This is a genomic window from Neobacillus niacini, assembly GCF_030817695.1.
In the GTDB taxonomy this organism is placed as follows: Bacteria; Bacillota; Bacilli; order Bacillales; family Cytobacillaceae; genus Neobacillus; species Neobacillus niacini_F.
In genome coordinates, this window is sequence record NZ_JAUSZQ010000002.1 from 2,157,551 (window position 1) to 2,215,221 (window position 57,671).

Annotated in this window: 57 protein-coding genes and 1 riboswitch (2 of these 58 running past the window's edge); of the genes, 48 read left to right on the plus strand and 9 right to left on the minus strand. The window is 38.7% G+C overall.

Features of this window, described 5'->3' with window-relative positions; translation table 11 throughout:
- The 4 genes from QFZ28_RS11150 to QFZ28_RS11165 all read right to left on the minus strand — a co-directional run.
- Positions 1–309 carry the start of a hypothetical protein gene (locus QFZ28_RS11150; RefSeq protein ID WP_307194692.1) on the minus strand. 936 nt of this gene lie to the left of the window's left edge, so 309 of the gene's 1,245 nt are visible here — the first part of the coding sequence; it begins with the start codon at positions 307–309; its stop codon lies beyond the left edge, outside the window.
- A 14-nt stretch (positions 310–323) separates the two neighbouring features.
- Entirely contained in the window at positions 324–530 is a 207-nt protein-coding gene (locus QFZ28_RS11155) for a DUF2249 domain-containing protein (RefSeq protein WP_307194693.1), read from the minus strand.
- A 25-nt stretch (positions 531–555) separates the two neighbouring features.
- A complete protein-coding gene (locus QFZ28_RS11160; RefSeq protein ID WP_307194694.1) occupies positions 556–789 on the minus strand; it encodes a DUF2249 domain-containing protein in 234 nt (77 codons plus the stop codon).
- A 247-nt stretch (positions 790–1,036) separates the two neighbouring features.
- Positions 1,037–1,219, minus strand: coding sequence for a hypothetical protein (locus QFZ28_RS11165; RefSeq protein WP_307194695.1), 183 nt, complete (start codon positions 1,217–1,219; stop codon positions 1,037–1,039).
- Between the two features lie 128 nt (positions 1,220–1,347).
- Here QFZ28_RS11165 and QFZ28_RS11170 point away from each other — a divergent pair, with 128 nt between their 5' ends.
- Entirely contained in the window at positions 1,348–2,856 is a 1,509-nt protein-coding gene (locus tag QFZ28_RS11170) for a carboxypeptidase M32 (RefSeq protein WP_307194696.1), read from the plus strand.
- Between the two features lie 61 nt (positions 2,857–2,917).
- A complete protein-coding gene (locus tag QFZ28_RS11175; protein ID WP_307194697.1) occupies positions 2,918–3,829 on the plus strand; it encodes a DMT family transporter in 912 nt (303 codons plus the stop codon).
- 30 nt (positions 3,830–3,859) lie between these two features.
- Here QFZ28_RS11175 and QFZ28_RS11180 read toward each other — a convergent pair whose 3' ends face one another.
- The 3 genes from QFZ28_RS11180 to QFZ28_RS11190 are packed head-to-tail and all read right to left on the minus strand — an operon-like array spanning position 3,860 to position 6,171.
- Entirely contained in the window at positions 3,860–5,524 is a 1,665-nt protein-coding gene (locus tag QFZ28_RS11180; protein ID WP_307194698.1) for a b(o/a)3-type cytochrome-c oxidase subunit 1, read from the minus strand.
- Positions 5,524–6,000 carry a cytochrome c oxidase subunit II gene (locus QFZ28_RS11185; RefSeq protein WP_307194699.1) on the minus strand — a complete coding sequence of 159 codons (477 nt, stop codon included), beginning with the start codon at positions 5,998–6,000 and terminating at the stop codon, positions 5,524–5,526. Before QFZ28_RS11185 ends, QFZ28_RS11180 begins: the two co-directional genes overlap by 1 nt.
- Before the next feature lie 21 nt (positions 6,001–6,021).
- The gene (locus QFZ28_RS11190) at positions 6,022–6,171 is read right to left on the minus strand and encodes a cytochrome c oxidase subunit 2A (protein ID WP_307194700.1); all 150 of its coding nucleotides are present in this window, start codon (positions 6,169–6,171) and stop codon (positions 6,022–6,024) included.
- Between the two features lie 514 nt (positions 6,172–6,685).
- Between QFZ28_RS11190 and QFZ28_RS11195 the strand changes: the two genes are divergently transcribed.
- Genes QFZ28_RS11195 through QFZ28_RS11205 form a run of 3 tightly spaced genes read left to right on the plus strand, consistent with a single transcriptional unit; the run spans position 6,686 to position 8,577 of the window.
- Positions 6,686–6,877, plus strand: a complete 192-nt coding sequence (locus tag QFZ28_RS11195; RefSeq protein ID WP_307194701.1) for a hypothetical protein — start codon at positions 6,686–6,688, stop codon at positions 6,875–6,877.
- Positions 6,878–6,912: 35 nt separating this feature from the next.
- Positions 6,913–8,001 carry a type III polyketide synthase gene (locus QFZ28_RS11200; RefSeq protein ID WP_307194702.1) on the plus strand — a complete coding sequence of 363 codons (1,089 nt, stop codon included), beginning with the start codon at positions 6,913–6,915 and terminating at the stop codon, positions 7,999–8,001.
- A 3-nt stretch (positions 8,002–8,004) separates the two neighbouring features.
- Entirely contained in the window at positions 8,005–8,577 is a 573-nt protein-coding gene (locus QFZ28_RS11205; RefSeq protein WP_307194703.1) for an isoprenylcysteine carboxyl methyltransferase family protein, read from the plus strand.
- Positions 8,578–9,013: 436 nt separating this feature from the next.
- Here the strand turns inward: QFZ28_RS11205 and QFZ28_RS11210 are convergent, their stop codons facing one another.
- Entirely contained in the window at positions 9,014–10,072 is a 1,059-nt protein-coding gene (locus QFZ28_RS11210; RefSeq protein WP_307194704.1) for a phosphotransferase family protein, read from the minus strand.
- A 269-nt stretch (positions 10,073–10,341) separates the two neighbouring features.
- On the opposite strand from QFZ28_RS11210, the gene QFZ28_RS11215 reads away from it, so the two are divergent.
- The 32 genes from QFZ28_RS11215 to QFZ28_RS11370 all read left to right on the plus strand — a co-directional run bounded on the left by QFZ28_RS11215 (position 10,342) and on the right by QFZ28_RS11370 (position 40,878).
- A complete protein-coding gene (locus QFZ28_RS11215; protein WP_307194705.1) occupies positions 10,342–12,102 on the plus strand; it encodes a sigma 54-interacting transcriptional regulator in 1,761 nt (586 codons plus the stop codon).
- Positions 12,103–12,437: 335 nt separating this feature from the next.
- Entirely contained in the window at positions 12,438–13,589 is a 1,152-nt protein-coding gene (locus tag QFZ28_RS11220; protein ID WP_307194706.1) for a thiolase family protein, read from the plus strand.
- A gap of 51 nt (positions 13,590–13,640) precedes the next feature.
- Complete coding sequence (locus QFZ28_RS11225) at positions 13,641–14,411, plus strand: 3-hydroxyacyl-CoA dehydrogenase (RefSeq protein WP_307194707.1); 771 nt, start codon at positions 13,641–13,643, stop codon at positions 14,409–14,411.
- 46 nt (positions 14,412–14,457) lie between these two features.
- Positions 14,458–15,249 (plus strand): enoyl-CoA hydratase/isomerase family protein, encoded by a 792-nt coding sequence (locus QFZ28_RS11230; RefSeq protein WP_373428125.1) that lies wholly within the window; start codon positions 14,458–14,460, stop codon positions 15,247–15,249.
- A gap of 78 nt (positions 15,250–15,327) precedes the next feature.
- Complete coding sequence (locus QFZ28_RS11235; protein WP_307194709.1) at positions 15,328–16,533, plus strand: acyl-CoA dehydrogenase family protein; 1,206 nt, start codon at positions 15,328–15,330, stop codon at positions 16,531–16,533.
- Between the two features lie 54 nt (positions 16,534–16,587).
- On the plus strand, positions 16,588–17,088 hold the full coding sequence (locus QFZ28_RS11240; protein WP_307194710.1) for a flavin reductase family protein: 501 nt from the start codon (positions 16,588–16,590) through the stop codon (positions 17,086–17,088).
- Between the two features lie 66 nt (positions 17,089–17,154).
- Positions 17,155–17,697, plus strand: coding sequence for an NADPH-dependent FMN reductase (locus tag QFZ28_RS11245; RefSeq protein ID WP_307194711.1), 543 nt, complete (start codon positions 17,155–17,157; stop codon positions 17,695–17,697).
- Positions 17,698–17,714: 17 nt separating this feature from the next.
- On the plus strand, positions 17,715–18,701 hold the full coding sequence (locus tag QFZ28_RS11250) for a 3,4-dihydroxy-2-butanone-4-phosphate synthase (RefSeq protein ID WP_307194712.1): 987 nt from the start codon (positions 17,715–17,717) through the stop codon (positions 18,699–18,701).
- Positions 18,702–19,131: 430 nt separating this feature from the next.
- Positions 19,132–20,199: an LLM class flavin-dependent oxidoreductase gene (locus QFZ28_RS11255; protein ID WP_307194713.1), complete on the plus strand. Its 1,068-nt coding sequence runs from the start codon at positions 19,132–19,134 to the stop codon at positions 20,197–20,199.
- A gap of 39 nt (positions 20,200–20,238) precedes the next feature.
- A complete protein-coding gene (locus tag QFZ28_RS11260) occupies positions 20,239–21,036 on the plus strand; it encodes an alpha/beta fold hydrolase (RefSeq protein WP_307194714.1) in 798 nt (265 codons plus the stop codon).
- 154 nt (positions 21,037–21,190) lie between these two features.
- Entirely contained in the window at positions 21,191–22,405 is a 1,215-nt protein-coding gene (locus tag QFZ28_RS11265) for an acyl-CoA dehydrogenase family protein (RefSeq protein ID WP_307194715.1), read from the plus strand.
- Positions 22,406–22,453: 48 nt separating this feature from the next.
- Positions 22,454–23,215 carry an SDR family NAD(P)-dependent oxidoreductase gene (locus tag QFZ28_RS11270; RefSeq protein WP_307194716.1) on the plus strand — a complete coding sequence of 254 codons (762 nt, stop codon included), beginning with the start codon at positions 22,454–22,456 and terminating at the stop codon, positions 23,213–23,215.
- A 76-nt stretch (positions 23,216–23,291) separates the two neighbouring features.
- On the plus strand, positions 23,292–24,440 hold the full coding sequence (locus QFZ28_RS11275) for a CaiB/BaiF CoA transferase family protein (protein ID WP_307194717.1): 1,149 nt from the start codon (positions 23,292–23,294) through the stop codon (positions 24,438–24,440).
- A 605-nt stretch (positions 24,441–25,045) separates the two neighbouring features.
- A complete protein-coding gene (locus tag QFZ28_RS11280) occupies positions 25,046–26,107 on the plus strand; it encodes an LLM class flavin-dependent oxidoreductase (protein WP_307194718.1) in 1,062 nt (353 codons plus the stop codon).
- 117 nt (positions 26,108–26,224) lie between these two features.
- Positions 26,225–26,629, plus strand: coding sequence for a nuclear transport factor 2 family protein (locus QFZ28_RS11285; protein WP_307194719.1), 405 nt, complete (start codon positions 26,225–26,227; stop codon positions 26,627–26,629).
- A 137-nt stretch (positions 26,630–26,766) separates the two neighbouring features.
- Complete coding sequence (locus tag QFZ28_RS11290; protein WP_307194720.1) at positions 26,767–27,936, plus strand: thiolase family protein; 1,170 nt, start codon at positions 26,767–26,769, stop codon at positions 27,934–27,936.
- Between the two features lie 53 nt (positions 27,937–27,989).
- A complete protein-coding gene (locus QFZ28_RS11295) occupies positions 27,990–28,406 on the plus strand; it encodes a Zn-ribbon domain-containing OB-fold protein (protein WP_307194721.1) in 417 nt (138 codons plus the stop codon).
- 99 nt (positions 28,407–28,505) lie between these two features.
- Positions 28,506–29,411, plus strand: a complete 906-nt coding sequence (locus tag QFZ28_RS11300) for an AMP-binding protein (protein ID WP_307194722.1) — start codon at positions 28,506–28,508, stop codon at positions 29,409–29,411.
- Between the two features lie 19 nt (positions 29,412–29,430).
- Complete coding sequence (locus tag QFZ28_RS11305) at positions 29,431–30,093, plus strand: AMP-binding enzyme (RefSeq protein ID WP_307197002.1); 663 nt, start codon at positions 29,431–29,433, stop codon at positions 30,091–30,093.
- An 8-nt stretch (positions 30,094–30,101) separates the two neighbouring features.
- Positions 30,102–31,712, plus strand: a complete 1,611-nt coding sequence (locus tag QFZ28_RS11310) for an AMP-binding protein (protein ID WP_307194723.1) — start codon at positions 30,102–30,104, stop codon at positions 31,710–31,712.
- 114 nt (positions 31,713–31,826) lie between these two features.
- Positions 31,827–32,204, plus strand: coding sequence for a Rieske (2Fe-2S) protein (locus tag QFZ28_RS11315; protein ID WP_307194724.1), 378 nt, complete (start codon positions 31,827–31,829; stop codon positions 32,202–32,204).
- A 133-nt stretch (positions 32,205–32,337) separates the two neighbouring features.
- Positions 32,338–33,468 (plus strand): amidohydrolase family protein, encoded by a 1,131-nt coding sequence (locus QFZ28_RS11320; protein ID WP_307194725.1) that lies wholly within the window; start codon positions 32,338–32,340, stop codon positions 33,466–33,468.
- A 123-nt stretch (positions 33,469–33,591) separates the two neighbouring features.
- Positions 33,592–33,762 carry a hypothetical protein gene (locus tag QFZ28_RS11325; protein WP_307194726.1) on the plus strand — a complete coding sequence of 57 codons (171 nt, stop codon included), beginning with the start codon at positions 33,592–33,594 and terminating at the stop codon, positions 33,760–33,762.
- A gap of 96 nt (positions 33,763–33,858) precedes the next feature.
- Positions 33,859–34,920, plus strand: coding sequence for a TRAP transporter substrate-binding protein (locus QFZ28_RS11330; RefSeq protein WP_307194727.1), 1,062 nt, complete (start codon positions 33,859–33,861; stop codon positions 34,918–34,920).
- Between the two features lie 86 nt (positions 34,921–35,006).
- The gene (locus QFZ28_RS11335; protein WP_307194728.1) at positions 35,007–35,564 is read left to right on the plus strand and encodes a TRAP transporter small permease; all 558 of its coding nucleotides are present in this window, start codon (positions 35,007–35,009) and stop codon (positions 35,562–35,564) included.
- 92 nt (positions 35,565–35,656) lie between these two features.
- A complete protein-coding gene (locus QFZ28_RS11340) occupies positions 35,657–36,925 on the plus strand; it encodes a TRAP transporter large permease (RefSeq protein WP_307194729.1) in 1,269 nt (422 codons plus the stop codon).
- 184 nt (positions 36,926–37,109) lie between these two features.
- On the plus strand, positions 37,110–37,523 hold the full coding sequence (locus QFZ28_RS11345; RefSeq protein ID WP_307194730.1) for a nuclear transport factor 2 family protein: 414 nt from the start codon (positions 37,110–37,112) through the stop codon (positions 37,521–37,523).
- Positions 37,524–37,635: 112 nt separating this feature from the next.
- On the plus strand, positions 37,636–38,049 hold the full coding sequence (locus QFZ28_RS11350; protein ID WP_307194731.1) for a nuclear transport factor 2 family protein: 414 nt from the start codon (positions 37,636–37,638) through the stop codon (positions 38,047–38,049).
- Between the two features lie 119 nt (positions 38,050–38,168).
- On the plus strand, positions 38,169–39,728 hold the full coding sequence (locus QFZ28_RS11355; RefSeq protein WP_307194732.1) for an AMP-binding protein: 1,560 nt from the start codon (positions 38,169–38,171) through the stop codon (positions 39,726–39,728).
- Positions 39,725–40,180, plus strand: coding sequence for an FAS1-like dehydratase domain-containing protein (locus QFZ28_RS11360; protein ID WP_307194733.1), 456 nt, complete (start codon positions 39,725–39,727; stop codon positions 40,178–40,180). Before QFZ28_RS11355 ends, QFZ28_RS11360 begins: the two co-directional genes overlap by 4 nt.
- 34 nt (positions 40,181–40,214) lie before the next feature.
- Positions 40,215–40,622 carry a hypothetical protein gene (locus QFZ28_RS11365; protein WP_307194734.1) on the plus strand — a complete coding sequence of 136 codons (408 nt, stop codon included), beginning with the start codon at positions 40,215–40,217 and terminating at the stop codon, positions 40,620–40,622.
- 55 nt (positions 40,623–40,677) lie between these two features.
- A complete protein-coding gene (locus QFZ28_RS11370; RefSeq protein ID WP_307194735.1) occupies positions 40,678–40,878 on the plus strand; it encodes an SDR family NAD(P)-dependent oxidoreductase in 201 nt (66 codons plus the stop codon).
- Between the two features lie 244 nt (positions 40,879–41,122).
- Here QFZ28_RS11370 and QFZ28_RS11375 read toward each other — a convergent pair whose 3' ends face one another.
- Positions 41,123–42,073 (minus strand): alpha/beta hydrolase, encoded by a 951-nt coding sequence (locus tag QFZ28_RS11375; protein ID WP_307194736.1) that lies wholly within the window; start codon positions 42,071–42,073, stop codon positions 41,123–41,125.
- Positions 42,074–42,571: 498 nt separating this feature from the next.
- Here QFZ28_RS11375 and QFZ28_RS11380 point away from each other — a divergent pair, with 498 nt between their 5' ends.
- The 11 genes from QFZ28_RS11380 to QFZ28_RS11430 form a co-directional block, all read left to right on the plus strand.
- Entirely contained in the window at positions 42,572–44,005 is a 1,434-nt protein-coding gene (locus QFZ28_RS11380) for an aldehyde dehydrogenase family protein (RefSeq protein ID WP_307197003.1), read from the plus strand.
- 121 nt (positions 44,006–44,126) lie between these two features.
- Positions 44,127–45,161, plus strand: coding sequence for a zinc-binding dehydrogenase (locus QFZ28_RS11385; protein WP_307194737.1), 1,035 nt, complete (start codon positions 44,127–44,129; stop codon positions 45,159–45,161).
- 331 nt (positions 45,162–45,492) lie between these two features.
- Entirely contained in the window at positions 45,493–46,563 is a 1,071-nt protein-coding gene (locus QFZ28_RS11390) for a phosphotransferase family protein (protein WP_307194738.1), read from the plus strand.
- Positions 46,564–46,787: 224 nt separating this feature from the next.
- Positions 46,788–47,393, plus strand: coding sequence for a TetR/AcrR family transcriptional regulator (locus QFZ28_RS11395; protein ID WP_307194739.1), 606 nt, complete (start codon positions 46,788–46,790; stop codon positions 47,391–47,393).
- Positions 47,394–47,460: 67 nt separating this feature from the next.
- Positions 47,461–47,643: a hypothetical protein gene (locus QFZ28_RS11400; protein ID WP_307194740.1), complete on the plus strand. Its 183-nt coding sequence runs from the start codon at positions 47,461–47,463 to the stop codon at positions 47,641–47,643.
- Positions 47,644–47,961: 318 nt separating this feature from the next.
- Positions 47,962–49,143 carry an iron-containing alcohol dehydrogenase gene (locus QFZ28_RS11405; protein WP_307194741.1) on the plus strand — a complete coding sequence of 394 codons (1,182 nt, stop codon included), beginning with the start codon at positions 47,962–47,964 and terminating at the stop codon, positions 49,141–49,143.
- A 130-nt stretch (positions 49,144–49,273) separates the two neighbouring features.
- On the plus strand, positions 49,274–50,902 hold the full coding sequence (locus QFZ28_RS11410; protein ID WP_307194742.1) for an acyl-CoA synthetase: 1,629 nt from the start codon (positions 49,274–49,276) through the stop codon (positions 50,900–50,902).
- Between the two features lie 299 nt (positions 50,903–51,201).
- A complete protein-coding gene (locus QFZ28_RS11415; RefSeq protein WP_307194743.1) occupies positions 51,202–54,870 on the plus strand; it encodes a dynamin family protein in 3,669 nt (1,222 codons plus the stop codon).
- A gap of 17 nt (positions 54,871–54,887) precedes the next feature.
- Positions 54,888–55,715 carry a sulfurtransferase gene (locus QFZ28_RS11420; RefSeq protein WP_307194744.1) on the plus strand — a complete coding sequence of 276 codons (828 nt, stop codon included), beginning with the start codon at positions 54,888–54,890 and terminating at the stop codon, positions 55,713–55,715.
- Positions 55,716–55,772: 57 nt separating this feature from the next.
- Positions 55,773–56,666 carry a 5'-3' exonuclease gene (locus QFZ28_RS11425; RefSeq protein WP_307194745.1) on the plus strand — a complete coding sequence of 298 codons (894 nt, stop codon included), beginning with the start codon at positions 55,773–55,775 and terminating at the stop codon, positions 56,664–56,666.
- A gap of 120 nt (positions 56,667–56,786) precedes the next feature.
- Positions 56,787–56,898, plus strand: a riboswitch (TPP riboswitch).
- A 123-nt stretch (positions 56,899–57,021) separates the two neighbouring features.
- Positions 57,022–57,671, plus strand: the 5' portion of a protein-coding gene (locus QFZ28_RS11430; RefSeq protein ID WP_373428059.1) for an ABC transporter substrate-binding protein. 358 nt of this gene lie beyond the right edge of the window; 650 of the gene's 1,008 nt are visible here — the first part of the coding sequence; the start codon lies at positions 57,022–57,024; its stop codon lies off the right edge, out of view.

The following is a 57,671-nucleotide window of genomic DNA, read 5'->3' on the forward strand; positions in this document are numbered from 1 at the left end:
GGAAAATGCTGCAATCCCAATTGCTGTAACAAAAAACTGGATAAAACCAAATTTCTCATTCCAAATTGGTGTTAAGAAAGCAACTGGTACAAGCTGATACATGGCACCCATTGCCACCATTAAAGCCCATCCCAAGACCAATAAGTGGGCGGCTGACCAGATGGCCGGTATGCGAAAACTGCCGTTCACGACCATTTGTCCATTCACTAAAACTAGAATCTGAGATAACACAAGCGCAAGTAAACTGAAAATAATAAATGAGAATGGAAGCTTAATATTTGTTTCACTTCCCATTGTTTGAGGAAGCATAATGGTTCACCTTCTTATCGGAAAATTTCAATTTTGAAACTTCCGTCGTTTTGTTGTTCTGTTCGCTGTTTGTAGCCAAGTTCCTCTAGTTGCTCATAAAGGAACATGGGTCTTCTATCATTAATAATTGTTAATATCTCACCTTCGCCTAAAGTTTCTAATGCAGCTAGTGTCCTCATCATAGGCTGAGGCGGTTCTAAACCTCTATTATCTAATATCATTTTTTATCACCCTTCATACTTTTATTTAGGCATTCTTTGTAAAGGTAACCTTCCAGTGCTTTGCCTCAATTTCCTCTGCCTCATGGGTAAAGCCTTTTGCTTTTAATACAGCAAACAACGGCACAGGCTTGAAAGGGGCATGGAGGATAAAAATATCATTATCTTTTACTTCTTTGATTGCTTCCATAATTTTTTGGAAAGGTTCAATCTTATTCTTTAAATCTTCTCTAACATCTAGCTCAATAATCTTCTGTTCCATTTTTAACAGCTCCCTGAATAAGTTTTTAATAGAATAATTCCTGCTCTAGTATCCTTATCAGATAATTCTTTGAATAGCAGGACATCTGACAATCTTTTATTTATGTCCTCTTGCCTCATTAACATCACCTTCGTATTAGTAATTCTTGCTTACCTTTATTTTAGCAATGTTTGAAAGACAAATATGTGACCTCCATCATAGATGGCGAAATTATTGAAAATTATTCTCAAATAAAAAATCCGCAAGACTAAGTTTGCGGATTTTCTTCTTGGTTAGATGCGTAGCAATCAAAGCAATAGATTTTTCGTTCGCTGGATTGGACGCCGTTAAAAAAGCCTTCTAAACAATAAATCTCTTTCTCGCATGAGGTGCAATAGCCTATCAATTCTTTCATCTCATCTTTCCCCTCCGTTACTAATAGCGAAATCATCCTATAATCAGTTCCATTTTTTTCATAATATTCCTTTACAACAGAATTTATCTTCTGTTGTTTTTTTATCCATAGGTTTTCAGAAAAATGTGATAAAATACAAATGGTTAGTAAAAAGGGGGATTATTATGAGAATGACTCCAGAGCAAATAGAAAAGAAGTTTTTAGAATATGTTAAGAAAATGAGTGCCTACAATGAAGCACTTGGGTTGATTTATTGGGACCTAAGGACAGGGGCTCCAAAGCAAGGAATGGATCAGCGGTCTGAAGTAATCGGCATGCTTTCTTCAGAAGTTTTTAAGATGTCCACTTCTGAGGATATGGCAGCATACATAGCAACGCTTTCGAAAAATCAACTACCCCAAAAGACAGCGAAAATCCTTGAGGAATGTAAAAAAGAATACGAACGCAACAAAAAAATACCTGCAGATGAATACAAGGAATATGTTATTCTTCAATCCAAAGCAGAAACTGTCTGGGAACAAGCAAAGAAACAATCCGATTTTGAGTTGTTCAGACCATACTTAGAGAAATTGGTTGAAACAACTAAACGTTTTATTAATTATTGGGGTCTTAAAGGGAATCCATATGATGTTTTATTGGATTTATATGAGCCAGGTATCACCGTAGAAGTCCTTGACCAGGTTTTTGGAGACTTAAGAGAGAAAATTGTTCCGTTAGTAAAGCAGATTGCTAATTCGCCTAATAAACCTAAAACAGAGTTTCTGTTTAAAACCTTTAAAAAGGATCAACAGAAGGAACTAAGCTTGGAAATCCTTGCAAAAATGGGCTATAACTTCGATGCCGGGAGACTTGATGAAACGGTGCATCCTTTTGCTATCGGCTTAAATCCAGGGGATGTCCGGGTTACAACCAAATATGATGAGCAGGATTTCCGCACAGCTGTTTTCGGTACCATTCACGAAGGCGGTCACGCGTTATACGAACAAAATATTTCAAAAGACTTGATTGGTACGCCATTATGCACTGGAACATCAATGGGTATCCATGAATCGCAATCTCTTTTCTACGAGAATATTGTCGGCCGTAGTTTTTCTTTTTGGAAAAATAACTATGAACTGTTAAAGACATACGCAACAGGTCAGTTTGATACTGTCTCAATTGAAGAATTTTACCGTGCTATCAATGAATCCAAGCCTTCATTGATTAGAATCGAAGCAGATGAATTAACATATCCTCTCCATATTATTATTCGCTATGAAATTGAAAAGGGTCTCTTTAATGGTGAAATAGAGGTAAGGGACCTTCCGAAGGTTTGGAATCAATTATATGAAAAATATCTAGGCATTACTCCAGAGAATGACGCAAAAGGTGTGCTTCAGGATGTTCACTGGGCAGGGGGGAGCTTTGGGTACTTCCCGTCATATGCGTTGGGATATATGTATGCTGCTCAGTTTAAGAACAAAATGCTTGAGGACCTCCCTAATTTTGACCAACTGTTGGAGGAAGGTAATTTGCTGCCAATCAAAGATTGGCTGACACAGAATATTCACCAATATGGTAAGGAGAAAAAGCCATTAGAAGTTCTTCATGATGTAACAGGCGAAGGTCTGAATGCTCAATATTTAATTGACTATTTGTACGAAAAATATGGTAAGTTGTATCAATTAAATTAATGATAAAGAGGGAAGGGAGAAATTAATGCCCTTCTTCTTCATTTTATAAGGTGTGTGAATGATGGGGAAATTAGGTCCTATTATATTAATTGCAATCAGTGCAATTATGTGGGGAACCATTGCTATTTTCGTTAGGAAACTGGCAAGCTTAGGTTTTACTCCAATGGAGATTGTTACAATTAGAGTAGTTACAGCTGTATTCTTGCTTGGGATAATAGGTTTGCTAAAATATCCAGGACAAATGAGGATTCGTTTGCGAGATAGCAAATATTTTATCGGTACTGGGATATTTAGCATTGTATTGTTTAATTGGTGCTATTTCTCTTCCATAAATCAACTTAGTCTATCATTTGCGGTTATATTACTTTATACAGCTCCCGCCTTTGTCGTTATTCTTTCTTATTTGTTTTTAAAAGAAAGTATGGATGCTATGAAGATTATTTCTGTTATGGGGACGTTGATAGGCTGTATTTTAATTGCGGGAATAAATATTAAGGAAACACCATCAATGAATCTAATAGGGATTTTAACAGGTCTGGGAGCAGGATTCGGTTATGCCTTATATACTATATTTGGCAAATTTGCATTAGCAAAGTATCGCCCATTTACTGTTACTTTTTACACGTTCCTCGTTGCTTCCATTGCTTTACTTCTCTTTACCGATCTTTTTGAAAAAGGAAGTATGCTAATAAGAGAAGAAGTCATTCTTTACGGAATCGGATTAGGCCTATTTCCAACCGTTTTGGCCTATTTATTTTATACGAAGGGACTAGAGAAGATGGATAGCAGCAAAGCCTCTATAATTGCAACGGTGGAGCCGGTTGCTGCAACGTTACTGAGTGTTTTCCTATACAAAGAAGATTTTGGAATTCTGGAATTTATTGGAACGACTATAATTCTATTTTCAGTTATACTAATAAATTTACCGAAAACATTCTTTAAAATAAACAATAAAAAAAGGCTTCAGTTTTAATGAAGCCTTTTTGATGTTTAAAAAGTTATATTACCAAGAACTCCATGTTTTGAATCCTGGTGAGCCTGGAGGTGCATTTTGAATCATATCGATTAACGGAATAGTGTAAGCGAAAAGGATTAGGGCTGCAGTGATACCAAGCCATAATTTCCAGTTTTCGAATATCATTGGAGCTTTTTCTTCTAAATTCTCTGCTTCACCAACTGGGAATTCTTCTTCCCCTTTAGGTGCAAAGAATGCAAGATTAACAAAGATAATGATGATTAAGATGATTCCAAGGAAAAGGATCGACCCGCCAACTGCTTGTGCGATTTGGTAAGGAATCCACTCAGCAGCTTGAGCTGAATCTCCGTAAGTTGAGAAAGCTGAACGCCTTGGACCGCCAAGAAGTCCTTGGAAGTGCATAGCACCTGACATAAACGCCATTCCAATAAACCAAACCCAAGCTTGAATAATGCCTAATTTGTTCATTGACTTTGTTAATTTACGGCCTGTTAAATGTGGTACCAACCAATAGGAGATTCCAAAGAACGTTAATACAACGGAAGTGGCTGCCGTTAAATGGAAATGTCCTGTTACCCAAATCGTGTTATGAACCACTTGGTTCATTTGGTTGGAGGCGTTGATAATACCGCCTGCTCCAGCAGGGATAAAACTTGCCATCCCTATAAATGGAACGGTAAAACGAGCGTCATTCCAAGGTAAAACCTTGAACCAGCCAAAAAGTCCTGTTGCGCCTTTAGAACGGCCAAATCTCTCAAAGGTTGCGAATAAAGAAAATGCAGTCATCAATGATGGGATAATAACCATAAATGTTAGAACTACCTGTAAAAATTTCCACGCTGGATCAATACCAGGCTCGGTTAGTTGATGGTGGAAACCGACTGGAATTGAGAATAGTAAAAACAGAATAAAGGATAGACGTGCTAAAGAATCTGAGAAAATCTTACCGCCAATAATTTTTGGAACGATAGCATACCAGCACATATAGGCTGGTAGTAACCAGAAATAAACGAGCGGATGTCCAAAATACCAGAACAAAGTGCGGCTAATCAATACGTCAACTGTATCAACTAAACCAAGTGACCATGGCAGTAACTGGAATATTACGGTTGTCGCTACACCTAAGGTTGCTACGATCCAAAGCACTGTATTAATGACTGCCATAAAGCTTAACAGCGGGCTAGGTTTACCGGGATTTTCCTTGCGCCATTTTGCATATGTCATAATTTGAGCCGCTCCGTCAAGCCAGCTGCCAACCACAACAAATGTCATACCTAAGTAAAAAATCCAATGTGCTTTTAATGGTGCATAGAAAGTATAAAGAACGGAAGCCTCTTTCAATAAAACCATTGTTGCAGCCATGATGGTTCCAACAGTCATTACCCAAAAGCCAATCCAGGCAATCCGGCGTGCTGCTGGAGAATGAGTACCTGCTGTTCGGCTGACAGCAGCATATTGGAATCCCATAATAAAGAACGTTGTTAAAACAAGACCCATTAAAACACCATGTACGGTTAGAATTTGATAGTAATCGATACCCCATGGGAGCTCAAATTTACCAGAGCGGACAAGGGTTTGCAGTAAGCCCATCAGACCGCCTAAAGCGAGTGCAATAAAGGCAACATAAAAGTGTGCCATCACAAGCTTTCCATCACGTGGATCAACTTTTAATTTTGTTGTTTGGCTGCTCATTATTTAACCACCTTTATCTTAGAACTCATTAAGTGGTGACCAGTACCACAGTACTCGTTACACACCACTAAATATTCGCCTTCTTTATCAAACGTTGTGACAATCTCGTTTACATGACCTGGTTCAAGCATCATATTGATATTCGTACCAACCACTTGAAAACCATGAATAACGTCTTTTGTTGTAGCCATAACCTTTACTTTCGCACCTAATGGAACTTCCACCTCAGCGGGATTATAGAAGAAGGCAGAGGCCACATACACTAATTCATAGTCCCATTCTTTTCCTTCAACCTTGTTTAATCCAGGCTTGTTGAATGGAGCTGTTGTATCAACCTTTTGTGGGTCTATAATCGTTAAACTGCTAGGCGGCTTGTGACCTAGGTGAAAAGCGCTCACACCTATAATTGATAAGAAAACCACTAGTGCGCCGGTTCCGAAGATAAGCCAAATTTTTTCAAACTTATGCATATGCATGGTTTTTCCCCCTTTCCCTCTCTAAAAACGGTCTAAAAATAAGAAGTAGACACTGACCCAAGTGACAACTAAAAAGATTCCCAATAAGAAAACGGACGCTAATGTTCCTTTAAGAGAAGAGCTGTCCTCAATTTCTGTTTTTTTGTTTGTTTTCAGTTCCGCTTTCGCCATCCCCCAAAACTCCCTTCAGAAAAATTAAATTTAATAATAAGTTCTCTTTCATAATACAAAACAATTGTGATGAAAAAATAACAAATTTAACAGTTCACAAAATGTTCATTCCCTAGATATACACTATGTTAATAGTAATAAACTGATATAACAGTGATTTATATCACAATAGTAGTGATGTAGTTGTGACTAAAGTGTGAACTATCCCTTCATACTTGTGATAAAAGTAATTGAATATGGCTGAAATGATGTAAAAAGCTTGTTTTTCAGCAGCTGTCACAATTTTGAAACTTTTTAATAGAATGATATAGATGTATCTAAATTTTGAGAAGCGAGCGTGTTATTTATGGAAAAATATTATTGTGAACCATGCCGTCTCCTCTATGACCAAATGGAATATTGTAAAGTCTGTGGCTTCTTAGCTGATAAAAAGATCAAAATTGAGGTTCAGTCTCAATCAGAAAAACAGTAAAAGATGTTAAGCGCGCATAAACGCCTGAAGGGGAGTATGTGCATGGACAAACTTTATTTGTGGATGGCAAATGCGATCACTAAGGCTTTTAAGAAAAATGGAAAAGTTTTCGTAATGATTTGCCTGCGGTATCTAAGTTATAATCAAAGAGCACAACAACAACAACCTTCAAAACGTTGGCTTCCCTCTGGCAGGGAAGCTTTTTTTCGTACATACATCTCCTTATTTTGGTAAAGATACCATTACCTACATTGAAGGAGAATAACCCAATGCCAACGATTCTTTCAGTAGCAGAAGCAGTTCCGGAGTTTGTAATTAAACAAGAGCAAGCCATTGACTTTGCCAGAGAACTTTTTTCAGAAAGGTTTAAGGATATAGAAAGGCTGCTTAAAGCCTTCCAAAACGGACAAATTGAAAAAAGACACATCGTGAAAGACATTGCGTGGTATAGAGAAGATCATTCATTTGCAGAAAAAAACAATACCTATATCGAATGTGCTGTGACTCTAGGAATACAGGCAATTAAGCGCTGCCTTAAAAATGAGACATTTTTAACTAAGGAAATACATTGTGAAGAAATCGATGCGATATTTTATATTTCAACAACAGGTATGGCAACTCCCAGCGTTGAGGCAAGAATCATGAACCTATTGCCATTTCGGGAAAACACAAAAAGAATTCCCATTTGGGGGCTTGGCTGCGCTGGGGGTGCCGCCGGATTATCCCGGGCATCTGAATTTTGCAAAGCCTACCCAGATTCCAAGGTTTTAGTACTTAGTGTTGAACTCTGCAGTTTAACCTTTCAAAGGAATGACTTTTCTAAGAGTAACTTAATTGGAACCTCACTTTTTGCTGATGGGGTTGCATGTGCTTTGATTTGTGGTAATGAGGTAAACCTAGAGGATTTTTGCGCTAAAAAGACTGCTCCAGCCATACTTAATACTCAATCTACGCTAATGCCCGATTCTTTAGATGTTATGGGCTGGGATATAAGGGATCAAGGCCTATTTGTAGTCTTTTCCAGAGATATCCCGAGTATTATAGAGGAGTGGCTAAAACCAAATGTTAGTAAATTTTTAAATGATAATGGAATCCAGCTGCCAGAGATTGACCATTTTATTGCACATCCTGGCGGGAAGAAGGTCATTGAAGCTTATATTAAATCTTTAGGAATACCTGTTACGATGACCGACATTTCACGCGATATATTAAGGCAATTTGGAAACATGTCGTCGGCAACGATCCTATATGTCCTTAGAAGATATATGGAAATTGGCGCGGAAGCAGGGGCTTATGGACTTTGCACGGCTCTGGGTCCGGGATTTAGTTCGGAATTGCTTTTACTGAAATGGGGGTAAGTGATGTTTCCTTTTTTGATATTTATTTCGGTTTTAATTATTCAACGTTTACTTGAGTTAGTGATTGCTCGAAGAAATGAGAAGTGGATGAAGGAACAGGGTGGAGTAGAATTTGGTATGAAGCATTATCAATTTATCGTGTTAATGCATTCTATGTTTTTTGTTGTCTTACTTTTTGAGAAAATTACCTTTTCGCGTGAGTTTTCAGCTTTCTGGCCATTGTTGGCAGCAGTGTTTGTTTGTGCGCAACTGATTAGAGTTTGGGCAATCTCGTCGCTTGGACGTTTTTGGAATACCAAAATTATTGTTTTACCTAATGTGGAAGTCGTTAGAAGAGGTCCGTACCGTTTTATCAAACACCCAAATTATTTGGTCGTTTCCATTGAACTTTTGGTCGTACCATTGATGTTCGGTGCATACATAACTGCTTGCTTGTTTACGATATTAAATATACTTATGTTGTCTATCAGAATTCCAGCAGAGGAAAAAGCACTGCGGGAACTCACGGAATACGAAGGAAGCTTTGCGAGCTGTAATCGATTTTTGCCAAAATTGTTAAATAAATATGACAATTAACTTATCTATGTTGAAAATGATTATCAGTTGTGATATTCTAATTTTAAAGTAGAATGAAAATCATTCTCATCACAGTCGAGCGGATAGGAAGGTGTTAATATGGCTTTTGCATTTGTAGGTGGAACGGTAATCATATACGCATTTGTCATGAAGCACGTCTTAAAAAACGTAACACGTTAAAGGATAAATACATTAAGCTAAGCCAAGGAGGGGTCCCTTGGCTTATTTTTTTGGTCTGGAGTAAACATCCGTTCAAAGAGATTGTATTTTCTTAAAGTGTGGTGTAACTTTTTTGTTGTGTGTTTAATAAGGTAGATTCCTCTTCAAAATACTTTAAAATTTCAATAGAAATAAAAAGTTCAAATAAGTACATTATTTCCCCTCCTATCAATAAATTTTTAATTAAATTTGACTTAATCCTTGCTTATAACCTTTCTTATTTTGTATGATTCAAATAAATAACATCATGAGATAATGTCATTAAATTGTGAATGCCCTTATTTAAAGAACTAAATCGATTATCTCCAAGATGTCCTTCCTTCCATCTGTAATAAATCTGCTGTAAAATGACCGCAATTTTAAAATAGGCGAAAGCTAAGTAAAAAGGAAAATTAGAAAGGTCTCTGTTACTCCGCTTAGCATATCGCTCGATAAACTCTTCCCTAGAAATAAATCCGCCTAAAGTTGTTACTGAATTAATGGCGGTAAATGGGTCATTTTCATCCTTCCAATAAGCAATTGCAGAGGCTAAATCAGTAAGAGGATCTCCAATCGTAGACAATTCCCAGTCAAAAACCCCTACGACTTTTCCAGGATTGGTTTTCGAAAGCATCATATTATTTAGTTTGTAATCATTGTGGACGATGGTTGGGCTTGGTGAATTTGGTATGTTTGCCATAATCCACTTTTCAATAGCAGGATAAACTTTAATTTCATCGGTTTTACAATTGTGATACCTTTTGATCCATCCATGTACTTGTCTTTCTAAATAGCCATCTGGTTTCCCCATATCTTGCAATCCATTTTTTTTATAATCAATTTCGTGAAGTTGAACCAATGTATCAACGGTCGATTCAGAAATGGTTTTTTTAATATTTGGTATAGCACTAAATTCAGCTGGGATTGTATCGTCAAGAACAACCCCATTTTTTTTCTCCATTACATAAAATGGCTTATCCATAATTTCAGGATTGTGCTCACAAAAGTATGGTTTTGGAGCAAGCGGGAAAACTGGATTGATTTTCTCTAACAAACGATACTCTCTTTCAACATCATGAGCTTTAGGCGGGATTTTACCAAAAGGGGGCCGTCTCATGACCGCTTCCCATTTTCCTACTTTAATAAGAAATGTTAAGTTTGAATATCCTTCTGAAAATTGTTTGACTTCCATTTGCGCTGTATCAAGCTGGATTTGACTCCTAAGATACGTTTCAAACTCCGTCCAGTTAATTTCATTTTCAGATTGAGCCGAAACATTTATTTTTTGTGTTAACATTTTTAAACCTCCTAAAAAACTTTCACTTTATATAAATTCATGCAAAAACCATGCCAATCATTAAGTCTTGGAATATAAACGGTAAATACGAGATTCAGATAGTACCATCAAATCCGTCCGTTGATTACTTTTCAGACAAAGGCCTATTAAATGTGTAGCGATATCAAACAGTTTAGGGAGTAGAGGAGTAATTTACCTTGACTACTACTCTTTTTCAACAGATACTTTAGGAAAAGACAATGTATAGATGACGAAAGGGGATGAATGATTTGATAAACGTTAAGGACTTTATGACCCCAATTCAAGAATATTTACAACCAAATCAAACACTGCATGACGCCATCTTCCTTATGAATAAATATAGGTTGAATACGTTACCGGTAGTCGATGCGTCAGAAAAACTGATTGGCGTTTTTACTCGGAGTGTTTTGTATCAACAGCTTTTATCAAATGAAAAAATGCAAACATCCATTGGGAAATTTATTAGAAAAGATATCGGTACTATTTCTGAAGACACTTCTGTGGAAGAACTGGAAGAACAGATTGCTGTTAGTGAAGTGGGCACTGGTTTTGTTGTAGATAAAACTGGAAAGCCGATTGGAGTGATTGATAAAGCGGATGCTATCAAAAGTTTTCTTCAAAAGACACAATTGCTTACGGAGCAGTTAAAATGGAAAAGCCTGCTTCAAACAGTGATTGACAACTCTTATGATGGCTTAGTTATGGTAAATGAAAAGGGAAACATCACTTTTGTAAGCCCTTCCTTAATAGAACTTTTTGATCTTAACCCACATGAAATCGAAGACGTTCCCATTGACTCCATTTTTCCTCATTTTGAATTAACAACAGTATTTAAAACAGGGATTGCAGAAATAAGTGATTTTATGGAAATTAAAGGAATCAACTACATTGTCCATCGAATTCCTGTATACCAAGAAGATCAAATCATCGGTGCCATCGGAAAAATTGTTTATCGTCAGCTTCAAGAGGTTCGTGAGAGATTTAGAAGTTATGAAAAATTGGAAAAACAAAATGATGTTGCAACTAAGAAGGCTGAAACATCACGATTTACCTTTGATGAAATTCTCTCCCACAATTCTCAAATGGAAAAATTGTTTCGAAGCGGGATGAAAGCCGCTAAAGGAAAGACCACCATTATGATTCGCGGTGAAAGTGGTACAGGAAAAGAACTATTTGCCCACGCAATTCACAGTGCTAGCAATCGGAAAAATGGCCCGTTCATTACTGTAAACTGTGCGGCTATCCCAGAGCATTTATTAGAGTCAGAATTTTTCGGATATGACGAAGGTGCTTTTACAGGTGCAAAACAAAAAGGGAAAGCTGGGAAATTTGAAATGGCGGATGGGGGAACCCTTTTCTTGGATGAAGTAGGAGATATGTCTCTTCAGCTTCAGGCAAAGTTACTCCGTGTGTTACAAGAAAGAGAGTTTTACCGTGTTGGTGGGACAAACAGAATATCCGTCGATGTTCGGATTATTACAGCGACCCATCAAAAATTAGAAGAAATGGTTGAGGGTGGAAAATTCAGAGAAGATTTATTTTATCGGTTAAATGTCATTTCGATTGAGATTCCTCCTCTTCGAAAAAGAAAAGAAGATATTTTGCAGTTAAGTCATGCCTTTATTAGTGAATTAAATAAACAAAATGGCACCAGTATTATTGGTTGGGATCCAGTAGTAGAACAAGCTTTAATGGAATATGATTGGCCAGGTAATGTTCGTGAACTCCGCAATGTATTTGAACGGGCAATGGTTTTTGCAGAAAATGGAATGATCACCTTAGAAGATTTACCTGATTATTTACTAAAGAAAATCGGGATGAGTATATTTCTAGAAGAAGAGAATGAAAACTGTGATAAAACATTGCTAGAAAAGGCCGAAGAGATGGCGATAAAAGTAGCTTTAAAGAAATCGGATGGAAACAAAAGTAAAGCATGTAAACTACTAGGCATTAGTCGTTCAGTGCTTTATGATAAGCTAAAAAAATACGATGATATAAAAATACCCTAATATTGATTTACGATAAATTCTCTAAAAAAGCACATGTATGTGCTTTTTTTGTTGGTCACCAATACATACTAATCTAGCACCTGTTTGATTTTCAAACACAAATATCAATCTTCTTCCTACACTTGCTCGTCGTTTGTTTCGGAGGTTTACTTTTTCCCTTCACCTTAATTACTAGTCTTGGTGAGTGTTTTATCAAAGGATAGGTTATCTTTTTGAAAAAATTGGGATTAAATTAATAGTTGGCACAGATTTTGCATTATTATTAGTGACCGGCTAAGACAATTTAATTTTGTAAATAGGAATCTTGTCATTTATTTTGTAGAAGGAGGAAAAGTATGCGTGAAGTAGTGATAGTGGAAGCGGTTCGAACCCCTGTTGGAAAAAGAAAAGGTGTGTTAAGTAATATACGTCCTGATGACTTAGCAGCTGAAGTGTTAAGAGAATTGGTGAACCGAGCGGGAGTATCTCCCGATTTAATAGAGGACGTTATTTTAGGTTGTGTCACCCAAGTTGGAGAGCAGGGAGTAAACATCGCCCGTACAGCTGCACTTACCGCTGGGTTCCCAATACATGTACCTGGGACGACCATCGATCGCCAATGTGGCTCCAGTCAACAGGCTGTTCATTTTGCGGCCCAAGCGATTTTAAGTGGTGATATGGATATCGTGATTGCAGGTGGAGTTGAAAGCATGACACGCGTTCCGATGATGTCGAATTTTACAGGAACATCGTGGAGTGAAAAGCTTACCTCTCAACACGAAATCATTCATCAAGGATTGTCAGCAGAGCGAATTGCCGAAAAATGGGGAATTACTCGCGGACAGGCAGATGAATTTGCATTAGAAAGTCACAAAAAAGCATTAAAAGCTCAAGAAGAAGGTCGGTTTGATCGAGAAATCATGCCAATTGAAGTGACATTAGAAGACGGGACTAAGCAAGTGATTACACATGATGAAGGTCCGCGTAAAGACACGACAATTGAAAAGCTTGGAAGCTTAAAACCAGCTTTTATTGAAAACGGAGTCATTAGTGCGGGAAATGCCAGTCAGATGAGTGACGGAGCTTCTGCATTACTACTTATGTCAAAAGAAAAGGCGTTAGAATTGGGTCTTCAGCCCCGTTTTAAAGTTTTAGCCCGCACTGTAGTTGGCTCCGATCCAACCTTAATGTTAACGGGTCCGATTGAAGCAACGAGACTAGTACTTAAGAAGGCAAAATTGGAAGTTTCCGATATTGATATTTTTGAAGTAAATGAAGCGTTTGCTCCTGTCCCTATGGCTTGGCTAGAAGAGATTAAAGCGGATCCATCTAAGTTGAATCCAAATGGTGGGGCAATTGCTCTCGGCCATCCATTAGGTGCAAGTGGAGCCAGAGTAATGATTACCCTAATCCATGAGATGGAGAGAACCGGCAGTAAGTTTGGCCTTCAATCGATTTGCGAAGGAAACGGGATGGCTAATGCAACCATTCTTGAAAGAATTGAGTAACTGAAAAAATTGATGAATAGAAAGAATAAATTTTTGAAGGAGGAATTTTTAATGAATATGAAAGATGTAATTGCAGTTGTAACCGGAGGGAGTTCTGGTTTAGGAGAGGCAACGGTAACACGAATTGTTGAAAACGGTGGAAAAGCGGTCATTATTGATTTATCAGAGGAAAGAGGAGCAGTTATTATTGAAAAATTAGGATCAGATAATGTCCTATTTACAAAAGCAGATGTTTCAAATGAAGAAGAAGTTTCGCAAGCGTTATCACAGACAGTTGAAAAGTTTGGTCAAATCAATACAGTGGTGAATTGTGCTGGTATCGGACCGGCTAAAAAATTATTGGGTCGTGATGGTGTTCATGATCTTGCTGGATATAACAAAATTATCCAGGTAAATTTGGTTGGAACGTTCAATGTTACTCGATTAGCAGCTGAGAAAATGGTAAACAATGAACCGAATAGTGAAGGTGAGCGCGGGGTAATTATCAATACGGCTTCTGTTGCTGCTTTTGAAGGACAAATCGGTCAGGTTGCTTATAGTGCTTCAAAAGGTGGAGTCGTAGCTATGACGCTGCCAATCGCAAGGGAGTTAGCTCGATATGGAATCAGGGTGATGACAATCGCACCAGGTCTTATCCAAACACCGTTATTTGATACGCTTCCAGAAAAAGCAAGAGATTCCCTAGGAGCCATGGTACCATTCCCATCCCGTCTTGGATACCCAGCTGAATATGCGCAGCTTGCCCAAAGCATCATCGAAAACCCAATGCTAAATGGAGAGGTAATCCGTTTGGACGGTGCAATTCGGATGCAACCTAAGTAAGATACTAGTAGGATGAAAGATTAATAAATTGATTAAGAAAAGGGGGATCAGAATGAGTCAACTCGTTCAATTTACAAAACAAGATGGTGTTGCTACGGTAACAATTGATAATCCACCAATGAATGTATTAAGCACTCGTGTAGCTCAGGCGATAAAAGATATTTTCCTTCAGATAAAAGAGGATCCAGAGGTTATTGCTGTCATTGTAACAGGGAATGGAGATCGGGCATTTATGGCCGGAGCTGATATCAAGGAATTTCCAGGTTGGATTGAATTAGGGAAAGAAGAGGTAAGAAAGATTGCGAAGGCGAATCATGAAGTCTTCAATTTGATTGAAGATCTTCGACAGCCCACCATTGCTTTGTTAAACGGCTTTACATTAGGCGGAGGTTGCGAATTAGCATTGGCTTGCGATATTCGAATTGCAGAAGAACATGCAAAGCTTGGTTTACCAGAGGTGAATTTAGGTTTATTCCCTGGAGCCGGAGGTACTCAAAGGCTGCCTAAACTGGTTGGACCGGCAAAAGCGAAGGAAATCATGTTTTTAGGAGAAGCAATCACAGCAAATGAATCCTTGAGTATCGGACTAGTGAACCAAGTCGTACCTAAGGGAGAAGGCATGAGAGCGGCAAAATCTATGGCCCAAAAAATTGCTGGCCAGTCGTTGCAAGCTTTAAGCCGAATCAAGAAGGCAGTGAATGAGGGAGCGGATCAACCTTTAGATTCAGCCCTTGAACTTGAATTAAATCTTTTTACAGATATTTTTAGTACAGAGGATGTTCGCGAGGGAGTTCAAGCGTTTATTGAAAAACGTGCTGCGAAATTTACCCATAAATAGAAAAGCGTTTTTAACTTGCGATGAAGAAAAGGTTTCGATTACTTAATATGTTTTTATCCTAATACTGGAGGAGTTTACATGTTATTTGAAAAGAGTCAAAAAGTGCAGGAATTGGAAGAAAAAGTAAAGGTGTTTATGGATGAAATTGTTTTACCAAATGAAAGTGTTTATGAAGAGCAACTGAACGCAGGAAAAAGTCGCTGGGAAATCCCACCAATTATTGAAGAAATGAAAGCGCAGGCAAAAGAAGCTGGACTTTGGAATCTATTTATACAAAGTAAGGAACGTGGGGCAGGTTTAACAAACCTTGAATATGCGCCATTAAAAGAAATCATGGGCCGTTCACTGATTGGACCAGAAGTTTTCAACTGCTCAGCTCCAGATACAGGTAACATGGAACTTTTAGAACATTATGGTTCCCCCGAACAAAAGGAACAATGGTTGATTCCACTTTTAAATGGAGAAATTCGTTCTGCCTATGTCATGACAGAACCTGATGTTGCTTCTTCTGATGCAACAAATATTTCGACGAGTATTGAGCGTGATGGAGATGAGTATGTAATAAACGGAAAGAAATGGTGGATTTCTAGCGTCAAGGACCCACGTTGTAAAGTCATGATTTTAATGGGAAAAACCGATCCGAATGCGGAAAGACATAAACAGCAATCGATGATTATTGTCCCAATGGGAACACCTGGCGTCGAAATTAAAGATCACCTTTCTGTCTATGGTTATGATGATGCTCCACACGGACACGCATTTGTTGACTTTAATAATGTTCGTGTTCCAGCTTCAAACTTGATTCTTGGCGAAGGCCGAGGCTTTGAAATTGCCCAGGGTCGCCTTGGACCAGGCCGGATTCACCATTGTATGCGCTTTATTGGGATGGCAGAGCGTGCTTTGGAATTATTGATCGACCGTGCGCGAAACAGGGTTACCTTTGGAAAGCCAGTCATTGAACAAGGTGTCATCCGAAGGTGGATTGCAGATTCTCGCATTGAAATTGATCAAGCAAGATTGTTAACCTTAAATGCCGCTCATATGATGGATACTGTTGGAAACAAAGTAGCTCGAAAAGAAATCGCGATGATTAAAGTGCTTGTACCGAATATGGCTATCAATGTCATTGACCGGGCTATCCAAGTTCATGGAGCAGGCGGCGTAAGTGATGTCTTTCCATTGGCACAACTTTGGGCACATGTTCGTTCGCTTAAATTTGCTGACGGGCCAGATGAAGTTCATGCAGAAACCGTTGCAAAATTAGAAATCAGAAGGTTTGATTAAGATAAAATCTTTAATTTCGTATTTATAAAAAAACAACAGGAAAGGTGATATATTATGACGGAAACTATTAATAAAGTAGATACATTTAAGCAAATCATGGGCGAGTATCCGACTGGGGTAACGATTGTAACAACGATGGATGCACAAGGAACACCAGTTGGACTAACAGTCAATTCTTTTGCCTCTGTCTCGCTTGATCCCCTTATTGTACTATGGAGTATTGATAAAAAGGTATCCTCTTTAGCCGCATTTATGAAGGCAGAGAAGTTTGTAGTACACACATTATCAGCTGATCAAACGGATGCGTGTTGGGCATTTGCCGGAAAAGAAGCGGATCGTTTTTCAAAGGTGAATTGGAAGGTATCTGAGAATGGTTTACCAGTTATTACAGATTCATTAGGAATCCTAGAGTGTAAAACGATACAACAAATCGATGCAGGGGACCATGTCATCCTACTTGGTGAGGTAATTGAATTAAAGAAAGCAGATAAGAGTCCATTGCTTTACTACAATAGAAATATAGCTCCGGTTCCAGCCAATTGGCCTGAAAAATAGAGATTAGGTTGGTCACCTAAGACAAGAATAGATGCCAAATAAGCTCAAATAGGGGAGAAGTCATATATGAAAATATTAGGGATATCGGGAACGATAACTGGGTCTAAGACATCAATTGTTATCAATAGAGTAATAGAAGAAATAAAAAAACTAAACCCCGAAATAGAAACCGAAATATTAGACCTTAAGCAGTTTAATGTTCAATTTTGTGATGGCCGTCCATCCTTAGATTATACAGGTGATACCAAGAAAGTAATTGATTTAATATCCTCTGCTGATTCCTATGTGATTGGGACCCCGATATTCCAAGGGTCCTTCAGCGGAGCATTAAAAAATTTAATCGATTTGGTGCCTCCTGCTGAATTTCATCATAAAGTTATGGGATTCGTAGCTACAGGAGGGAATCACCAGCATTACCTTGTGATTGAAAATCAATTAAAGCCGATCGCAGGCTATTTAAATGCCTATGTGACCCCAAGTTTCGTATTTGCTCATAATGAACATTTTAGTGCTCATAACGAAATTGAAGATCCGGAATTATTGAAAAAGATTGGAGAGCTTTCTCAGCAGATTGTCTACATGCAGGATAGATTAATAAACTCTAAATAAGAAAGTAGTGGTTCGGAATGAGTGTATTATCATCGCTTAAACTTCCGTTAAGCCAGTTTAAAGATGGTGGATTAATAATCATGTATGATGATATAAAAACCCACATCGGGATCATAATTGGTTTAGGTGAGTCCGTAAATGCGGAAAAAGTTAATTTGATGACAAAAATTGGCAGAGGGTTGGTTTATGCTTGTATTACCGAGGAAAGAGCTAAACAATTAGAATTTCCAAAAATGGACTGTAACATGGATGATACTAAACCGTTCGCTGTTTCAATTGATTATAAAGACACAACAACTGGAATTTCCAGCTTTGAACGATCGGATACAATTAAAGCATTGACTGTTGCTGAGGTTCAAGCAAATGATTTCAAAAGACCAGGTCATCTTTTTCCATTAATAAGTAAAGAAAGAGGTTTAATGGAGCGTGTTGATCTAACGGAAGCGGTTATTGATCTGACAAAGATGGTATCCAATATTCATATTGGATATATGTCAGAAATTTTAAATATAAATGGCGATGTAGCCAGTAAGGAAGAGGTTGAAGAGGTTTCAAGGGTAAATGGTTTACCTATTTTACAAATGAGTGAATTACTTAAGATGACAAAAGACCAAGAAATTTGTTCATTTAATGGAATGGTTATAAATGGGAGAAAACTTGGCAGAAGTATCGGTTTCCCTACAGCAAATCTTAATCCCCAAGAACAAATTGTAGGTTTGCTTAAAGGGGTTTATGGAGTGAAGGTTTGTTTTGACGGTCAAGAATTTATTGGCGTTATGAATGTTGGATCGAGACCAACATTTAATGAAAATGAAGAATCCATACATTATGAGGTCCATATCCTGGATTTCGATCAAGATCTATATTGGAAAAATATCGAGGTCAAGGTATGTTTTTTCCTAAGAGATGAAATCTCCTTTTCTAGTATTTCTGACTTGATCTCTCAAATAGAAAAAGATATTAAATTGGTCAAAAACAGATTTAATTTAATTGTATTAGAATAAATGCTTGTCTTCAAAAATAGTATAAAATGACCGAGGCCTTCATTCAATGAAGGCGTTTTCTTTTTGTCTAGAAAATTTAGATTCAATTTGGTGTGAATAACTTTGATATAGCTAGCTGAATCCAGCTCCAGCGCCTAGCCCCTCGAGTTAAATAATCTTTAGCTATAAGAGTCATAAAGCGACATTTTTGCCGAAGAACATTTGCTTATCGGGGCTGATCAAGGCGCTTGAGCTTTTTGTTCTGCTGAAAAAAATAATTGGTTTAAGATTGTGTAATATTTAGAAAATTTAAAAAAGTGTTGAAAGCAGTTAAAAAGCTTGTTATAATAAATTCAAACAAACGGTTGATTTTTTAAAATTGAAGTCATCCTAATAAACTAGTTGATCGTTTGATATCGAAAGAACATTAAAAAGGAGTGTTGATGGTCGGATGAAAACAGGTCTATTTTATGTAAACGAATGTCATGATGGAAACCATGAGAGAGCTTATGCAGAAATGTTAGAACAGATACAGTATGCAGGGGAACTTGGATTTGAAAGTGTCTGGCTTGCAGAGCATCACTTTAATGAATATGGTAGTATGCCTTCTCCGCAAGTTGCTGCTGCGGCCATCTCGCAAATTACTAAAAAAATGGATATTGGCATTGGAGTCAGTATTCTGAATTTTGACAATCCCGTTCGAATTGCAGAAGACTATGCGATGGTTGATATTTTAAGTAAAGGCCGCTTGAAATTTGGAGGAGGACGTGGATATCAGCCTCATGAAGCAAAAGGTCTTGGCGTGAGTATGGAAAAAACAAGGGAAAGGTATTGGGAGTATGTCGAAATTATTCAAGGATTGTGGGCTAATGACACTTTCAGTTATGAAGGAGAGTTCTACCAATTTGAGAATTTAAAATTAACCCCAAAACCTCTTCAAAAGAGAATTCCATTTTATCATGCATGTATTAGTCCTGCGTCATTTGATTTAATGGTAGAAAAAGAGGTTCAAGAGTTTATGGTCACACCAACCCTCATGGTAATGGATGATGTTCTTGCTTATACGAAACGGGCAAAAGAACGTTTGCAACAAAAGGGAATCAATCCTTCAGTTCATCTAAACCTGCAAATGAATATTGCTGATAATACAGATCAAGCGATTAGAAATGTAGAAAAAGAAATGAATGTTTATTTTAACCGAGTATTGGATATCATCCCAGGTGCTAAAGGAACACAAGCTCCAGAAACATATGAACGATTTGCTGAAGTTGCAAAAGAAATGGAAGGTCCTGTAGATGTTGGTGGCTTAAATCAATCAGGTATTGCTTTATTAGCAGATGCAAAAGAAGCTGTTAACCGCCTTGAGGCAGCTGAAGACGCCGGTATTAACAGTTTATCTTGTTGGTTCCGCATGGGAGGAATGGAACACCGTAAAGTAATGAGAGCGATGAAGCGCTATGCTGATGAGGTTTTACCTTATTTTAAAGCGGTACAACGTAAACAAAGAGTAGGCCAATAAAAATAAAAGTCAAAATGAATCGCTAGGGAGGAATTTTTTATGCCATATGTTGAGGTAGAAAAAGGGGTTCAGTATTATTATGAGGATGTAGGCCAAGGAAAACCAATTGTGTTTGTTCATGGTTGGGGAGCGAATCGCAAAGTTTGGGAAAGACAGGTTGTGGATTTTAGTGACAAATACAGAGTCATTACCATCGATTGCCGAGGATGTGGGAACTCAGATAATCCTGCACATGGCTATGAAATTTCGCAACTAGCAGATGATCTTAATCAAGTAATTCAAAGTTTAGATTTAAAAGATGCAACTCTTGTTGGCTGGTCCGCTGGTGGATCCATTGTTGTAGATTACGTCAGTCGCTATGGTGGAGAAGCTGTAACAAAGGTGGTTTCTGTAGGCGGGGCCGTACCGCGGTATACTTCAACAGAGGGCTTTGATCTTGGGGCTCCACTAGAAAATGTGAAAGCAACTTTAACAGCGATGAGAGCAAATCGACCAGCAGTAGCGCGTGCCATTGCGGATGGGTGCTTTCACCAAGATGTAGGTCAACCAATGAAAGATTGGCTCTTTAATAACTTCATGGAGCAATCTTGGTTAACGGAAAAGACAATGGCGGATTTAGGCGTAATTGATTTACGTAAACAATTAAAGGAAATTTCGATTCCAGTTGCCTTTTTCCATGGTCTACAAGATGGAGTTGTACCATTCTCTTTATCTGAATATTCCGCTAATGAAGTACCTGGAGCGAAGTTGGTTGCGTTTGAAAACAGTTCCCATGCCCCATTCCTTGAGGAACTGGAACGTTTCAATGAAGAATTAGCTTCATTTATTCAATCTTAAATTTAAAAGTACATCTTAATATTACATTGAACTCGGGTAGGAGCAGAAGAGGTTCTCTATTTTAAAAAAACTTTCTTACAAAGAATGACTTATTTTTTCTGATCCTATCCCGCTAGTGTAAAGACAATCATTTTAAGTAGGGAGAGAGACAAATATGTATGATTTCAGTCCAACAGAAGAGCAAAAAGAGTTATTAGCAAGGGCAATGAAAATAATGGAAGAGGAAGTCTATCCAGCTGAAAAGTACATTGTTCCTGGTGTAGGGCTTCCAGATGAAATTCTGAAACCGATCCAACAAAAAGTGAAAGACCAAAATCTTTGGGCAGCCCATCTTCCAAAAGAAATTGGCGGATTAGGGTTAGGAAATGTCTTTTTAGGATTATTAAATGAATTATTGGGCTCTAGCCCAATTGGCCCTAGAGTGTTTGGCACAGCTGCTCCTGATACAGGAAATACGGAAATTCTATTGAAAGCAGGCTCTCCAGAACAAATCGAACGCTATTTAAAACCTGTTATTAACGATGAGATTCGTTCTTGCTTTGCAATGACAGAGCCAGATGTATCAGGTGCCGACCCAACCGGATTACAAACACGTGCAGTGAGAGACGGGGATGAATGGGTAATCAATGGGAAAAAGTGGTTTATAAGCAATGCTGCGCTTTCAACCTTTGCGATTGTGATGGCTGTTACGGACCCTGATGCAGCTCCACATGAAAGGGCAACCATGTTTCTTGTAGAACGAGGAACCCCAGGCTTTGATCTGATAAGGGATATTGGCGTTATGGGGGATTACAGTGAAGGTGGTCACTGGGAAATCCACTTTAACGACTGTCGGATTCCTGCTGAAAACATCTTAGGTAAGGTAGGGGAAGGATTTAAACTTGCCCAAATGCGATTAGGACCTGGTCGTATCACACATGCGATGCGCTGGTTAGGAGTTATGAACCGCAGTTTCGATTTAATGCTTGATTATGCTCATAAAAGAAAAACACGTGGGAAACCTTTAGCTGAGTTTCAAACGATCCAAAATTTCATTGCCGATTCAGCAGCTGAAATCTCTGCTTCTAGACTGATGACTCTTCATGCTGCCTGGAAAATGGATCAAGGGGAAGATGCAAGAAAGGAAATTGCCTTAATCAAGTTTTATGGAGCAAAAATCCTAAATGATGTGATTAGTCGGGCGATCCAAGTACATGGATCATTAGGATATTCGAAGGACACACCACTTGAAGCATTTTATCGTGAAGCGAGGGCGGCACATATCTATGATGGTCCAGATGAAGTCCATCGGATGGTTGTGGCAAAACGATTTTTAAAGGAACACAAAAATAAAATGAATAATGAATTAACAGTAGCTCACTCTTCATAAATGATTTCCTTTATGAAAAGAAGTCAAAATTAGCAAGGGGGTGAAAAGTTGAGAAAGGTACTTGAAATTCGAGATAAGGTTGTGTTAATCACTGGAGGAAGCCGCGGAATTGGGGCAGAAATGGCACGGGAGTTTGCTGCAGCAGGGGCTGATCTCGTGCTTGCGAGCAGGAATAGGGAAAGTTGTGAGCATGTTGCCCGTGAAATTCGTGAATTGGGAAGAAGAGTCTTAACGGTTTCATGTGATGTATCGAAATTATCAGATATTAAAAATTTATTTAAAGTGACAATGGAAGAGTTTGGAAGACTTGATGTCCTCGTCAATAATGCCGGTGCAAATGTGACCAAATATGCAGTAGAGGTTACTGAGGATGATTGGGATTTTATTTATGATGTAAATATTAAAGGGTTATTTTTCTGCTGTCAGGAAGCAGCAAAAATCATGATCCTACAGAATTCGGGGAAAATTATAAATATTTCTTCGGTCGGCGGTGCGAAACCATACAAACGGATAGCGCCGTATACAGCCTCAAAAGCAGCTGTTATTCATTTAACGAAATCTTTGGCTGCAGAATGGGCACGTTACAATATTCGCGTGAATTCCATTGCTCCAGGACTAATTGGCACGGAAATCAATGCTAAGGAAAGAGAAAATGAGGCATGGCTTGAAGGTGCCGTAAAAGCAATCCCATTAAGGCGGTTAGGGGAGCCAAAAGACATCTCACAATTTGCCTTGTTTCTACTAACAGATGCAGCCGATTATATTACGGGCCAAACTTTTTATATTGATGGCGGCACGCTTTCCGAGTAACAAGAGGCGGCTTATTTAAGGGAAAATAACATGTTTTTAATAGAATCACTAAAATATACAAAGGGGGGGAATCCATTTGAATACTCCACTTCAATCGATTAGAGTTCTAGATTTGTCACGCTTACTACCTGGCCCCTATTGTACGATGTACTTAGCGGATTTTGGAGCCGAAGTAATTAAGATAGAGGAACCGACTGTCGGGGATTATGCTAGATTGGAAGAGCCAAAACTTGGAACAGACAGCGCCATTTTCTCGTCTTTAAATCGAAATAAGAAAAGTGTTACGATTGACCTGAAATCGGAAGAAGGCAAAGAAATCTTTTTAGAACTTGTAAAAACGGCCGATGTACTAGTCGAGTCTTTTCGACCAGGTGTGATGGAGCGTTTAGGGTTGGATTATGAGACCCTAAACAGCATTAATTCAAAATTAATCTATTGTGCGATTACGGGTTATGGCCAAACCGGTCCTTATGCAAAATTGCCCGGACATGATCTCAATTATATAAGTTACGCTGGTTTACTAAATCTGCAAGGGGGGCGTAATCAAAAACCAGTTCCACCAGCCGTTCAGATTGCCGATATTGGTGGAGGATCTTTAAATGCAGTAATTGGAATTTTAATGGCATTACAAGCGAGGAATCTAACGGGAAAAGGACAGTTTGTCGATATTTCGATGATGGATGGAGCTGTATCGTGGTTACAAACCACGCTTCCAAATTATCTAGCAAATAATATCCTTCCGAACAGAGGAGAATTACCTTTATCGGGTGAAAAAGCATGTTATGAAGTATATGAAACCCTAGATCAACGTTATTTAGCCGTTGCTGCTTTAGAGTCAAAGTTTTGGGTCGAGTTTTGTCGAGGAATCGAAAGGGAGGATTTAATCGATTCTCTAAATGCACCTCAAAATGTACAGGATGAAATGAAAACGGAAATCAGTCAAATCATCCAAAGTAAGACATTGGTAGAGTGGGTAGAAATTTTTAAACATTATAATGCCTGCGTTTCTCCGGTGATAACTTTTGATGAAATGGAAAATAATCCTCAAATAAAAGATCGCCAAATGATAAAAGATTATCCGGGTCTAATCGGAAAACAAATAGGGATCCCAATCAAACTTTCGGATACACCTGGGTCTATTTATTCGCAAGCACCTAAATTAGGAGAACACAATAAAGACATTCTTGATACGCTTGGAATGTATGCGAAAATGGAAAAAGATTAACAGTTAAAAAAACTAAAAAAATATTCAGAATATTCTTGCGAAGTTAGAGTAAACCAGCTATAATATGAATCAAATGGTTGTTTGTTTTGTATTATAGTTTTCTTTTCCTTTTAGAACTCTCAGTAAATCTTAAAGTTGGTTATAATGGAAAAGAAAAAAACCACTTCAAGATTACGGGGAATTTTCCTCACGAGCATGAACGATTAGATTGTAAGCGCTTAATAACTAGTTGAAAAATCACCTCACCGAATCAGCTCACTTCATTTGCCTAACTTCTTAGAGGGTTAATCGTTACCCAAAAGTTTTGTGCAATAAACTTCTTACCAGATCAAAAAACCTCTTCAACAATAAAGAACATGATTCTTCTTTTCCTATTATTAGGATTTAGTTTATTGTGTTGAATTAAGTGTTTAATGCAATACACAATAGATTGCTATTTAATTACTTGAAGGAGTGATGTTTCGGGAAAAATGTTAAAATAGGAAATTTAACGTTTTTTTAAAACAAACGTTTGATTCGTTGTTATAATTTTCATACTTCGTTTGTATGATGTCTATGGTAGTTCTATTAATTTATATAAAAACCATTAAGGGAGTGTATGTAGAATGAAAATGGGTCTTTTCTATGTTAACGAGTGTCATGATGAAAACTATGATCGTGCTTATAGTGAAATGCTAGAGCAAATTCAGTATGGTGAAGAACTTGGCTTTGAAAGTGTATGGCTAGCAGAACACCATTTTAGTGCATATGGAAGTATGCCTTCTCCACAAGTTGCAGCGGCAGCTATTTCACAAATTACAGAAAAAATGGATATTGGAATTGGCATTAGTATTCTTAACTTTGACAATCCCGTTCGAGTCGCAGAAGACTATGCGATGGTGGATGTCTTAAGTAAAGGACGTTTAAAGTTTGGTGCTGGCCGTGGTTATCAGCCGATGGAGGCAAAAGGTCTTGGGATTAGTTTAGAAAAAACGAGAGAACGGTATTGGGAATATGTAGACATTATCCAAGGCTTGTGGAGCAATGACACATTTAGCTATAACGGGGAATTCTATTCCTTTGATAATCTAAAACTAACTCCAAAACCTGTTCAAAAGAGAATTCCTTTCTATCATGCATGTATCAGCCCAGAATCTTTTGATCTTATGGTAGAGAAAAATGCACAGGAATTTATGGTAACACCGACCCTTATGGTTATGGATGACGTACTAGAGTATACAAGACGGACGAGAGAGCGTTTACTTCAAAAAGGAATTGACCCTAAGATTCATATGAATCTCCAAATGAATATTGCTGATAACACTGACCAAGCGATTAAGAATGTAGAAAACGAGATGAAAGTCTATTTTAATAAGGTACTAGAATTAATCCCTGGTGCAAAAGGTACCCAAGCTCCTAAAACGTATGAGCGCTTTGCTGAAGTAGCAAAAGAGTTCGATGGTCCGCTAAATGTTGGTGCCCTCAACCAATCCGGTGTTGCACTATTAGATGGTCCAAAGGGAGCAGTTGATAGACTTGAAGTAGTTGAGGAATCTGGTATTGACAGCATGTCTTGCTGGTTCCGAATGGGAGACATGGAACACCGCAAGGTTATGAGAGCAATGAAACGTTTTGCGGATGAAGTAATGCCTTACTTTAAATCCCCTGCAAAAAAGGTAACAATCTAATCTTGTATAGAAGGAATTGGCCATACAACACATTGGAATGACTTAGCTACGTTAAGTAGCGTGAATGTGTTTCCTTGGAAGATGATCCTATTTATTTTTAAAAGGGGTGGGTACAAAATGGGTAAAATTGAAGAAACGAATAAACAATTAATCCTAAACTTTATGGAAACATTCTCTACAGGGGATATTGATGCATTTATGTCCTATCTGTCTGATTCGGCAACTTGGTGGGTTGCAGGTAACATTGAGGGGATTTCTGGAGAAAAGGGTATGAAGGAATTTAGAGAAATGAATTCAGGAATCGCTAGCACGACTAAAACTGGAGCGATTCGTTTAACTCCTCTTGCGATAACAGCAGAAGGCAACCGTGTTGCCGTAGAGACAGAGTCATATTGTGAATTAAATAATGGCCGTGTCTATAATAATTTGTACCACTTCCTATTCGTGGTGGAAGACGGAAAGATTCAGAAAGTAAAAGAATATCTTGATACAGAACATACACGAGCAGTTTTCCTAGGATAAGGACGTTTTGAAAAAACAAGTGTAAGGTAAAAATCAGATGAATAGAACAAACAAGACAGGGTGAATGGAAGTGACATTTACCCTGTCTTTGATTGGAGAGAGTTATTTGCTGGTTGGCTTCATAAGGGGGAAAAGAAATGGATTCATTACGTGGCAAAGTCGCTATTGTCGGAGCAGCAGACACGGAAGTAGGTGTTGTTCCTCACATGAGCGCAACACAGCTCTGTGTTGACGCAGGACTCCGTGCAATAGAAGACGCCGGAATAAGCAAAGACCAGATTGATGGTTTGATCACATGTAATTCTTTTGCTGAACCTTTCATGTATCATGCGGAGGCAATTGCTGAGTACATGCAAATCTTCCCGCGCGTTTGTCTGGGTGTAAATACAGGAGGGGGGACGACTTTTTCTGCCCTACATCACGCAGCCTCTGCCATTTTATCAGGAATGTGTAAGACCGTGTTGATTACAATGGCTGATAGTCTGAAAAGTGGATTATCTCCAGAACAGGCAATGAGTATGCAGGTGTCTGCCGGCCATGCCCAGTTCGAATTACCGTATGGTCCATCCGTGCCATCGCTTTATGCTCTGGTTGCCAAAGCACATATGGAAAAATACGGCACAACAGCAGAGCAGTTTGCCGCAATTTCCGTTGCTTGCCGCAAACACGCTAGTCTAAATCCAACTGCTCAGATGAGGAAGCCGATAACTGTAGAGGATGTGGTGAATTCAAGAATGATTGCCGATCCCTTACATCTTTTGGATTGCTCATTAATCTCAGATGGGGGATCCGCTGTTATTCTTACTTCTGCAGAAAGGGCCAAGGATTTTCCAAACGAGCCAGTTTACATACTGGGTGTTGGTGAAGGCCATGGTCATGAGCATATTAGCCAGGCACGCAGCCTTACCACATCAGCAGCTGTTGAAGCTGGACAACGGGCCTATGAAATGGCCGGTTTAGGACCGGAAGAGATGGATTTTGCCCAGCTATATGATTGTTTTACGCCTACAGTCCTGATTGAATTAGAAGATCTCGGTTTTTGTAAAAAAGGAGAAGGTGGGGCTTTCGTTGAAAATGGGGCGATTGAACTAGGAGGGAAACTACCTGTGAACACCCATGGTGGCTTGTTGTCCCATTGTCATCCCGGTAATCCAGGTTCAATGTTTGCCCTGACTGAAAGTGTTCTTCAACTTCGCCATCAGGCTGGGGATCGCCAAGTTCCGGGGGCAGAGGTGGGGCTTGTCCATGGACAGGGTGGAATTATGTCTAGTCACACGACACTCATCCTTGGTAGAGACCGAGTCTAAGGAAAAGAATTTCAGAATAAATTTAGATAACGAAAAATGCGAGGTGAAAACTCATGATGGGTCATTCAGGCAAGCTCTTCCCCCGCCCAACGATAGAAACAGCCCCATATTGGGAAGGATGCCATAACCACGAATTGCTTATTCAGGAATGTAAAGAGTGTGGCCACCATCAATTTTATCCAAGAATCATGTGTACAGATTGCTCTAGTCCTCGTATGGAGTGGGTGCCTGCATCAGGCAAAGGAAAAGTAAAAAGTTTTACAATTATGCACCGTGCGATTACGAAAGCGTATCTTGCCGAAGCACCGTATGTCATTGCCTTAATTGAACTTGAAGAAGGCCCAACGATGATGAGTAATGTAGTTCAATGTGAGCTTAAAAACGTAGAAATAGGGATGGAGGTTGAAGTTGTTTTTGAGGATTGGTCTGAAGAGATTTCGATTCCTAAATTTAAACCGACTTCACTGTGAGTAGATTAGATTGAGATAAACAACAATTTCAATGGTTTAAATGGTTTATAAATTAAACAAACAACAGTTAGATAGAGATGTCATGTTAGGGGGATCGTAGTGTATAAAGGAATTCAAACCTTCGGAAAAATTGTTGAATACCGTGCTGACAAGAATCCTGAGTCACGGTTTGTCCGTTTTTCAAAAAGTGATCTAACTTATGGTGAGTTCCATCAAAACGGCAACAAATTAGCAAATGTGATGACTTCATTAGGACTTTATAAGGGGAAACTTTGTGCAGTGATGCTTCCAAATAGTCCGGAATTTCTCATCACCTGGCTCGGCCTTGCCCGGCTTGGTGTCATCGAGGTGCCAATTAATGTAGCGTACCGTGGAGATCTATTGGCTTACATTCTGAATAAAGCGGAATGTCAAGCAATTGTCATTTCCTCCAAATGGGTTGAGCGAATAGGAGAAATTTCGAGCGAACTGACACATTTACGTCATGTGATTGTTGTAGGGGAAGATGATCATTCTTTGCCTCGTCCAATTATGTGTCACTCCTATGAAAAGCTCATGGATAATGCAGGTGACGAGCCGGTGGATGTTGAGATTAAACCGAATGATCCATCGCTTATTCTTTTCACTTCCGGTACGACGGGGCCATCTAAAGGGGCAATCTTAAGCCATCAAGCAAATTTTACGCTCGCATCAACCTGTTGCGAGTTGATGAATTACGGACCGACAGATCATTTATTTACAGTTTTCCCACTTTTTCATGTCAATGCGCGTTATGCGACAATTTTGCCTGCATTAATCTCAGGTAGTGATGTTGTCATGCATGAAAAGTTTTCTGCATCAAGGTTTTGGGATATTTGCCGTACGGAGCAAATTACTAGCTTTACGTATATGGGCTCGCTCCTGACGTTGCTGATGAAGCAGCCTGAACGACATGATGATGGGGACAATCCCGTTCGAATGATCCAAGGGGCCCCTGTACCCTTAGAAAATATACGAAGACTTTGAAAAACGTTTTAATCTGAAAATTACGGAAGCTTACGGATCGACGGAGGTTGGTTTAGCGATGGTCAACCGTGCTGAATCATTCCGTAAAGGCTCCTGCGGAAAGGCTGTCTCGGTCTATGAAGTTGAAATTCATGATGAGAACGATCAACCTTGCCCTGTTGGAGAAGTGGGTGAAATTGTTGTACGACCAAAGAAACCAGGGGTATTATTTTCAGGATATTATGGAATGCCTGAAGCAACGGTTGAAATGTGGCGAAATCTTTGGTTCCATACTGGAGATCGGGGCCGTGTCGATGAGGATGGTTATTTCTACTTTATTGATAGAAAAAAAGATGTCATTCGTAGAAGAGGGGAGAATATCTCCTCATACGAAATTGAGCGGGTCATTAATACTCACCCGAAGGTACAGGAAGCTGCTCTCGTCGGTGTTCCTTCTGAGCTCTCAGAGGAAGAGGTACTTGCGGTTTTGATTTTACGGGAGGGTGAAGAGCTAAAGCCGGAAGAGCTATTAGACTTTTGCCAGCCGAGGATGGCTCATTTCGCTGTCCCTCGATATATCAGATTTGTAAAGGAGTTTCCAAGAACCCCGTCGCAACGAATTGAGAAATATAAACTTCGTACGGAAGGAATTACTTCATATACATGGGATCGTGAATTGGTAGGCTACAAAGTTCATCGTTAGGACCTTGAATGTACAGAAGGGAATGGGAAAATATGTATAAAGGAACCGAAACATTTGGAAAGATTGTTGAGCACCGCGCGGAAATAAAACCCCATGCTCGGTTTGTTCGTTTTGAGGATAAAGATCTGACCTATGACCAGTTTCATCGAAGTGGCAACAAAGTGGTAAATTTTATCGATTCACTAGGATTGTCAAAGGGCCAAACATGCGCGGTCATGCTTCCGAATAGTCCTGAGTTTCTAGCGACGTGGTTAGGTTTATCTCGCCTTGGTGTGATTGAAGTACCAATTAATACTGCTTTTAGAGGAGACCTTCTGACGTATATTCTCAATAAAGCAGAGTGTCAAGCCATTGTTGTGTCTTCACAATGGGTGGAACGTGTGAATCAAATTTCGAGTGAACTTATCCATCTTCGCCATGTTATTGTTGTTGGAGAAGATTATAAGGCAATTGCTGCTCAACTAAACTATCATTCTTATGATGACCTTTTTGCTAAGGCGAGCGATGTAGCACTTGAAGTAAAAGTGGAGCCAAAGGACACCGCCCTTATTCTGTTCACGTCTGGAACGACAGGCCCTTCAAAAGGGGTAATTCTCAGCCATACGTCGACTTTTAGTGTCGCGAAAACGGCATGTGAGTTAATGAAGTATGGACCAGAAGATCGGTTATTTTCGGCATTTCCATTGTTCCATGTGAACGCTCGTTATACGTCGATTTTAGTAGCTTTATTAGTAGGTTGTGATGTCGTGATGCATAGTCGTTTTTCTGCATCTAGGTTCTGGGATATTATGAGAAGAGAACAAGTAACAGCATTCAATTTCATGGGCTCTCTCTTAACGATGCTTATAAAGCAGCCTGAACGTCTGAATGACGCAGATAACCCAGTGAAAAAAGCATTTGGGGCACCAACACCGGTGGAAATTTATGATGATTTTCAAATTCGATTTCAAGTCCAAATATCCGAAGTATATGGTTCAACGGAAATAGGTACAGTCCTCTATAACCCAGCTGCTTCATTTAAGAAAGGATCCTGTGGCTACCCTGTTCCAGTTTACGAGGTCGAAATTCATGATGAAAATGACAATCCTTGTCCTCCTGGAGTTGCGGGTGAAATTGTCGTTCGTCCAAAAAAACCTGATATTCTTTTTTCAGGATACTTTGGCATGCCTGAGGCAACCATTGAAGCCTGGAGAAATCTATGGTTCCATACAGGGGATACTGGAAAAATGGATGAAGCCGGTTATTTCTATTTTCTCGACAGAAAGAAAGATGTTGTCCGCAGAAGAGGGGAAAATATATCGTCTTATGAAGTCGAACGGGTCCTTAATGATCATCCAAAGATTTTCGAAGCAGCAGTTATCGGTGTGCCATCTGAACTTTCTGAAGAAGAAGTGATGGCAGTAGTGATTCTCCAAGAAGGTGTGGAGCTCCAACCAGAGGAGTTACTTGATTTCTGTCAAGATCGCATGGCTCATTTTTCGGTACCCCGATTTATTCGCTTTGTGAAAGAATTACCGAAAAACACCTCTCAAAGAGTGGAGAAGTATAAGCTTCGTCAGGAAGGAATTACAGGAGATACATGGGATCGAGAACGTGTTGGGTATGAAGTAAGAAGATAAATTATACTTTTTAAATATTACAAATATTTTGAATTGACTTAAAATAATAACGAGATTATAATGTGGACAGATATCTAGGAAGTAAAGATATTAACAAAAAAGGAGGAATCATCTTTGAAATCAAATGCGAAGAACTTAGAAAGAAGTGTAGTTTGTAAAAAAGATGAGATGCAGCCAGGAGATAAGAAAGTGATTCAAGTTAGGAGAATGTCCATTCTAGTTGTTCGAAAAGACGATGAGTTTTATGCAGTCCGAAATGCTTGTCCTCACCAAGGTGCAGAATTTGAAAAGGGAGTTTTAAGAGGAGCTGCAAGATCAACAACGGAGATTAAAGAAATATGTTATGAAAAACCAGGTGGGTTTATCTATTGTCCATGGCACCATTGGAGTTTTGATGTAGAAACTGGATGCTCAATGCATGACCCTGAGAACACAAAAATTAAAACATTTGATGTAAAAATAGAAAATGACGAGGTTATTGTCTACGCTTAACATAAAAGAGCACTTAATTATTAATAAAATCAAACAACCGGTTATTTTATTATTTCCAAATCAAACTACTATTTGTTTTAAAAAGGATTGAAAGCGCATAAAAGAGCGCCAAATGTTGAAAGGGGATAAAAAAATGAGTAAAACACTTGAAAAAAGTAAAGTACAATCAGCTGTTAATAGTAAGGTGATTCCTGTAATCGATTGCGATGTTCATCCAAATCCTAAAAGCTATGAAGACCTTAATCCATATTTAAGTGATTACTGGAGAGATTTCTTAACGGATTGTAAATGGAAAGGCGTATTTCCAGGAATTCCAATTATGGCAATCGTGGCTAATGCTGGTCATCGCATGGACAGTATTCCTCCTGAAGGGGGCCTTGGTTGTTCCTCTCTGGAGTTCTATAGAGAACAAGTGGCTGATAAATACAATTATGCGAACTCAATCCTTTTCCCGGATTCAAGCTTTATGTTAGCAGCTTCAGCGCAGCATGAAATGGCAACAGCAGTGGCGAGCGCTTACAATGATTGGCAAATTGATACTTGGTTAGCTAAGGATCCTAGCCTTCGTGGTTCTGTTATCATCGCCCCACAAGATCCAGAAGCTGCTGCACGCGAAATAGATCGTGTGGGAAGTCATCCGCAAATGGTTCAAGTTGGATTATCGATTCATTCACCATATGGAGGATGGGGAGATAAACGCTATCATCCAATATGGGAAGCGGCGATTCGAAATGGACTTGTTTGTACATTCCATGTATCGGTTCCAGGAGGACTATTTAGGCAGGGACCAGTTATAGGAAACTATTATCCTGAAGCGCAAACAAATAATGGATTAACCTATCAAGCACAAATTAATAGCATCGTATTTGGCGGTGTACTAGAAAAATACCAAGATCTTAAAATGGTCTTCGTTGAAGGCGGATTTGCTTATCTACCAAACTTGATGTACACCATGGATACTCATTGGAGAAATCTGAAACGAGAAGTCCCTTGGGTAAAACGTCCGCCAAGTCAGCAAATTAGAGAACAAATGTGGTTTGGTACACAACCGTTTATTGAACCTGAGCGTCATGAAGATGAAGAACATGTCGTGCAGATTATCAAAATGATAGGGGAAGACAGAATTCTATTTGCGAGTGATTATCCGCATTGGGAATTTGACGCACCACATGCCGCTTTTGCCAGAATTCCAAGAGACCTAAAAGAAAAAATTCTTTATAAAAATGCAATGAAAGTATACGGATTTCCAGATCCAACGAAATAACCTCATAAATCCTAATCCTCTCATCTGTGTACACTCTTTCCAAGGTGAGAGGATAATTGATTCTTTTTCAAACAACTGTAGTTTTACTATTGTAATTGCTTTCAAAGAAATGCTTGTTCAGATATGAAAGAAGCAGAAAAATATGGAAATAAAATGGTTATAGATAAAGCGAAAACAGCAAACACAACTTTGGAAAATGAAGAAGTAGAAACCTACTATCCTACTGAAAAAGAGATTTTTAAGTGGCAGAAGCAACAAGGTCAGGCAGAGATATTTTTGAAAAAGAAGTTGTAGGTGGAAAAGAGCTTTAGAAGCATTAGCTGAATTAGAGTAATAGTTACTGAGTTTAGAGCAAATTCAATAATAAGAGATGAAATTGGGGGGATTAGTTTGAAAAAGTATAGAATAGCTCTGTGTCTTTTACTAGTTCTATTTATAACCGCGTGCGGAAACACAACTCAATCGAATCAAAATGCTGCAGGAGGTAATTCTTCAGATTCACCCGAACAAGAGGAATATGTTTTGAAGCTTGCTCATGGCTATCCTACCACATCGTTTATGCATACCTTTATGGAGTGGTTTAATGAAGAACTACAACAGCGCAGCGAAGGAAGATTATCGATTGATATTTATCCGAGTGGTCAGCTAATGCCAGTCGACCAAGAAATGCCAGCAATCCTTCAAGGACAAATTGACATGAGTCACTCATCGTCTCCAGTACTAACCAGCTTTGATCCGATTTGGAATTTCTATGAACTCCCTTTTATTTTTGACTATGATCCAAAAGATCCGGCTGTCTTCTTAGAGAATCGTATGGCATTTAGTAAAAGTGAAAACGGTGGTCAAATTATTTCCCAGATGATGGAAGAAAAAGGGTTGAAAATTTTATCTTTTGGATTTGTTGACATGTTTGGGTCTGTGTATACGACGGATCTTGACAATTTAGTTACTGGACCGGAAAGTGCGAATGGCTTAAAGCTTAGAACACCAGGAGGAATGATTGGACCGGAAACGGCACAAGCGATTGGAGCGAGCAGTGTGACCATAGCTGGAGCTGAAGTGATCACAGCTTTACAGCAAAAGACCGTTGATGGATTGCTAACAACGCCAATATACGCATCTCAAGCTAAGTTGCCTGTCAAGTCATTTTCAGTTGTTCCATTGTTTAATAGTGTGACACCATTGGTTATGTCACTTAATAAGTTTGAGTCGCTCCCTGCTGATCTTCAAGAAATTCTTGTTCAAACGGGAGAGGATTTAGAAAAACATATTATGGAATCGGTATTAGAAGAAGCACAAACAGCTTATACCAATTTAGAGAGTCAAGGCGTGAAAATCTATTATCCTACAAAAGATGAGATTGCTGAATGGGAAGAAGCAACTAAACCAGTCAGGGAAGTTTTTGTTAATCAAGTAGAAGGAGGAGCAGAGCTTTTAGAGGCACTTGAGTAAATATAGCTAAACATATGAATATTTGTTACCGAGTTCAATTTATGTTTATTGAGCTCGTATTTTTCTAAAAAGGGGTTGAAAAGTAAATGGAAAAATTACAGAAACTTGATTCTGCCACAAAGCATCTTGATCGAGGTTTGGAAGCGGCTGCCCTCATCTGTTTAGTCATTAGTGTTTTAGGTGCGATTATTAATGTCTTTTTACGTTATGTACTAGATATGTCCTATCAGATTATAGAAGAGATCTGTCGTTATGCAATCATATATGGTGCTTTTCTATATGTTGGTCCACTAATTAAAAAAGGTGATCATCTAAAAATGGATATCCTGCAAGGCTTTCTAAAAGGAAAGAGTAAATCAATCAATAATTTATTGATTAGTATTCTTTTATTTGCTGCATTTGTTTACCTTAGCTGGGCTTGCATTATTTGGTCGCTTTCGTTATTAAGTCTGAATGTGATGACTGTATCTGGCATTATGTTGATGTTTATTCCAGCACTTGCGATTCCAATCGGGATGCTCTTGGGGTCGCTATACGCTTTCATCCAGATCATTCATGATGTTTATATCTTGCGTTACTATAAAACAACTGAAGATGAAACTTCCATTAAAATGGAAACAGGTTCTTCAAATCAGCTGGTGTAATTTTTCAGTGCTCAAACGGCACTTTAATTCTATGTAACAAATGTGTTGACTTTTAAAATGGAAATCCTTGGTGAATGAAAGGGGAGAAGGAAATGCTCGCTGTAGGTTTGATTATCTTTGCTGTTCTATTAGTAATAGGTGCGCCAATTTGGTTAGCGCTAGGAGCAAGCGGAGGATATTGGTTATTGGTTCAAATGGGGTTACCTGTCGAAAGTATTGCCTCTCAATATTTCATTGCTACAGATTCATGGATTTTGTTAGCGGTACCTTACTTCCTGCTTGCAGGAAATTTAATGACTTTTATGGGTCCGGCCAGTAAAATGTTTCGATTTATCAATAATCTAGTTGGACATTTGCCAGGTGGAATGCCTGCTGCTGTTGTCGTTACTTCTGCCATTTTTGGGGCATTATCTGGTTCCTCTGTCGCTACAGTTGTTGCAGTTGGTTCGATGGCCATTCCCCAAATGATTAAAATGGGATATTCAAAGGAAAATAGTTATGGCGTTTTAGCTGCATCAGGAACGTTAGGACAAATGATCCCGCCAAGTATCTTTATGATATTATTTGCTGCATCTACACAACTTGACCCGGGGGCGCTCTTTATGGCAGGGATTGTGCCGGGATTATTTTTAGCTGCTGTTTTAGTCATTGTTGCGATTATTGTTGGCTTAAAAGAAGAGAAACAAAGACCTCAGAGAAGCAGAATTAAGGAAATTGTCAGTTCTTTTGTTGCTGCTATTCCTTCCTTATTAATGCCGGTAGTGATATTGGGGGGGATTTATGGCGGGATTTTTACGCCTACAGAAGCAGCTGCAATTGCAGTTGTCTATGTGCTCCTGATAAGCTTCATATTTAATAGAAATGAATGTACGTTTGATAACTTCAAGAAGAGTTTACTCTATACCATGGTTACAACTTCTATCATCTATATCCTATTAGGTGGTGCAAAATTATTTGCTACTGCGATGACCTATATCCAAATTCCTCAAATGATTACTGAATTCGCTGTAAGTATTGATGTTGCAGGTTGGGTCATTATGTTAGTTATTGTATTATTATTCCTTATCTTCGGAATGTTCTTAGATGCTATTCCAATTTTATATATTACGCTCCCGATCTTATACCCTGTCGTTATTTCTTTAGGTTATGATCCGATTCACTTTGCGGTTATTACTGTTGCGGCGTTAATGATTGGTCAGATTACACCTCCAGTTGGCTCTTGTTTATATGCGATCAGCGGACATTTCAAAGAGAACATGGGCGTAGTTGTAAGGGGGGCAAATCCATATTTAGTAGGTTTGATCGTAGGGACGCTTGTCCTTATCTATATTCCATGGCTAAGTCTCTTTTTATTCCAATAAAAAAGTTGCCTCAACAATATCAATAAATCAAAGCAAATATTTATTAAATAGACTGCAAGAGGAGGAAGGTCATGCAGGTAAAAGGGAAACGAATCATTGTAACTGGAGGAGCGCGAGGGTTGGGGCGTTAAGGACTTAATAGAGGCACTCTATTAGATTTAGTCTGAAAAGGAGTGAACAAAATATGAAACCGGAAGAAAAATTAGAGATTCATGAAGTAATATACAAAGCAGCACATGGGTATGATGCACACAATGTTGAGATGCTTACAGCATGTTTTGCAGAGGAATCGGTGATGACGATACGTGTTGGCGGCGGAGATTTGATTGGTCCTTATGATGGTCTGGAGGCCGTTTTAAATTTTATGAAACGTGCGATGAAACGACAGACTGATAAACGTTTGCATCAAATCTCTAATATCTTTTTTGAAGAAGAAGGGGAAGAGGTAGCCGTCGCGCTATCAAGCTTGACTTTGTTTTCTACAGATAATGAAACTTGTCGACTCCTATCAACCGGCATTTATCGCGATGAAGTAGTCAAGGTAAATGGAAGCTGGAAGATAAGTAGACGGCATTTGGATATTGAGCTTCCTGTTTAAAGACTTTGTCGAAACAGAAATACACCATAAGTTATTTTAATGTTTAGTATTATAAAATAAATTAGTTTTTAATGGAAGATTAGGTGGTCTATTAATAAGGGAGTGGATAAGGATGAAGTCAAATGATAAATTAGCGATTCATGAATTATTAAATAAGGCGGCTTATGGGTATGATTCACGCAATGTTGATATGCTAGTAGACTGTTTTGCAGAGGGAGCGGTAATGTCAATGAGCATTACTGATGGAGATTTAATTGGTCCTTTTGAAGGTCAAAACGAAATCATGAAGTTGATGACCGGTGCAATGGAAGGTCAGATGGACACGCGACTCCATAATATATCAAATATATTCTTTGAAAAAGAAGCTGATGAAGCGGCAACTGTCCTTTCAAGCTTAACATTGACGGCGGTTGAAAATGGAAGCATTAGACTTTTAACGACCGGTATTTATCGAGATGAGGTTGTCAAAGTGGGCGGAAGCTGGAAGATATCAAAGCGCCATCTAGATTTGGAGTTACCGTTCTAACGTGTTACTCTCTAAACCGTTTTTATCATATGAAAAATCATAAGTTACTAGCTTTGTAAACGATTATTCTATTAATGAATGGTAGGGAAAAAGCAGATCATGTTAAGGAGGTAACGGATATGGTAAATATCGGACAAATTCCAGCAAAATATGCAAAACTTAATCCAACAAGGCCAGCATTAATTGATATACCAAATGACCGTCGAATGAATTATGGCACCTTAGATGAAAGGGTTCGCCGATTAGCAAATGGGTATATGAATGATTTAAGACTTAAAAAAGGTGATCGTGTTGCGGTTATTTCAAAAAACAGTGTCGAGTATATTGAAAATTACTATGCGTGTGCACGTGTTGGATTGATTATTCAGCCGCTTAATTGGCGTTTAGGTACTGGTGAATTAAGCCGAATTTTAGCAGATGGGAAACCTTCTGTCCTTGTTAGTTCAAACGAGTTCCATGAAGTACGTCAAGAGCTTCAAAATCTTGTAGATATCGATCATTGGTTAGAGTACGGAGAAGATGGGGATGGTTCTTATGAACGGCTGGTTGAGGCTGCTTCTACTGAAGAACCGAAGCAATCGGCAACCGTCGGGGATGATGACCCAATGCTCATTCTCTATACAGGTGGGACAACTGGGGAGTCTAAAGGAGCCCTCCATTCCCATAAAGGCTTTTATGCTGGCATGCTGAATCAGACCGTTGGTGAACGGATTGTTCCTACGGATGTCTATATGCTGACAGGACAGATGTTCCACATCCCGATCGTTCTTGCGATTAATTATATGGCCCATGGCTGTCCATTAGTTCTGATCAATTTTGAAGCAAAATTAGCGCTTGAGGTCATCCAACAAGAGCGTGTGTCCGCGTTCCTAGGGATTACAACCATGTTGAACTGGATGATGTCAGTTGATAACTTTGAGAGCTATGAACTTGGCAGTCTTCGAAACATCCAATACGGCGGCGGACCAATGGGAATGAAAGTCGTAAAAGCTGCTCTTGATGCTTTTCCTTGTACGTTAATCCAAGGTTACGGCCAAACAGAAGGAATGGGCATGACGTTTCTATCCCAGGAGGACCATTTAAATGCAATCAAGGGAATACATCCTGAACGATTATCTTCCTGTGGTCGAGAGGCGTTCACGACTTCAGTTCAAATCGTCAATCCACAAGGGAATCTTGTACCTAGGGATGGGAAGACAGCTGGAGAAATCATTGTTAAGTCGGATGCGAATATGATTGGGTATTGGCAAAGACCTGATCTTACTGCAAAGACATTAAAGAATGGTTGGTTATATACAGGAGATGTCGCTTCATGGGACGAAGATGGGTATGTATTTATTGTCGATCGCGCGAAAGACATGATCATTTCGGGTGGAGAAAATATCTATAGTACACAAGTTGAGAACGCCATCTACCAACATGACGCTGTTCTTGAAGCGGCCGTTTTTGGTGTCCCTGATGATGAATGGGGAGAGCTAGTAAAAGCCGCCGTTGTTCTGAAGCCAGGACGGACAGCGACAGAGCAAGAAATTATTGAAACAGCTAAAAACCATTTAGCTTCTTATCAAAAACCACGTTCTGTTGAATTCGTCGATAGCCTCCCTAAATCACCAACGAGCAAGATTCTTAAGCGTGAGCTAAGAGAAAGATATCAGAATACACGGGGGAGTAAAGTATGAGTCAGTTATTATCAGATGAATTGCTTGCAAATATTGGCCGATCGTCACAGACAAGAAAAGAAATTGTGACCTGCCGCGATATAAGAAAGTATTCAATCGCAACCGGACAAAGACGGAAGAAATATCTTGAGGGAGATGAAGCTCCGCCGATGTTTCATGTGTCTCTATTTTGGGATGTAGTCGAGATGGATCAACTTAGTCCTGACGGTGTTTCTATTGATCCGCTTTTACCGGAATTTCCGTTAAAAAAAGCCATGGCTGGAGGATTGAAAATTGAATACCATCAGCCGATTGTTCCTGGTGATTGGTTAACGGCTACGCGGACATTAACCGATATTTATGAAAAGCAAGGGTCCAAAGGTCCGCTCATTTTTTACGAGATTACAATGGAGGTTGTAAATGGGAGCGGAGAAAAGGTACTAACGGAAATAACAACAAGAATTTTACGCTAACTAGTCGCAATAGCCACTAAGAGAGGAGCGAGCTATGTCAAAAATAGAACAGATCAAGGTTGGCGATACGTTACCTCAACGTGAATTCAAGCCTGATAGTGTACAATTATTTCTTTATAATGCGGTCTTGTTTAATGCCCATCGCATTCATTTTGACTACCCTTATACGACAGAAGTGGAAAATTACCCGGATCTGGTTGTTCCTGGTCCTTTACTTGGTGATTGGCTGAATCAATGTATAAATGAATGGCTGGGTGAAGAGGGACATCTAGCTTCTATTGATTACTCAAATCGAAAAGCTGCTTATGTAGGGGAACCCCTTCATTCTGGTGGGAAGATAATCTCTTATAATGAAGAAAAGCGTGAAGCCCAAATTGAAGTTTATATAAAAAATACAGCCGGCGAAGTGATCGCTCCGGGATTGGCAGTTGTTCGTTTGTAGTTCATTACATAAAAAAATTTAGTTAAGTCAAGAAATTATCTTTAGGAGAATTTCTATGGGGAAAAGATTAGATGGTAAGGTCACGATTATAACAGGAGCTGCTTCTGGATTTGGAAGGGCAATGGTGAAAGGGTTTTCAAAAGAGGGCGCTAGAATCTTTGCTATTGATATCGATGACTCAGTTGAAAAGCTAATTGAAGAAGTAGATGGTGAATTTATACATTTAAAGCAGACATATCTGACCCTAACCAAGTAGCATCCACCTTTAAACAATGTCGTCAAACTTACGGTAGGTTAGATGTCCTATATAACAGTCCCATTCTCCGCTATTTGTTTTAAAGTGAGATAAGCTAGAGGGATTTTTAAACGAGCCTAGGGGTGTTTTTCTTCATAACAGTAGATACTTTTATCAACGGTTCGCCTCCTTTTCATATAAAGAGGCTGTAAAAGATAAGAGTTATCTTTTACAGCCTCGACTGAACGAATATTAAAAATTGTAATTATACAAACGCTGAAAATTGTTTTTTAATTGCATTTGTAATTTTGTTCATTGCATCCTTCGCGTCATCCATTAGGACAGGCATCCAGAAAAAACCGTGGATTTGACCATCATATCTGACAACCTCTACTGGAATACCAGCTTCTTTTAATCTATTAGCATATGCCTCGCCTTCATCACGAAGGACATCATATTCACACGTGAAAACTAAAGCAGGTGGTAGGCCAGACACATCCTTTGCAAGAATAGGAGACGCATAAGGGTTTAACTTCTCTTCTTCATTATTAAAATATTGATCGGCAAACCAACGCATCGCAGTTGTTTCTAAATAGAAACCTTTGCCATTTTCAAGATAGGATTTTGTACTGAAGGAGAAATCTGTTACTCCATATAGAATAATCTGATAAGCAATATTTGGACCGCCACGGTCTTTGGCCATTAATGGAATAACGGCCGCTAAGTTACCGCCAGCGCTATCTCCACATGTAACGATACGGCTTGGATCGCCATTATGTTTTGCAATGTTTTCAGATGCCCATTTTGTGGCAGCATAACAGTCTTCAATACCAACTGGGAATTTATACTCAGGAGCAAGACGGTAATCGACAGAAACAACCAAACATTCGGTAGAATTTGAAAGCGAACGACAAATTGGATCTACGATTTCTAGATCCCCTAGTACCCAACCGCCTCCGTGGAAGAACATGATAACAGGAAATGGACCTTGTCCTTCAGGAGTGTATAAACGAAGCGTAATCTCTGATCCATCTACAGGAATCTGAACATCTTCAACTTTGGCAACCTCTTGCACTTCACCACGTAAATCTTTGTAAAAAGCTAAGAGTCCGTCCCGATTTTCTTGCACGGACATTTCTTCAATTTTTGGTACACCTGATTCAAAGGCAGCATAAATTTGATTTAATAGATTCTTTACCGCTGGTTGTAATGTCATACTCAAATCCTCCTATCTAAATTCGAAATCGTTTTCATTTATATTATAGTTGCTAGTAAAATAGAACGCAACAAAATATTTAGAAAATTCAAAATTGTATCCACTGCACAATGAACAAGAAATTGTTTAGTTATATGAAAATTTGGAATAGTTTAAAAATAAATATAGACTTTAGCATCTGAGGTTGATAAAATAAAATCAAACAGTTGTTAGTTTGATAAAAGGCTTTTGTGTGATGAACTGATTCGACATTTCATTAAAAAGGGAATGGTTGGAGGATTTATGATTGAGGGTTGGCTCCATCAATGTGCTGGATTGGTTGGGCGAAGACAGTCATTAACTTCCATTATTCATAATAATTTGAATATTGTTTGTAATGAAATGACTTCTTAGATTTTCCTATATACGTTATTTAATAAAAAAGGAGGAGAAGATTGATTGACGACATTAATTGCTTTAAATCGGAAGGCGGTAGAATTCACTTCGAAACCATTAAAAATGTTTATTGGTGGAAAATGGGTAGACGCGATTTCGGGTAAACGAACAGAAATAAGAAATCCTGCAACTGGGGAATTAATCACAACGGCGGCAGAAGGCGACAAAGAAGATGTGGATCGCGCTGTAGCAGCAGCTAGAAAAGCATTTGAAGAAGGTCCTTGGCCAAAAATGAAACCAAATGAGCGTGCTAGATTGATCTTAAAACTAGCTGATCTTATTGAAGAAAATGCTGAAGAGTTAGCTCACCTAGATACACTTGATTATGGTCAGCCGGTTTCATTAACTATCGGTTTTGCAGCTGCAGCAGCAAACAATTTCCGTTATTACGCAGGTTGGGCAACAAAAATTACAGGAGAAACCATTCCTTCATCAACACCAGGTAATATCTTTAACTATACAATTCGTGAACCAATTGGGGTTTGTGCCGGTATTGTTCCTTGGAATGCTCCATTAATGAATGCCATCATGAAAGTTTCAGCTCCTCTTGCAGTTGGAAATACAGTCATTGTTAAACCATCTGAAGAAACGCCTATAAGTCTATTAAGGTTCGCTGAACTTGTCCAAGAGGCTGGGTTCCCTGATGGAGTTGTGAACATTGTGACTGGTTATGGTCCGACTGTTGGTTCAGCACTAGCTTCTCACACTGATGTAGATAAAATTGCCTTTACCGGATCAACGATCACTGGAAGACAAATTATCCAAAATAGTGCATCAAATATTAAGAAAGTTACCCTTGAACTAGGTGGAAAATCTGCACATATTATTTTTGCAGATGCTGACTATGAAACAGCCCTTGCCAATGCTGCGAATTCCATCTTCTTTAATTCCGGACAAGTTTGCTTTGCTGGCTCAAGGTTATTTGTTGAAGGTAAGATATATGATCGATTCTTGGCTGATCTAGCAGACTACTCTAAAAATTACAAAGTTGGAAACGGTTTCGACAAAGAAACGGTCATAGGACCTCTTATTTCAGCAAAACAGAAAAAACGTGTCTTGAATTATTTAGAAATTGGACAAAAAGAAGGAGCCGAAGTAGTCATTGGTGGGGATGCAACAGAGACTGATTTAGCAAATGGTCATTTTGTCAAGCCAACCGTTTTAGCAAATGTTCACAATGAGATGAGGATTGCAAGAGAAGAAATCTTTGGTCCAGTCGTTGGGGCTATGCCGTTCAATGACATTGACGAGGTTATTAAACAGGCGAACGATACAGTCTATGGTTTAGGTGGAGGAATTTGTACAACCGATCTTCGTAAAGCACATAAGGTTGCCCATGTATTAAGAACAGGGAATGTATGGATCAATACTTACAATATTACGGAACCTGGTTCGCCATTTGGAGGATATAAACAAAGTGGACTAGGAAGAGAGAATGGTGCAGCTTCGATTGATGCGTATACAGAAATTAAAAATGTTTGGGTGAACTTAGATTAATTCTACTCTTTTCGCTATGAAAATCTGCATTTAGGTTTTGATATTATGTATTGAATTGTAAAAGGGATCGGCCTGATCTCTTTTACGTTTAACCAAACAGTGAATGAGGGGGAAATGTAAAATGAAAGCACTTGTTTTAGAGGATACTAGAAAATTGATTTTGACAAATGTCCTGGATCCAACAATTGATAAAAATGGGGTAATTGTAAATGTAAAAGCGAATGGAGTATGCCGAAGTGACTGGCATGTTTGGGCTGGAGAACTTGCATCAGGATCCAACGTGTTAGGACATGAATTATGTGGTGTCATTGAAGAAGTAGGCAGTGAAGTGAAGAACTTCAAAAAAGGAGACCGCGTCATTGTACCAATCTCTGGGAGCGAGGGCTCATGTCCTCATTGCTTAAAAGGCCAGGTTCATTTATGTGACTCTCCAGATATCCCAGGTTTCACCTATTCTGGCGGATTTGGAGAATACGTTCCTGTTCCTCATGCGGATCGAAATCTTGTTCACCTTCCGGAAGAAATTGGTTTTCGTGATGGTGCCGCTCTAGGTTGCCGGGTCATGACCTCTTATCATGGAATTGTGGATATTGCTAAGGTTCGCCCTGGCGAAACGGTTGTGGTATATGGTTGCGGCGGAATTGGGTTGTCTGCAATTCACATTGCAAACTCATTAGGGGCGCATGTAATTGGCGTTGATATTAATGAATCAAATCTGAGTTTAGCAAAAGAAATGGGCGCGATTCATACCGTTAATGGGAAACAAAATGATCCAATCGAAGTAGTCCGAGAACTAACAAGAGGTGGAGCAGATGTATCCGTTGATGCCCTCGGGATTGCCCAAACATGTGTGAATGCGATTCATAGCCTAAGAAAAGGCGGAAGACATTTACAAATCGGGGTGACATCGAAAGCAGAGTCTGGTTATATTTCGATACCGATCGATGAGATGCTGATGAAAGGAATTCATTTGTATACGACTTTAGGTCTCCCAGTTCATCGTTTTGATAAACTTCTATCTTCTGTGGCTCAAGGTGACCTACAGCCAGGAAAAATGGTTTCGGGTGAGATTGCTCTATCTGATGTAAATCGAATTTTTGAAGATATGGCGAATTTCTCAAATACAGGAACCTATGTCATAACAAAATTTGACTAATGGTTCAACCGTCATTCCTTGTTAAGTTGGTAACGGGGGTTCTATCTTTAATAGCTTTCTAGATCACTAAATTGAAACAGTGGGGTACTATGTTGGGGGAGGGGGGAGCAATCTTTTCTCCTCCTTTTAGTGAAATCTGTAGAAATTTTACCGAAAAGCCTTTGATTATATTTCTATTATTTCATTTTATCGCTTTGTTCAAATACAATTACCTATTCTAAGTTTTGTCTTTTTCAGAATATTTAATATATATATTGAAATGTCTACTAACAGCATTTATAATAAAAATCAAACAAACGTTTAGTTTTTTATTTCTTGGGAGGTGAGTCTAATGGGACATATAGACAAAAATGATACAATTCCGGTGAGAAAAGGAGAAGATTTTGATCGAAAAGCTTTAAGAAACTATCTAGCTCAACATGTAAGCGATTTCCCTGATAAAGAGCTCGAGGTTGAACAATTTACAACAGGTTTATCTAACCTAACCTACTTTTTACGCAGTGGGGAGTGGGAAGCCGTTATGCGTCGTCCGCCTTCTGGACCGCTACCGCCAAAAGCACATGATATGAAACGAGAATCAGACTTATTAACAAGACTACATCCTGTTTTCCCTCTTGTTCCTAAGCCATATGTTTTTTGTGAAAATAAAGAGGTGTTAGGTGCTCCATTTTATGTAATGGAAAGAAAACAAGGAGTGGTATTAGACGCACAGTTTCCTCCAGGATTTCACGTGACAAAGGAGCTTCGAATTGAAATATCAAATGCAGTGGTTGATGCGTTGGCGCAACTGCATACGGTTGAATATGAAACGGCTGGCTTAGCTCAATTTGGTCGTCCAGAGGGATTTTTGGATCGACAGGTGAAAAGTTGGATTCAACGCTATATCAAATACACAACAGATGAGAATCCGTATTTTGACAAAATATCAAAATGGTTGGAGAAGAATATTCCTTCCTCCCGTTATACGAGCTTGCTTCATAATGACTATAAGTTAAACAATATGCTCTTTTCAAAAGATTTTACAAGGATTGAAGCGATTTTAGATTGGGAAATGGCCACCACTGCTGATCCATTCTTTGACTTAGGAGGAGCGTTAGGGTATTGGTTAGAACCAGACGACCCAGATTATCTCAAAAAGAGCCTTCCAACTGTAACAACAGAACCAGGTTTCATTAAGAGAAGCGATTTTATCCAAAGATATGCGCTTCAAACAGGGTTTGATATTCCGCCTCTGAATTTTTATATCGCCTTTACGTACTTTAAATTAGCCGTAGCTTTACAACAAATTTATTATCGTTGGAAGGTTGGACAGACAAAGGATACCCGCTTCTCAAACTTAAATGAGAGAGTGAATAATTTGATGTTATCGGCATGTGAAGTATCTGAAACAGGAAAATATTAATACAAAATAACATTACTAGTAAGGCAATAAGAGCCAGGATAAGGGAAAAGATCAAGCTTTTATCTAATATAAACACAGTAAAAATATAAGACTTTACCCATCCAAGTATTGTAGAAAAATATGGGGATTGTTTTTCAAACAGTCGTCTGTTTAAAAAGGAACTTTTACTGTATAATATTACTATAGAATATTGAAGCAGTTGGATGGGTGAGGGGAAGAGGATGATGGGAAAACCAAATTTTAAGAAAACAAATAAATCGATTGAAAAATTCAATAAAATTGTAAATGCAGCAGCAAAGATTTTTCGAGAAAAAGGGTATAAAGAGGCTACTTTGGAGGATATTGCGAATGAAGTAGGTATGCTGAAAGGCAGCTTATATTACTATATCGAGAAAAAAGATGATTTATTATATGCTGTAGTTGAAAGACCACTGAGTGAAATGACGGAAAATTTAAAAGTGATTGTAAATTCAGCTGATTCACCTTCTGTTAAATTAGAAAAAGCCTTAAAAAGTCATATTTTAAGTTTTGAAAAATACCAAAGCGAGTTATTCGTTTGGATATCGATTGAATGGTTCAAGTCTGAGTTCGGGGGAGAAATAGCAACAGTAGGGGATGAATATGATCGCCTTTTTCGAAAAATTATAATTGAGGGAATTAAAAAGGAAGAATTTCGTAGTGATTTAGATCCAAAACTTTTAACTTTTGCCATTTTTGGTGTCTATAATTATATGCAGCGCTGGTATTCACCAGACAACAAGTATACATTTGATGAAATCTCTAAACAATTCAATGCATTTGTCCTTCAAGGAGTTTGGAAAAAGTCTTAAAATACTCTGTAAATAAAGACATTAATCTCTATATGAAACGTGTTTAAGAATTTAGGAGGTGCCTCCATTGGATAAGATTATAAAAGACTTACTGCAAACTTCTCCTGGATTATCCGCCAAAAATATCCTAAGCAAATGTCAAAAAAATATGGATTTAAATATCAGAACTGATACGGTAAATAGGTATCTTAGAAAGTTAAAAAGCAGTGGAGTGCTCATAAACAAGTGTGGGCGCTGGTATTTAAGATGAAAGAGCTTTTAGTACATTTTAATAAAAATGATCGTTCTAAACCAACAAGAGATTTTATATCAGCAGTGAGGTTTCCTTCGCATTCTTCACTGTTTTTATATGGGTTTTATTCTGTCTCTGAGCCCTAACAATCAGAACATGGGTAAACTTTTATGAATAAATTAGATTCGTCTCTTGATAATTTTCCTAATATTCGAAATTTATATATAAATTGAAATAATTATTATATTATTATAATCAAATATTTGTTTGATTTTTAGTGAGTTAAGAGGTGATTTTTCCTTTTTGTATTGCAAAAGAATGGAAAGGGGTACCAGAATGATTTTTCAGTATCTTCCTGTAGAACGGATCCATTACGGGATCAATTGCGTTGAAGAACAGCTTGTAAATGAAATAACCAAGTTCAATGGTCAGAAATTATTAATAGTCACAACGAATAGCTTGTTAAAAACGAAAGCGTATAACAAGATGTTGGATACCCTTCATGCAAACCAGATTGAAACCTTCGTAACCTGTTCAAAACAGCATGTACCTGGGACCATACTATTGAAGGATTTAACAGATATCCGACAATTTAACCCTGAACTTATTTTAAGCATTGGTGGGGGGAGTCCGATTGATGCAGCTAAAATCCTTTCATTAGTTTTAGCTGAGGACATCCAGTCAGAGGAGGAATTATACCCTTTTTCAGAGAATAGAAAAGATAAGGTTCCGACTATGTCGGAGTATCTTCCTCATATCGCGATTCCTACAACCCTTTCTGCATCTGAGTTTACGAGCATCGCTGGTACAACAAATGTGAAGGACCATGTAAAGTATAAGTTTTCTCATTTAAATATGACGCCGAAATTCGTTTTCTTAGATCCTGTTTTCACAACGGAAACCCCAGATTGGCTTTGGATATCAACAGGTATTCGGGCAGTCGATCATGCGGTTGAGACTCTCTATACTCCTGTTCCAAATCCAATTAATACGAGTTTAGCCTTACAGGCGTTAAAAAAGTTGTATGAGCACTTACCACGATCTAAGAAAGATCCCACAAACTTAGAGGCCAGACTAGAATGTCAAGTAGGAGCCTGGCTCTCCCTATTTTCCGTCGTCAATATTAAGTTAGGATTATCTCACAGTATTGGACATCAAATAGGGGCAACCTATGACATCCCTCATGGAATGACTTCAGCGATTATGCTGCCACAGGTAATGAAGTTTCTTTTGCCTAGAACGACGAAGGAACAGGCAAAAATTACAGAAGCATTAGGTTTTAGTAAAGAGGAAAATACGGTAGCAGAAAATGCAAGGATCGCTCCGACACTCATTAAAGGGCTAATACAAGAACTTGAAATCCCACATCGATTAAGAGATTTTGATGTTTCAAAAGAAAGTATCCCTTTAGTCGTAAAAAATATTCTGACGGATATTCGTGGAGAAGACAATTCTTTTGTTTTGGGTACCGACGATTTAAAGGAAAAGATTACAAGCCTCTTAGAAGAAGTATGGTAGGGACAAACCAACAAGATGAAAAAATCATAATCATAGACTAGGTAGTTGTAAGATTCATTGGTCTTTAATTGAAAGCGTTTTATCTTTATAGGAAGTAAAAAATAGACTCACATATACGAGGTGATGGTAAATGAATTATCAAGAACTCCTAGATGGTTTTTCATGGGAAAAGGTTGTTAAAACTTTTGACTGGAACGTACAAGAAAAGTTTAATATGGGACATGAATGCTGTGATCGCTGGGCTGATGACCCGAATCGGATTGCAATTTATTGGGAAGATGCGGAGGGAAACACAGATGTATGGACCTACAAAAGACTAAAAGAACAATCGAATAAGATGGCAAATGCACTTAGGTCCCTTGGGGTACAGAAAGGGGATCGAGTGGCAGGGCTTCTCGGGAAGGATATGGAATTAATTATTACGGTAATCGCAACATGGAAAATAGGGGCCATTTATGTCCCGATGTTTACAGCTTTTGCTCAAGATGCGATCAAATACCGATTGGAAGATTGTGATTGTAAAATATTGGTAACCAATCAAGAACAAGCGCTGAAACTAGAAAAAGTATCGATTCCTAGTCAACTTCTTTTGATGGACGGATTAACAGCTGATGGATCAACCTTTTGGGAGTTCATTGATTCTTTTTCAGACGAGCATCAAACGGAACCAACAAACGTGATGGACCCAAGCGTGATTCAGTATACATCTGGATCGACTGGAATGCCGAAAGGCGCAGCATGGGCGCATAAAATTTTACTTAGTTCTTACCCATACGTTCGCTACGGAATCGGCATCGAGGACGATGATACCATGTATGGAGGGGCAGATTTAGGTTGGGCATTTGGGCTGATCAATTGTACATTCGTTCCTTTAAGCTATGGCATTTCAATTCTAGTTTATAAAGGTTCCTTTAATGTTGAAAAGGTGTATTCCTTATTGGAAAAATACGAGGTCACGAACTTTGCGTATGCCCCAACAGCCTATCGATTGATGATGTCCTATGGTGATGATCTTGCGAAGAAATATAACATTCGTGTGAAAAAGTTCAGCAGTGCGGGTGAGCCGTTAAATGCGGAAGTGGTCCGTTTCTTTAAAGATACCTTCGGAAGAGAAATTTATGATCACTATGGCTGTACAGAAACAGGGATGATTGTCGACAATTTTAATGTAACAGACATGGAGGTAAAACCAGGATCAATGGGTCTACCGTCTCCTGGATTTAATATTGCATTAATTGATGAAGATGGGAACCCAGTTGAGAAAGGGAAAGTGGGACAAATTGCGGTTGATACAACTGCATTTCCTTATTTTTTCCTAGGGTACTGGAATAATCCTGAGAAAACAGAAGAAAAAATAAAGGGAAAATGGCTGTTAACAGGAGACCTCGCGAGGCAGGATGAAGATGGGTACTTTTGGTTCGAAGGTCGCGCGGATGACATTATTTCAAGTGCAGGATACCGGATTGGTCCTTTCGAAGTAGAAAGCAGCCTGATTGAGCACCCTGCAGTAGCAGAAGCAGCTGTTATTGGAAAACCAGATCCTACCAAAGGGGAGATCGTTAAAGCCTTTGTAATCCTAAATCCGACCTATCAACCTTCTGACGAACTAGCAAATGAATTAAGTCTGTTTGTTAAAAGTAAATTATCTAAACATCAATACCCTAGAGAAGTTGAATTTATAGATAGCCTTCCTAAGACACCAAGTGGAAAAATTCAGCGCTATCTTTTGAGGGCGAATGAGCAAACAGCTAGTAGATAAAAGCTGCTGTTTTCTAATATAGATTGTTTTCTAATGAGCTGCTCAAATTGGTGGGTAGCTTCTCTTTTTGTTTCGGTGTCGCTTCTTTTTATTTGATCTAGCGGATTCTGAATCTAAGTAACACGTTCCTTATATACCATTTTCTACCTCCTTCTTAATCTAATAATTCAATAGTACCTGAGCAGAAAAAAGAATACCTGAATATTATGTTAACAATTTAAGTTTTCACAATAGGAAAAGTTTGAATTATCGTATAAAATATTAAATATTACAAAGTTGTGAACAAGGGGAAAAAGACTATGGTGCAAACGGCGATTACACAAGAAACCATTCTATCACTCAAAAATAAGATCCTTGCTTTATATGAGTATCTTATTGAACAAGGTGATACGGAAAACGGAGAAAAAACGAAGCAGTTAGCAAAGAAACTGCAAAATAGGGAGTTTATGATTGCATTTTGCGGTCACTTTTCAGCTGGAAAATCAACGATGATTAACAAAGTGGTCGGCGAGAATTTGCTGCCATCGAGCCCGATTCCCACCTCTGCCAACCTCGTAAAGGTAAAATCAGGTGAGGAATATGCGAAGGTTTTTTTTAAGAATGAAAAGCCGCGGGTGTACTTAGCACCATATGATTATGAATTAGTAAAAAATTACTGCAAGGATGGCGACCAAATCCAGGAAATCGAAATCAGCCATGCCGATTCCCAGCTGCCTGCCAATACCATTATTATGGATACACCTGGAATTGATTCAGCTGATGACGCACACAAGGTCGCAACAGAATCAGCTATTCACTTGGCTGATTTAGTTTTATATGTAATGGACTATAACCATGTGCAAGCGGAGCTGAACTTGTTATTCACTAAAGAATTAACGGAAGCTGGAAAGGAAGTTTATCTCGTTATTAACCAGGTGGATAAGCACAAAGAAGAGGAGCTCTCGTTTACCCAATTTCAAGAAAGCGTCACGGAATCATTTGCTGCTTGGGGAGTCAAGCCAGCACGAATCTTTTATACTTCATTAAAGTTTCAAGACCATAAATTAAATGAATTTACCGAATTAAAAGCATTTATCGCACAGAAATTGCAGAATAAGGACCAACTGCTGCAGCAATCCATTTTTCACTCACTCAAAAAAATAGCACAAGATCATCTAGAACAAGAACGAAATAGACGGGAAGAGGAACTTCAGCCTGTTTTTGAAGTGTTAAATGAGCTGCCTGAGGAAGAAAAACAGCAATTAACACAAACCTATCAATCACTCAGCACGAACCTAAAAACTCTTGAAAAAGGCGTCGAGGAAACAGAAAAGGAAATGGACAATGAAATAGCAAAGATTTTAAACAATGCTTATTTAATGCCATTTCAAACAAGAGAATTAGCGGAAGCATTTCTTGAAGCCTCACAGCCAGAATTTAAGGTAGGATTCCTTTTCTCAAAACAAAAAACACTTGAGGAAAAGAATGCACGGCTGGAGCGGCTGTACCAGGACCTTCAGGAGAAAACTAAATCACAGCTTGAATGGCACCTGCGTGAATATCTAATCGCGATTCTAAAGAACAATCGTTTAGATGAACAGGAGCTGCAAAATAAAGCACAATCGTTATCTATTGAAGTCCCGCTCGATTTAATTGTTCAAACAGTTAAACAGGGAGCCCGTCTATCTGGTGAATATGTGCTTCATTACACAGAGGACTTGGCGAACGGAATTAAAAAAATAGCACGCGAGCGTGTTCTAGATTTTAAACATGTGCTCATGCCTGTATTAGCAGCCAAAACGAAAACATTGACACAGATGTATCAAGCAGAGTTTAAAAGTATTGAAAAATATGTGAGTGCACTTTCTGAAAAAACCAATTTTGAAAAAGAAACAGATACCAAAAAAGCTGTAGTTGACAGGTTGTTAAATGAATCAATAGAAAGCAAAAGTGACGATTTCTTACTATTTCAGCAAGAGGAAGAAGACGCTGAAGTAATACATGGTGAGTCTCTTCCGGAGACAGAATCCGTTCAAAAGAGCAATCCTCTGCCATCTGTAACACAGGTAGAAAACATTGTAACCAAGAAAAATGAAACGGAGAAAGCGAGAAGCCATTTACAAAGTTTGGTAGCTCGTCTAAATCATTCTGCAAAGCTTATTGACAGTCTGCCCGGTTTTAAAAAGCTCGCTAAGGAATTAGAAGACAAAGCTGACAGATTGGCGCACAAAGGATTTACTGTTGCTTTATTTGGCGCATTTAGTGCAGGAAAGTCTTCTTTTGCCAATGCACTTATGGGGGAAAAAGTACTTCCGGTATCGCCTAATCCGACCACAGCGGCCATTAATAAAATTAAGCCTGTAACCGATCAATATCAGCATGGCACGGTGCTTGTGAAATTTAAGGAAGAAAACGCCATGCTCGAGGACGTAAACCGTTCATTAAAATTATTTGACCTGCAAACGTCTGACTTAGAAGGAGCTGCAAAAGAGATAGATAAGGTCATGCTTGAAAAGGGGCAGGAAGGAATAGCGGAAAAGACACACTATGCATTTTTACAAGCATTTAAAAAGGGCTTTCTCATCCATGGAAAGCAGCTCGGAACAGTCTTGCAAACGGACTTAAACGAATTTGCTGATTTCGTAGCGTTAGAAGAAAAGTCGTGCTTTGTGGAATGGATTGAGCTGTACTATGATTGCGAATTGACTCGCAAAGGGATTACCCTCGTTGATACACCAGGGGCGGACTCGATTAATGCCCGCCATACTGGAGTAGCATTTGATTATATTAAGAATTCTGACGCAATTTTGTTTGTTACGTATTATAACCATGCCTTCTCAAAAGCGGACCGGGAGTTTTTAATCCAGCTCGGCCGGGTAAAGGAATCCTTCCAGCTCGATAAAATGTTCTTTATTATTAACGCGATTGACTTAGCTGAAAATGAAGAAGAGAAGGAAACCGTTGCGGAGTATGTTACGGAACAATTAATAAAATATGGGATTCGGAAACCACACCTCTATCCATTATCTAGCTTGCTGGCCCTAAAGGAAAAATTAGAACCAAACACAGATGCAAAGTCTGGCATGGGGAATTTTGAAGGGGAATTCTATCATTTTATTTCAAATGATTTAACGGAAATGGCTCTCACATCAGCAGGTAACGAATTAAATCGTGTTCATGAGTTAGTAGGAAAACTAATTGAGAATTCGAAAGAAGACCAATCCGTAAAGGACAAAAAACGCACAGAAATAGAAAAACAAAAAGCCTTGATTAAAGCTGTACTGGAAAAGCAAACCCCAGATGGTGTACAAAAACGAATCATTCAAGAAGGTGAAGAACTTCTTTACTATATTAAACAAAGAGTATTCCTCCGGTTTGGTGACTTTTTTAGGGAAGCCTTTAATCCTGCATTGTTAAGAGATGACGGAAGAAATTTAAAGAAGGCAGTACAATCAGCTTTGGATGAGCTGTTGGAAAGTCTAGGCTTCGATTTCGCACAAGAGCTGCGAGCAACAACTGTCAGACTGGATTCTTTTACCGGAAAAGTTTTAGCCGACTATTATACCGGCCTAACTCGCAGTATGAAGGAAATTAATAAAGACTTATCATTTTCAACTTTTGAGATGAAACATGAAGAGGAGATTGAGTTTCCTTTAGCTTTTAGTGATTTAAATAAACAGCTGTTTACGAAAGCACTGTCTTATTTTAAAAATCCAAAATCCTTTTTTGAAAAAAATGAAAAGAAGCATATGAGTGATGAGCTATATCAAGTTTTAAATGTCCCTGCGGATGATTATCTGAAATCTCAAGGTCAAAAACTAGCAGAATATTACTCCAGTATTGTTTCGGGTCAATTTGAAAAATTGATCACCGAAGTAGAGCAACAGGCAGACGATTTTTATTTAAGTCTTCTTACCGCCTTAGATGGCGGGGTATCCATCGAAAAATTACAAGAAGTTTACCAAAAGCTTGAAGAGTCTAAGTATTAAATCATTGGGGGATGGCTATGAATCTAATAATCAACAAAGAATGGCTGTTAAAAAATTTAAATGAGCAAAATGTCCGTATTGTAGACTGCACTTTTTCTTTAGCCGACCCTAAAAAAGGCAGACAGGAATATGAAAACAATCATATTCCTGGTGCTTGCTATTTTGATCTTGAGGTAGATTTATCGGGTGAAGTCGCTGAACACGGCGGCCGGCACCCATTGCCTAACATCGAAGAGTTTACTTTAAAACTTGAACAAGCAGGTATTGATAATAGCACAACTGTAATCTCCTATGATCAAGGCGAAGGTGCGTTTGCTGCAAGGTTTTGGTGGCTGCTGCAATATCTCGGACATGAAAAAGTGTTTGTGTTAGATGGAGGATTTAAAGGCTGGGTAGAAGGAAACCTCCCTATAACATCAGAAATTCCTTCTTTTAAAAAAACCACCTTCAAGCCGGATATTAATCACGACCTGCTTACAAGTATGGAAGAAGTAAAGGCAGTGGCGGATGAACAGAATTCCAACATAGTCCTAATTGATTCGAGAGAAGAAAGACGATATTTAGGTTTAGAGGAACCCATTGATAAAAAAGCTGGACGGATTCCTGGTGCAATTAATAAGCCGTGGTTTGAAGGACTAAATGCTGGATATTTTAAGCCTGCAGAGATACAAAAACAACGATTCTCAGATATTAATCCTGACAACGAAATCATTGTATATTGTGGTTCAGGGGTTACTGCCGCACCAAATTTTCTGGCATTAAAGGCAGCTGGGTTTGAAAAGGTAAAACTTTACTTGGGAAGTTTTAGTGACTGGATTTCCTATCAAGAAAACAAAATAGAGTAGGTTTTTATGTTATAATAGAAATCGTCTTGTTTTTAAATGATCGGAGGTCAAAATATATTGGAAAATCAAAAACCTTCTCTTATGCTAGTTGATGGAATGGCGCTGTTATTTCGTGCTTTTTATGCTACAGCTGTAACAGGTCAGTTTATGATAAATTCAAAAGGAATTCCGACGAATGGGATTCATGGCTTTATTAAACATTTATTTACTGCAGTTTCTTCTTTTAAACCATCCCATGTGGCAGTTTGTTGGGATATGGGCAGTAAAACATTCCGCTCTGAACTATTTAACGCCTATAAAGGGAACCGGAGTGAAGCACCAATCGAATTAATTCCTCAATTTGATTTAGTTAAAGAAGTAGTTGCCGCGTTTGACATCCCTAACATCGGCTTAGCGGGCTATGAAGCAGATGATTGCATTGGGACGATTGCAAATCAGGCTAAGGAACATGCACATGTCTCCATTTTAACGGGTGACCAAGATATCCTTCAGCTGCTGGATGAAAGTATTTCGGTCATTTTATTGAAAAAAGGATATGGGAATTACCTTGTTCATACTCCTGATTCCTTCTTTGAGGAGAAAGGTATCAAACCGCGCCAAATGATTGATTTAAAAGCTTTAATGGGCGACCCAAGTGACAACTATCCTGGAGTAAAGGGAATTGGTGAGAAAACGGCGCTTAAGCTCTTAAAGGAATATGAGCATGTTGAGGGGATTATATCCAATCTTGATCGTCTTTCAAAATCTCATAAAACAAAAATTGAGCAGGATTTAGAAATGCTCCACTTATCACGCATGCTTGCAGAAATTAAGTGTGACGTCCCTGTAACGTGTGACCTTATTGAAGCCGGACTGAAGATTGAAAAAGAAAAGGCTCTAAATAAATTAAATGAACTGGAACTGCGTGGCTTGCAGCGTCTGCTGCCGCTTGAAGCATCGTTTGTTTCCTAATATCCGAGGCTGTCCCAACTAGGGACAGCCTCCTTCGGTATAATTACTTATTAATGATAATGCATTTTAATAGGATAATCGCTAAAAGGCAATTATAATATAAATGATGATAGGAAATTGTCTAAAAAATAGGGGAGCCGGTGTTGCCGGTTGAGAGGTTATCCATGAGATAATGACCCTTTGAACCTGATCTGGTTAACACCAGCGGAGGGAACATATTTAACAAAACGATCTTTGTTAGTGTGCGCCCATGCTTAAAACTAGGGCGCTTTTTTATTTTTAAAAACGTCCGATTAAGTAAAAAACGTGAAATGTTATCCAAGCCTATTTCCTGCAAATTGTAAAAAAGAGGATGATGAGAGTGAAGACATGGTTTAGTTTGGTACTATCTGTCTTGTTAATTGCCGGCTGTGGTACAAATACTGAGGAAAATTCACAGGGAAGTAGGCCAGAAAATAAAAAGAACCTAGAAAAAGTTACGGTTGTATTAGATTGGACACCCAACACGAACCATACAGGATTATATGTTGCGAAGGAAAAAGGTTATTTTAAAGAAGAAGGCCTTGATGTCAATATTATTATGCCGGGTGAAGCAGGTGCTGACCAGTTAGTCGCATCCGGAAAATCACAATTTGGGGTTGGCTATCAAGAAGGTGTAACACAGGCACGAATTCAAGGTGTCCCGCTTGTATCAATTGCCGCTGTAATTCAGCATAATACATCTGGATTCGCCTCTCCTGCAGATAAAAACATAATTACGCCAAAAGATTTTGCGGGTAAAACATATGGCGGATGGGGATCTCCTGCAGAAAAGTCAGTAATCGATTCATTAATGAAAACAGAAAATGCCGATGTTGAGAAGGTGAAAATTATCAATATCGGAGACACGGACTTCTTTACCGCAGTTAAAAAAGATATAGATTTTGCCTGGATTTATTATGGATGGACCGGTATTGAAGCAGAGCTGCGCGGTGAGAAAATAAACATGGTATATTTAACAGACTA

Bases quoted from the DNA above. Each gene is read 5' to 3' on its own strand.
- QFZ28_RS11155 (WP_307194693.1), bottom strand. From the start codon at position 530: ATGATATTAGATAATAGAGGTTTAGAACCGCCTCAGCCTATGATGAGG.
- QFZ28_RS11160 (WP_307194694.1), bottom strand. From the start codon at position 789: ATGGAACAGAAGATTATTGAGCTAGATGTTAGAGAAGATTTAAAGAAT.
- QFZ28_RS11165 (WP_307194695.1), bottom strand. From the start codon at position 1,219: ATGATTTCGCTATTAGTAACGGAGGGGAAAGATGAGATGAAAGAATTG.
- QFZ28_RS11170 (WP_307194696.1), top strand. From the start codon at position 1,348: ATGAGAATGACTCCAGAGCAAATAGAAAAGAAGTTTTTAGAATATGTT.
- QFZ28_RS11175 (WP_307194697.1), top strand. From the start codon at position 2,918: ATGGGGAAATTAGGTCCTATTATATTAATTGCAATCAGTGCAATTATG.
- QFZ28_RS11180 (WP_307194698.1), bottom strand. From the start codon at position 5,524: ATGAGCAGCCAAACAACAAAATTAAAAGTTGATCCACGTGATGGAAAG.
- QFZ28_RS11185 (WP_307194699.1), bottom strand. From the start codon at position 6,000: ATGCATATGCATAAGTTTGAAAAAATTTGGCTTATCTTCGGAACCGGC.
- QFZ28_RS11190 (WP_307194700.1), bottom strand. From the start codon at position 6,171: ATGGCGAAAGCGGAACTGAAAACAAACAAAAAAACAGAAATTGAGGAC.
- QFZ28_RS11195 (WP_307194701.1), top strand. From the start codon at position 6,686: ATGGACAAACTTTATTTGTGGATGGCAAATGCGATCACTAAGGCTTTT.
- QFZ28_RS11200 (WP_307194702.1), top strand. From the start codon at position 6,913: ATGCCAACGATTCTTTCAGTAGCAGAAGCAGTTCCGGAGTTTGTAATT.
- QFZ28_RS11205 (WP_307194703.1), top strand. From the start codon at position 8,005: ATGTTTCCTTTTTTGATATTTATTTCGGTTTTAATTATTCAACGTTTA.
- QFZ28_RS11210 (WP_307194704.1), bottom strand. From the start codon at position 10,072: ATGTTAACACAAAAAATAAATGTTTCGGCTCAATCTGAAAATGAAATT.
- QFZ28_RS11220 (WP_307194706.1), top strand. From the start codon at position 12,438: ATGCGTGAAGTAGTGATAGTGGAAGCGGTTCGAACCCCTGTTGGAAAA.
- QFZ28_RS11225 (WP_307194707.1), top strand. From the start codon at position 13,641: ATGAATATGAAAGATGTAATTGCAGTTGTAACCGGAGGGAGTTCTGGT.
- QFZ28_RS11235 (WP_307194709.1), top strand. From the start codon at position 15,328: ATGTTATTTGAAAAGAGTCAAAAAGTGCAGGAATTGGAAGAAAAAGTA.
- QFZ28_RS11240 (WP_307194710.1), top strand. From the start codon at position 16,588: ATGACGGAAACTATTAATAAAGTAGATACATTTAAGCAAATCATGGGC.
- QFZ28_RS11245 (WP_307194711.1), top strand. From the start codon at position 17,155: ATGAAAATATTAGGGATATCGGGAACGATAACTGGGTCTAAGACATCA.
- QFZ28_RS11250 (WP_307194712.1), top strand. From the start codon at position 17,715: ATGAGTGTATTATCATCGCTTAAACTTCCGTTAAGCCAGTTTAAAGAT.
- QFZ28_RS11255 (WP_307194713.1), top strand. From the start codon at position 19,132: ATGAAAACAGGTCTATTTTATGTAAACGAATGTCATGATGGAAACCAT.
- QFZ28_RS11260 (WP_307194714.1), top strand. From the start codon at position 20,239: ATGCCATATGTTGAGGTAGAAAAAGGGGTTCAGTATTATTATGAGGAT.
- QFZ28_RS11265 (WP_307194715.1), top strand. From the start codon at position 21,191: ATGTATGATTTCAGTCCAACAGAAGAGCAAAAAGAGTTATTAGCAAGG.
- QFZ28_RS11280 (WP_307194718.1), top strand. From the start codon at position 25,046: ATGAAAATGGGTCTTTTCTATGTTAACGAGTGTCATGATGAAAACTAT.
- QFZ28_RS11285 (WP_307194719.1), top strand. From the start codon at position 26,225: ATGGGTAAAATTGAAGAAACGAATAAACAATTAATCCTAAACTTTATG.
- QFZ28_RS11290 (WP_307194720.1), top strand. From the start codon at position 26,767: ATGGATTCATTACGTGGCAAAGTCGCTATTGTCGGAGCAGCAGACACG.
- QFZ28_RS11295 (WP_307194721.1), top strand. From the start codon at position 27,990: ATGATGGGTCATTCAGGCAAGCTCTTCCCCCGCCCAACGATAGAAACA.
- QFZ28_RS11310 (WP_307194723.1), top strand. From the start codon at position 30,102: ATGTACAGAAGGGAATGGGAAAATATGTATAAAGGAACCGAAACATTT.
- QFZ28_RS11320 (WP_307194725.1), top strand. From the start codon at position 32,338: ATGAGTAAAACACTTGAAAAAAGTAAAGTACAATCAGCTGTTAATAGT.
- QFZ28_RS11325 (WP_307194726.1), top strand. From the start codon at position 33,592: ATGAAAGAAGCAGAAAAATATGGAAATAAAATGGTTATAGATAAAGCG.
- QFZ28_RS11335 (WP_307194728.1), top strand. From the start codon at position 35,007: ATGGAAAAATTACAGAAACTTGATTCTGCCACAAAGCATCTTGATCGA.
- QFZ28_RS11340 (WP_307194729.1), top strand. From the start codon at position 35,657: ATGCTCGCTGTAGGTTTGATTATCTTTGCTGTTCTATTAGTAATAGGT.
- QFZ28_RS11345 (WP_307194730.1), top strand. From the start codon at position 37,110: ATGAAACCGGAAGAAAAATTAGAGATTCATGAAGTAATATACAAAGCA.
- QFZ28_RS11350 (WP_307194731.1), top strand. From the start codon at position 37,636: ATGAAGTCAAATGATAAATTAGCGATTCATGAATTATTAAATAAGGCG.
- QFZ28_RS11355 (WP_307194732.1), top strand. From the start codon at position 38,169: ATGGTAAATATCGGACAAATTCCAGCAAAATATGCAAAACTTAATCCA.
- QFZ28_RS11360 (WP_307194733.1), top strand. From the start codon at position 39,725: ATGAGTCAGTTATTATCAGATGAATTGCTTGCAAATATTGGCCGATCG.
- QFZ28_RS11365 (WP_307194734.1), top strand. From the start codon at position 40,215: ATGTCAAAAATAGAACAGATCAAGGTTGGCGATACGTTACCTCAACGT.
- QFZ28_RS11370 (WP_307194735.1), top strand. From the start codon at position 40,678: ATGGGGAAAAGATTAGATGGTAAGGTCACGATTATAACAGGAGCTGCT.
- QFZ28_RS11375 (WP_307194736.1), bottom strand. From the start codon at position 42,073: ATGACATTACAACCAGCGGTAAAGAATCTATTAAATCAAATTTATGCT.
- QFZ28_RS11380 (WP_307197003.1), top strand. From the start codon at position 42,572: ATGTTTATTGGTGGAAAATGGGTAGACGCGATTTCGGGTAAACGAACA.
- QFZ28_RS11385 (WP_307194737.1), top strand. From the start codon at position 44,127: ATGAAAGCACTTGTTTTAGAGGATACTAGAAAATTGATTTTGACAAAT.
- QFZ28_RS11390 (WP_307194738.1), top strand. From the start codon at position 45,493: ATGGGACATATAGACAAAAATGATACAATTCCGGTGAGAAAAGGAGAA.
- QFZ28_RS11395 (WP_307194739.1), top strand. From the start codon at position 46,788: ATGGGAAAACCAAATTTTAAGAAAACAAATAAATCGATTGAAAAATTC.
- QFZ28_RS11405 (WP_307194741.1), top strand. From the start codon at position 47,962: ATGATTTTTCAGTATCTTCCTGTAGAACGGATCCATTACGGGATCAAT.
- QFZ28_RS11410 (WP_307194742.1), top strand. From the start codon at position 49,274: ATGAATTATCAAGAACTCCTAGATGGTTTTTCATGGGAAAAGGTTGTT.
- QFZ28_RS11415 (WP_307194743.1), top strand. From the start codon at position 51,202: ATGGTGCAAACGGCGATTACACAAGAAACCATTCTATCACTCAAAAAT.
- QFZ28_RS11420 (WP_307194744.1), top strand. From the start codon at position 54,888: ATGAATCTAATAATCAACAAAGAATGGCTGTTAAAAAATTTAAATGAG.